The 57,671-nt window shown below is 50.1% G+C and carries 58 protein-coding genes and 1 tRNA gene (2 of these 59 running past the window's edge); 19 read left to right on the forward strand and 40 right to left on the reverse strand.

Going from position 1 to position 57,671, the window contains the following annotated elements:
- The 3 genes in view from GY634_RS11150 to GY634_RS11160 are tightly spaced (at most 57 nt apart) and all read right to left on the reverse strand, a layout consistent with a single transcriptional unit that may run on beyond the window.
- A protein-coding gene (locus tag GY634_RS11150) for a branched-chain amino acid ABC transporter ATP-binding protein/permease (protein WP_166408608.1) crosses the window boundary here: on the reverse strand, positions 1 to 384 show its 5' portion. The gene continues 1,398 nt to the left of window position 1, outside the view; the window shows 384 of its 1,782 coding nt (coding positions 1-384); the start codon lies at positions 382 to 384; its stop codon lies beyond the left edge, outside the window.
- A gap of 21 nt (positions 385 to 405) precedes the next feature.
- Positions 406 to 1,278 carry a branched-chain amino acid ABC transporter permease gene (locus tag GY634_RS11155; RefSeq protein WP_166408609.1) on the reverse strand — a complete coding sequence of 291 codons (873 nt, stop codon included), beginning with the start codon at positions 1,276 to 1,278 and terminating at the stop codon, positions 406 to 408.
- 57 nt (positions 1,279 to 1,335) lie between these two features.
- A complete protein-coding gene (locus GY634_RS11160; RefSeq protein WP_166408610.1) occupies positions 1,336 to 2,547 on the reverse strand; it encodes an ABC transporter substrate-binding protein in 1,212 nt (403 codons plus the stop codon).
- A 184-nt stretch (positions 2,548 to 2,731) separates the two neighbouring features.
- Between GY634_RS11160 and GY634_RS11165 the strand changes: the two genes are divergently transcribed.
- On the forward strand, positions 2,732 to 3,763 hold the full coding sequence (locus GY634_RS11165; RefSeq protein WP_166408611.1) for a LacI family DNA-binding transcriptional regulator: 1,032 nt from the start codon (positions 2,732 to 2,734) through the stop codon (positions 3,761 to 3,763).
- Here GY634_RS11165 and GY634_RS11170 read toward each other — a convergent pair.
- A complete protein-coding gene (locus GY634_RS11170; protein ID WP_166408612.1) occupies positions 3,760 to 4,815 on the reverse strand; it encodes an NAD(P)H-dependent flavin oxidoreductase in 1,056 nt (351 codons plus the stop codon). The two genes, GY634_RS11165 and GY634_RS11170, sit on opposite strands and share 4 nt — an antisense overlap.
- Positions 4,816 to 5,000: 185 nt before the next feature.
- Between GY634_RS11170 and GY634_RS11175 the strand changes: the two genes are divergently transcribed.
- From GY634_RS11175 to GY634_RS11185, 3 genes are read left to right on the forward strand one after another with little or no spacing between them, the layout of a single operon-like run.
- Entirely contained in the window at positions 5,001 to 5,549 is a 549-nt protein-coding gene (locus GY634_RS11175; protein WP_207625579.1) for an ATP-dependent zinc protease family protein, read from the forward strand.
- Between the two features lie 24 nt (positions 5,550 to 5,573).
- Entirely contained in the window at positions 5,574 to 7,106 is a 1,533-nt protein-coding gene (locus GY634_RS11180; RefSeq protein ID WP_166408613.1) for a UUP1 family membrane protein, read from the forward strand.
- A gap of 3 nt (positions 7,107 to 7,109) precedes the next feature.
- Positions 7,110 to 8,102: an alpha-L-glutamate ligase-like protein gene (locus tag GY634_RS11185; protein ID WP_166408614.1), complete on the forward strand. Its 993-nt coding sequence runs from the start codon at positions 7,110 to 7,112 to the stop codon at positions 8,100 to 8,102.
- A gap of 707 nt (positions 8,103 to 8,809) precedes the next feature.
- On the opposite strand, the gene leuA is transcribed toward GY634_RS11185, so the two are convergent.
- Positions 8,810 to 10,495: a 2-isopropylmalate synthase gene (leuA, locus tag GY634_RS11190; protein ID WP_166408615.1), complete on the reverse strand. Its 1,686-nt coding sequence runs from the start codon at positions 10,493 to 10,495 to the stop codon at positions 8,810 to 8,812.
- Between the two features lie 277 nt (positions 10,496 to 10,772).
- Between leuA and GY634_RS11195 the strand changes: the two genes are divergently transcribed.
- Positions 10,773 to 11,579, forward strand: coding sequence for an AraC family transcriptional regulator (locus tag GY634_RS11195; protein WP_166408616.1), 807 nt, complete (start codon positions 10,773 to 10,775; stop codon positions 11,577 to 11,579).
- A gap of 1 nt (position 11,580) precedes the next feature.
- Here the strand turns inward: GY634_RS11195 and GY634_RS11200 are convergent, their stop codons facing one another.
- The gene (locus GY634_RS11200) at positions 11,581 to 12,801 is read right to left on the reverse strand and encodes an MFS transporter (RefSeq protein WP_166408617.1); all 1,221 of its coding nucleotides are present in this window, start codon (positions 12,799 to 12,801) and stop codon (positions 11,581 to 11,583) included.
- Between the two features lie 100 nt (positions 12,802 to 12,901).
- Between GY634_RS11200 and GY634_RS11205 the strand changes: the two genes are divergently transcribed.
- The 9 genes from GY634_RS11205 (at position 12,902) to GY634_RS11245 (ending at position 21,878) form a co-directional block, all read left to right on the forward strand.
- The gene (locus GY634_RS11205; protein WP_242683688.1) at positions 12,902 to 13,693 is read left to right on the forward strand and encodes an AraC family transcriptional regulator; all 792 of its coding nucleotides are present in this window, start codon (positions 12,902 to 12,904) and stop codon (positions 13,691 to 13,693) included.
- A 90-nt stretch (positions 13,694 to 13,783) separates the two neighbouring features.
- Positions 13,784 to 14,431 carry a LysE family translocator gene (locus GY634_RS11210; RefSeq protein ID WP_166408618.1) on the forward strand — a complete coding sequence of 216 codons (648 nt, stop codon included), beginning with the start codon at positions 13,784 to 13,786 and terminating at the stop codon, positions 14,429 to 14,431.
- Between the two features lie 87 nt (positions 14,432 to 14,518).
- On the forward strand, positions 14,519 to 15,397 hold the full coding sequence (locus GY634_RS11215) for a LysR substrate-binding domain-containing protein (RefSeq protein WP_166408619.1): 879 nt from the start codon (positions 14,519 to 14,521) through the stop codon (positions 15,395 to 15,397).
- Positions 15,398 to 15,638: 241 nt separating this feature from the next.
- Positions 15,639 to 16,862: an aromatic ring-hydroxylating oxygenase subunit alpha gene (locus GY634_RS11220; protein WP_166408620.1), complete on the forward strand. Its 1,224-nt coding sequence runs from the start codon at positions 15,639 to 15,641 to the stop codon at positions 16,860 to 16,862.
- 18 nt (positions 16,863 to 16,880) lie between these two features.
- Entirely contained in the window at positions 16,881 to 17,846 is a 966-nt protein-coding gene (locus GY634_RS11225; protein ID WP_166408621.1) for a PDR/VanB family oxidoreductase, read from the forward strand.
- A 22-nt stretch (positions 17,847 to 17,868) separates the two neighbouring features.
- On the forward strand, positions 17,869 to 18,741 hold the full coding sequence (locus GY634_RS11230) for an NAD-dependent epimerase/dehydratase family protein (RefSeq protein WP_166408622.1): 873 nt from the start codon (positions 17,869 to 17,871) through the stop codon (positions 18,739 to 18,741).
- Positions 18,742 to 18,790: 49 nt separating this feature from the next.
- A complete protein-coding gene (locus GY634_RS11235) occupies positions 18,791 to 19,405 on the forward strand; it encodes an NAD-dependent dehydratase (RefSeq protein ID WP_166408623.1) in 615 nt (204 codons plus the stop codon).
- Positions 19,406 to 19,414: 9 nt separating this feature from the next.
- A complete protein-coding gene (locus GY634_RS11240; protein WP_166408624.1) occupies positions 19,415 to 20,587 on the forward strand; it encodes an oxamate carbamoyltransferase subunit AllG family protein in 1,173 nt (390 codons plus the stop codon).
- Positions 20,568 to 21,878 carry an amidase gene (locus GY634_RS11245; protein WP_166408625.1) on the forward strand — a complete coding sequence of 437 codons (1,311 nt, stop codon included), beginning with the start codon at positions 20,568 to 20,570 and terminating at the stop codon, positions 21,876 to 21,878. Before GY634_RS11240 ends, GY634_RS11245 begins: the two co-directional genes overlap by 20 nt.
- A 63-nt stretch (positions 21,879 to 21,941) precedes the next feature.
- On the opposite strand, the gene GY634_RS11250 is transcribed toward GY634_RS11245, so the two are convergent.
- Positions 21,942 to 22,376 carry a hypothetical protein gene (locus tag GY634_RS11250; RefSeq protein ID WP_166408626.1) on the reverse strand — a complete coding sequence of 145 codons (435 nt, stop codon included), beginning with the start codon at positions 22,374 to 22,376 and terminating at the stop codon, positions 21,942 to 21,944.
- 254 nt (positions 22,377 to 22,630) lie between these two features.
- The gene (locus tag GY634_RS11255; RefSeq protein ID WP_166408627.1) at positions 22,631 to 23,992 is read right to left on the reverse strand and encodes an MFS transporter; all 1,362 of its coding nucleotides are present in this window, start codon (positions 23,990 to 23,992) and stop codon (positions 22,631 to 22,633) included.
- 245 nt (positions 23,993 to 24,237) lie between these two features.
- Between GY634_RS11255 and GY634_RS11260 the strand changes: the two genes are divergently transcribed.
- The 3 genes from GY634_RS11260 (at position 24,238) to mutS (ending at position 28,504) form a co-directional block, all read left to right on the forward strand.
- Positions 24,238 to 25,158 (forward strand): LysR family transcriptional regulator, encoded by a 921-nt coding sequence (locus GY634_RS11260; RefSeq protein WP_166408628.1) that lies wholly within the window; start codon positions 24,238 to 24,240, stop codon positions 25,156 to 25,158.
- A 97-nt stretch (positions 25,159 to 25,255) separates the two neighbouring features.
- Positions 25,256 to 25,660: a lactoylglutathione lyase gene (gloA, locus tag GY634_RS11265; protein WP_166408629.1), complete on the forward strand. Its 405-nt coding sequence runs from the start codon at positions 25,256 to 25,258 to the stop codon at positions 25,658 to 25,660.
- Positions 25,661 to 25,930: 270 nt separating this feature from the next.
- The gene (gene mutS, locus GY634_RS11270) at positions 25,931 to 28,504 is read left to right on the forward strand and encodes a DNA mismatch repair protein MutS (protein WP_166408687.1); all 2,574 of its coding nucleotides are present in this window, start codon (positions 25,931 to 25,933) and stop codon (positions 28,502 to 28,504) included.
- 86 nt (positions 28,505 to 28,590) lie between these two features.
- Here mutS and GY634_RS11275 read toward each other — a convergent pair whose 3' ends face one another.
- The 5 genes from GY634_RS11275 to GY634_RS11295 form a co-directional block, all read right to left on the reverse strand.
- Positions 28,591 to 29,088, reverse strand: coding sequence for a hypothetical protein (locus GY634_RS11275; protein WP_166408630.1), 498 nt, complete (start codon positions 29,086 to 29,088; stop codon positions 28,591 to 28,593).
- Between the two features lie 129 nt (positions 29,089 to 29,217).
- Positions 29,218 to 30,342: an outer membrane protein assembly factor BamC gene (bamC, locus tag GY634_RS11280; RefSeq protein ID WP_242683694.1), complete on the reverse strand. Its 1,125-nt coding sequence runs from the start codon at positions 30,340 to 30,342 to the stop codon at positions 29,218 to 29,220.
- Between the two features lie 5 nt (positions 30,343 to 30,347).
- The gene (gene dapA, locus GY634_RS11285) at positions 30,348 to 31,253 is read right to left on the reverse strand and encodes a 4-hydroxy-tetrahydrodipicolinate synthase (protein ID WP_166408632.1); all 906 of its coding nucleotides are present in this window, start codon (positions 31,251 to 31,253) and stop codon (positions 30,348 to 30,350) included.
- A gap of 83 nt (positions 31,254 to 31,336) precedes the next feature.
- Positions 31,337 to 31,987, reverse strand: coding sequence for a site-2 protease family protein (locus GY634_RS11290; protein WP_166408633.1), 651 nt, complete (start codon positions 31,985 to 31,987; stop codon positions 31,337 to 31,339).
- Positions 31,988 to 32,063: 76 nt separating this feature from the next.
- Positions 32,064 to 32,690 (reverse strand): L-threonylcarbamoyladenylate synthase, encoded by a 627-nt coding sequence (locus tag GY634_RS11295; RefSeq protein ID WP_166408634.1) that lies wholly within the window; start codon positions 32,688 to 32,690, stop codon positions 32,064 to 32,066.
- Positions 32,691 to 32,833: 143 nt separating this feature from the next.
- Here GY634_RS11295 and GY634_RS11300 point away from each other — a divergent pair.
- Both GY634_RS11300 and GY634_RS11305 read left to right on the forward strand, forming a co-directional pair.
- Positions 32,834 to 32,909: transfer RNA gene (locus GY634_RS11300), tRNA-His, on the forward strand.
- Positions 32,910 to 33,150: 241 nt separating this feature from the next.
- The gene (locus GY634_RS11305) at positions 33,151 to 33,546 is read left to right on the forward strand and encodes a LexA family protein (protein WP_166408635.1); all 396 of its coding nucleotides are present in this window, start codon (positions 33,151 to 33,153) and stop codon (positions 33,544 to 33,546) included.
- A 2-nt stretch (positions 33,547 to 33,548) separates the two neighbouring features.
- Here GY634_RS11305 and GY634_RS11310 read toward each other — a convergent pair whose 3' ends face one another.
- From GY634_RS11310 to GY634_RS11435, 27 genes are all read right to left on the reverse strand, one after another.
- On the reverse strand, positions 33,549 to 34,064 hold the full coding sequence (locus GY634_RS11310; RefSeq protein ID WP_166408636.1) for a DUF2514 family protein: 516 nt from the start codon (positions 34,062 to 34,064) through the stop codon (positions 33,549 to 33,551).
- On the reverse strand, positions 34,061 to 34,555 hold the full coding sequence (locus GY634_RS11315) for a hypothetical protein (RefSeq protein WP_166408637.1): 495 nt from the start codon (positions 34,553 to 34,555) through the stop codon (positions 34,061 to 34,063). Before GY634_RS11315 ends, GY634_RS11310 begins: the two co-directional genes overlap by 4 nt.
- Before the next feature lie 282 nt (positions 34,556 to 34,837).
- Positions 34,838 to 35,173: a hypothetical protein gene (locus GY634_RS11320; RefSeq protein WP_207625581.1), complete on the reverse strand. Its 336-nt coding sequence runs from the start codon at positions 35,171 to 35,173 to the stop codon at positions 34,838 to 34,840.
- A gap of 100 nt (positions 35,174 to 35,273) precedes the next feature.
- Positions 35,274 to 35,720 (reverse strand): hypothetical protein, encoded by a 447-nt coding sequence (locus GY634_RS11325; RefSeq protein WP_166408638.1) that lies wholly within the window; start codon positions 35,718 to 35,720, stop codon positions 35,274 to 35,276.
- Positions 35,720 to 36,682, reverse strand: coding sequence for a hypothetical protein (locus GY634_RS11330; RefSeq protein ID WP_166408639.1), 963 nt, complete (start codon positions 36,680 to 36,682; stop codon positions 35,720 to 35,722). Before GY634_RS11330 ends, GY634_RS11325 begins: the two co-directional genes overlap by 1 nt.
- On the reverse strand, positions 36,683 to 41,206 hold the full coding sequence (locus GY634_RS11335) for a host specificity factor TipJ family phage tail protein (RefSeq protein WP_242683689.1): 4,524 nt from the start codon (positions 41,204 to 41,206) through the stop codon (positions 36,683 to 36,685).
- Entirely contained in the window at positions 41,197 to 41,580 is a 384-nt protein-coding gene (locus GY634_RS11340) for a hypothetical protein (protein ID WP_166408640.1), read from the reverse strand. The genes GY634_RS11335 and GY634_RS11340 overlap by 10 nt, the downstream gene beginning before the upstream one ends.
- On the reverse strand, positions 41,580 to 42,056 hold the full coding sequence (locus GY634_RS11345) for a DUF1833 family protein (RefSeq protein ID WP_166408641.1): 477 nt from the start codon (positions 42,054 to 42,056) through the stop codon (positions 41,580 to 41,582). The genes GY634_RS11340 and GY634_RS11345 overlap by 1 nt, the downstream gene beginning before the upstream one ends.
- Before the next feature lie 49 nt (positions 42,057 to 42,105).
- Positions 42,106 to 42,456, reverse strand: coding sequence for a hypothetical protein (locus tag GY634_RS11350; protein ID WP_242683690.1), 351 nt, complete (start codon positions 42,454 to 42,456; stop codon positions 42,106 to 42,108).
- Between the two features lie 2 nt (positions 42,457 to 42,458).
- Positions 42,459 to 45,413 (reverse strand): phage tail tape measure C-terminal domain-containing protein, encoded by a 2,955-nt coding sequence (locus GY634_RS11355; RefSeq protein ID WP_166408642.1) that lies wholly within the window; start codon positions 45,411 to 45,413, stop codon positions 42,459 to 42,461.
- Positions 45,410 to 45,724 (reverse strand): DUF1799 domain-containing protein, encoded by a 315-nt coding sequence (locus GY634_RS11360; RefSeq protein WP_166408643.1) that lies wholly within the window; start codon positions 45,722 to 45,724, stop codon positions 45,410 to 45,412. Before GY634_RS11360 ends, GY634_RS11355 begins: the two co-directional genes overlap by 4 nt.
- A 68-nt stretch (positions 45,725 to 45,792) precedes the next feature.
- Complete coding sequence (locus tag GY634_RS11365; protein WP_166408644.1) at positions 45,793 to 46,209, reverse strand: phage tail assembly chaperone; 417 nt, start codon at positions 46,207 to 46,209, stop codon at positions 45,793 to 45,795.
- 9 nt (positions 46,210 to 46,218) lie between these two features.
- Positions 46,219 to 47,154: a phage tail tube protein gene (locus GY634_RS11370; protein WP_166408645.1), complete on the reverse strand. Its 936-nt coding sequence runs from the start codon at positions 47,152 to 47,154 to the stop codon at positions 46,219 to 46,221.
- A gap of 2 nt (positions 47,155 to 47,156) precedes the next feature.
- A complete protein-coding gene (locus GY634_RS11375; protein ID WP_166408646.1) occupies positions 47,157 to 47,345 on the reverse strand; it encodes a hypothetical protein in 189 nt (62 codons plus the stop codon).
- A gap of 11 nt (positions 47,346 to 47,356) precedes the next feature.
- Positions 47,357 to 47,770: a hypothetical protein gene (locus tag GY634_RS11380; protein WP_166408647.1), complete on the reverse strand. Its 414-nt coding sequence runs from the start codon at positions 47,768 to 47,770 to the stop codon at positions 47,357 to 47,359.
- Positions 47,767 to 48,096 (reverse strand): head-tail joining protein, encoded by a 330-nt coding sequence (locus GY634_RS11385; RefSeq protein ID WP_166408648.1) that lies wholly within the window; start codon positions 48,094 to 48,096, stop codon positions 47,767 to 47,769. The genes GY634_RS11380 and GY634_RS11385 overlap by 4 nt, the downstream gene beginning before the upstream one ends.
- Entirely contained in the window at positions 48,096 to 49,100 is a 1,005-nt protein-coding gene (locus tag GY634_RS11390; RefSeq protein WP_166408649.1) for a major capsid protein, read from the reverse strand. The genes GY634_RS11385 and GY634_RS11390 overlap by 1 nt, the downstream gene beginning before the upstream one ends.
- An 84-nt stretch (positions 49,101 to 49,184) precedes the next feature.
- Complete coding sequence (locus GY634_RS11395) at positions 49,185 to 49,535, reverse strand: head decoration protein (RefSeq protein ID WP_166408650.1); 351 nt, start codon at positions 49,533 to 49,535, stop codon at positions 49,185 to 49,187.
- Between the two features lie 2 nt (positions 49,536 to 49,537).
- Positions 49,538 to 50,656 carry a head maturation protease, ClpP-related gene (locus GY634_RS17155; RefSeq protein WP_207625583.1) on the reverse strand — a complete coding sequence of 373 codons (1,119 nt, stop codon included), beginning with the start codon at positions 50,654 to 50,656 and terminating at the stop codon, positions 49,538 to 49,540.
- A 26-nt stretch (positions 50,657 to 50,682) separates the two neighbouring features.
- Positions 50,683 to 52,182: a phage portal protein gene (locus GY634_RS11405; RefSeq protein WP_166408651.1), complete on the reverse strand. Its 1,500-nt coding sequence runs from the start codon at positions 52,180 to 52,182 to the stop codon at positions 50,683 to 50,685.
- Entirely contained in the window at positions 52,182 to 52,391 is a 210-nt protein-coding gene (locus GY634_RS17445) for a phage head-tail joining protein (RefSeq protein ID WP_423227299.1), read from the reverse strand. The genes GY634_RS11405 and GY634_RS17445 overlap by 1 nt, the downstream gene beginning before the upstream one ends.
- A complete protein-coding gene (locus tag GY634_RS11410) occupies positions 52,391 to 54,457 on the reverse strand; it encodes a phage terminase large subunit family protein (RefSeq protein ID WP_166408652.1) in 2,067 nt (688 codons plus the stop codon). The genes GY634_RS17445 and GY634_RS11410 overlap by 1 nt, the downstream gene beginning before the upstream one ends.
- 3 nt (positions 54,458 to 54,460) lie before the next feature.
- Positions 54,461 to 54,946 (reverse strand): terminase small subunit, encoded by a 486-nt coding sequence (locus GY634_RS11415; protein ID WP_242683691.1) that lies wholly within the window; start codon positions 54,944 to 54,946, stop codon positions 54,461 to 54,463.
- Complete coding sequence (locus GY634_RS11420; protein WP_166408653.1) at positions 54,946 to 55,728, reverse strand: hypothetical protein; 783 nt, start codon at positions 55,726 to 55,728, stop codon at positions 54,946 to 54,948. Before GY634_RS11420 ends, GY634_RS11415 begins: the two co-directional genes overlap by 1 nt.
- Before the next feature lie 1,144 nt (positions 55,729 to 56,872).
- Positions 56,873 to 57,250, reverse strand: a complete 378-nt coding sequence (locus tag GY634_RS11425; protein WP_166408654.1) for a hypothetical protein — start codon at positions 57,248 to 57,250, stop codon at positions 56,873 to 56,875.
- Entirely contained in the window at positions 57,250 to 57,612 is a 363-nt protein-coding gene (locus GY634_RS11430; RefSeq protein ID WP_166408655.1) for a DUF1064 domain-containing protein, read from the reverse strand. Before GY634_RS11430 ends, GY634_RS11425 begins: the two co-directional genes overlap by 1 nt.
- Positions 57,612 to 57,671: the final stretch of a DUF1643 domain-containing protein gene (locus tag GY634_RS11435; protein ID WP_166408656.1), read on the reverse strand. It continues 387 nt past the right edge of the window; 60 of the gene's 447 nt are visible here — the last part of the coding sequence; its start codon lies beyond the right edge, outside the window; it ends in the stop codon at positions 57,612 to 57,614. Before GY634_RS11435 ends, GY634_RS11430 begins: the two co-directional genes overlap by 1 nt.

Here is a 57,671-nt window from a genome sequence, read left to right on the forward strand (position 1 = left end):
CAGCTTAAACACCTCTAACACGGCAATGGTGGCCAAGGCGAAAAACGGTCCGCGTAGTCTGAAGGTTGGGTACGCAATCATCACGGCTACCAGTGCCGAAATACCTGCCCCCACAAACATACCCAGCCACGGCGTGATGCCGAAGTTGATCACCAACAGCGTTGCCGTATAGCTACCTACGCCATAGAACACCGCATGGCCCAAAGACAATTGACCTGCATAGCCCCCAACAATGTTCCATGCTGTCGCCAATGCGCCGTAGACACAAATCAGCACAAACAAGTGGTACACAAAGGGGGACTGAATAATTAACGGTATAACGACCAGCAATGCCAGGCAGAGCAAGCCTACATAAACCCGTGGTTGTCGAATATCAGGAAACACGAAAAACCTCTCTTGCCCGGTTTACTCAGAACCTCGTCCCAGCCCAAACAGGCCAGTAGGACGGAAGACCAGAATCAGAATGAAGATGGCGAAATACACCACTTCTTTAAGGTCCGGCGCAACGTAGTAGCCAGCCAAGCTGTCTACCAAACCAATCAGTAACGAGCCAAATAGCGCCCCGGTCAAGCTACCCATACCACCCAGCACAACGATTACGAAAGCGGTCAGTACAAAGTAACTACCAATGGTGGGGAACACTGGGTATTGGGGAGTCAACAATGCGCCACCTACCCCAACAAACGCCGAGCCAATCGCAAAGGCCAAGATGTAAATCACTGGTACGTTTACGCCCATTAACGACGCGGCATACTGATGCTGTGCTACCGCTCTAAAGGCTCTACCCAAGTAAGTACGTGTCAAAAACACGTGCATACCCCATGCCAACAACAATGCCGCAATCAACGTGATTAACGGACCTTCGCCAATACTGAACCCACCCACAAAGAACGTGCCAGTACCCACATCGGTTTGAATAGCCAATACGTCAGCACCAAACACCAGCAACGCGAGGTTCATCAATGCGGTGGATACACCCACAGTCGCAAAAATTTGTATGTGCCCGTCTGCGCTAAGCAGAGGTTGAATAATGGCACGTTGCATTAACGCGCCCAGGCCAAACAATAAGATCGCAATGGGTACGATGGCGACGTAAGGGTGCCAGCCCAATTGCGTTGAAAACAAATAGGCAGCATACATAGCCACCATCAAGAACTCGCCGTGGGCAAAGTTCACTACCCGAATCACACCAAAGATCAGCGTTAAGCCGATACTGATAATTGCGTACGCACCGCCCAACAGCAGGCCGTTAATCACCAGTTGCAGAAAAATATCCATTGCAGCTTCCTTCTATCGTCATGCCCGGCTTTGTGAGCCGGGCAGACGTTTCATGCATTACTTATTAACAATGGGTTTTGCTACGGCAGCGGCTTCTGGCCACACGGTCAACAACTTGCCATCTTGCCATTGCATCAGCGTTGTAGTCGCTGCGGTGTTCTGGCCGTTTTCAGCAAAGTCAAAGCCCCAGCCTGTTGCGGTAGAACCTACTGGTTTTTTGTAGGCCAGTACGGCTTCACGGATTTTGTCTGCATCCATAGAACCGGCTTGCTCGATGATGTCAAAGAACGCTACGGCACCCACGTAGTTAGCCAAGCTGTGGCCGGAACGTGGTTCGCTGTTGTACTGCTGTTTGTAGGCTTCTACGAAAGCGCCCAAACCTGGAGCACCCGCTTCGTTGGTGTTGTACTGAGGGAAGTCCACATCAAACGCACCTTCAATGGTGTCGCCCAATGCTTTAGCTGTATCAGTCAGCGAGTAACCACCACCTGCACCCAATACGGCTTTAGGTTTGTAGCCAGCGGATTTTGCCTGACGGAAGAACAAGATAGTGTCGTTCTGGTAGGAGGTTTGCAGCACTACATCTGCCTGTGCACCACGCAAACGCAGAATCAACGCAGACAAGTCCACCGCTTTAGCCGAGTAAGGCAGCACTTCCACTACGTCCAAGCCCAACTCTTTAGCGCGTTCTTGCTGGAAAGCACCCAGTGTTTTACCGTACAGACCGTCTTCGTGAATAATCGCGACTTTCAGGCTTTTAGGATCCACACCCAGTTCAGGGGCAATTACGTCCTGTACAGCATCAACCATCGCATAAGCGAAGTCTCTAGCGGTGGAGTTACTACGGAAAATGTTTTGGTAGCCACGATCGGTCACGCTGTCAGACACCGCACCCAATTCAAAGTACGGCACACCTGCCAGTTCAGTTACCTGTGTTGCGGCGTAGGACAATGCGGACGAGAAACTACCGAACACGCCTTCTACGTTTTCAACGGAGGTCAAACGGCGCGCTTCACCCACAGCTTGGTTAGCGTCCACCGCATCGGCTTTCACCAATTTGATTTGTTTGCCCAGTACGCCGCCTTGTGCGTTGCGCTCGTTGACGGCCAGCTCTAGACCCCTATAGCTTTCATCACCCAGCTGAGCCAAGGCTCCGCTGAAGGGATACAAAGCCCCCATACGAATTTCTTCAGCAGCCATTGCCGCCGAGGACATGGCCAATACTGCGGCCGTTCCAGCCAGCAAAGAAGTTACTTTCTTGAAACGCATACTGTCTCCTTTATCAACACCAACTTGTGGCGTTACGCCAAACAAATCACTAGTTTCCTTATTTGAAGCGCTTCAAATGGTGTATATAAAAAAAGAGCAGTTAAGATGGATACAAGCTCATTTATAATTTGAAGCGTTTCAATTCATTTGCTGCTCATTATTACAACCACTAAAATCCTTGTCAATGAATAAGAACTACAGACTTTCCCGTACTAAAAAGCCTACCTTGGCTGACGTTGCTAAGCTAGCAGGCGTCTCGTTAGGCAGTGCTTCGCGTGCTCTTTCTGTACCTGAGCAAGTCAAACCCACCACCTTAGAAAAAGTAAATCAGGCTGTTGCACAGCTAGGTTATATACGCGACGGCTCGGCTCGCGCATTGGCGTCACGTCGTACCCACACCATTGCGGCGGTCTACCCTACGCTGAACAACCCTATTTTTGCGCAGTCTACGCATTCCATGCAGCAAGCTCTGTGGGACAGGGGTTACCAGCTGCTGATTGCGAGCCACGAATACCATACCCAAGACGAACTCCCCATCGTGCGCGCCACCCTAGAGCGTGGTGTGGACGGCATTATCATGGTGGGTACAGATCACAGCGAAGAAGTGTTTTCCATACTATCGCAGTTAAATATGCCCTATGTGCTGACGTGGTCGGTGGACGATAGCCACTACCCTTATTGCGTGGGCATTTCTAACTTTGATGCGTCCTATAAGCTTGCCCAGTATGTGATCAAACACGGCCATACACGTATTGCCATTTGTGGTGGCCCCATCGAAAACAACGAACGTTCGCGTGGCCGTCGCAATGGTATTTTGACGGCTGCCGCACACGCGGGTATAGAGGTTCCGGAAAAGTGGATGACCATACAACCCTTCTCGTATAAGGGTGGGCGTCAAGGTTTACGCGAGCTCTGGGCCTTAGAAGATAGGCCTAGTGTGCTATTTTGCGGTACCGACTTACAAGCCATTGGGGCACTGTACGAATGCCAAATGTTGGGCATTCGTGTGCCGGAAGACTTATCTATTGTGGGCTTTGACGGCATGGAAGAAGCCACCATGGTGCACCCAAAACTCACCACCATACGCATACCCGCGCATGATATTGGATCACGCGCGGCGCTGCTCATGCTTGAACTATTGGCCGGTAACACACCCCCTAAAGAACAGCCTATTCAAACCGAAATTATTCCGGGTGAAAGCTTAGGTAGGGTTTAAGCCATTTCCTTCACGATAGTGCGTAGTAATTGGGCGGCAGACATCTCTCGGGCGAGGGGTGCTCCCTGCCCTGCCCATTGTGCGGCGAACTCATGATTACCCTGCGCCACCGCAGCAGCATTTAACTGTTTAGCCAGATCGTAGGTCAGTGGATAAGACGGCACAGCAGGTGCATCTTTGGCATCCCCCCACTGAATCAGTTCATTCACCATGCCACGCGCTGGGCGACCTGACATCACTGGCGTTAAGCACGTAGTAGCAGCGCGTTCGCTGCGTAGGTTTTCGCGATAACTGGTGTTCGCAGCAGACTCAGGGCACAAAATAAATGCCGTACCCATTTGGGCTGCTACTGCCCCTAAATCCAGCATGGCGCGTACGCTTTGTCCATCCATAATGCCGCCGGCTGCCACAATTGGCCTATGGCATTTTTTGACCAACAAACGGGTTAACACCGCCGTACTCAAACGCTCGTCTGGGCCGTCTGGGTTAAAAACCCCCCTATGCCCACCCGCTTCAATGCCCTGCGCAATAATCACATCAATACCTGCTTGCTCCAATGCTTTGGCCTCGCGCAAACTGGTGGCCGATGCCATCGTCAAAATACCAGCCGCTTTTACGGCGGTTAAGTACGCATCGTCCGGAATACCAAAGTGAAAACTCAAGACAGCAGGTTGCTCGGCTAATAGCAAAAACTGCAACGCTGGATCGTGCAAAAATGAGGTGTAGACCTCTGCTAACCCCGTAGGTGGTGTGGCACCGAATCGAGCAAAATGTGGGGCAAAGTAGCGAATCCACGCCTCTTCACGTGCGGCGTCAAACTGCGCTGCTTTATGGCAAAAGACATTCACGTTAATAGGCTTATCGGTTAAGGCTCGCGTGGCTGCCATCATGGCACGCGCCTGATCTACCGTACTCGCCCCTAAGCCCAGCGACCCAAGCCCACCCGCATTACTAACTGCGGCGGCTAACTCGGGCGTTGCCACCCCTGCCATCGGTGCTTGAATAATAGGGGACTCCAACCCCAAGGTGGCTATTAGATCTAGCTGTGTCATGGTTGCGTTCCCCTTTACTCTACATGTGCCCTCAAGCCTTTTATCATACTACTGGGCGCTAGAAACCGCAGGAAGGCACCTTCGCAGAGAAACAAAACGTATCAATCTTTGACTATATACAGTCATTTTTTCCGTAGTTCCTCTGTTAAAATCAACCACTTGCTGAAAAAAATCAGGAGGTAGTGTTGACTCATACAACACGTACACACGCCACACCCCGTACGCTGAAACATCTATTCTCAGCATGCGCCTTGGTAACAGGTCTATTTTCCACCGCCAGTTCTGCCACTTCTATACAAGCGCTAGAAATTGCAGGCTACGTCGAAAAAGTACAAATTGCCGGTACAGACCTAGTTTTTGAAGCAAGACTAGACTCTGGCGCTACCACCTCGTCGCTGAACGCTTTAGATCTAGAAGCATTTGAACGTGACGGCAAAGACTGGGTACGCTTTGACGTCGTAGACCCTACGGATAAAAACAAACGCATTTCGCTGGAATATCCCGTCAAACGCAATGTACGTATCGTGCGGCACGACGGCAATCACCAAAACCGTCCTGTTATTCAATTGCCGCTGTGTATTGGCACTCACGAACGCCTAGAAGACGTGTCGTTAGTCGACAGATCAGAACTTACCTATCAACTGTTGGTAGGCCGCAATCACATGCGTGGTTCTATTCTTATAGATTCAGGCAAACGCTTTATGCACGAGCCCAGCTGCTCTAGTGCTTCTTAATTTGGTCTTTCGCTACTAGTTCTCATGAAACGATTACACCTACCATTACTGGTATTTGTGTTGCTGGCTGTTGCCTGCAGCCTTTTCTTTTATAAAGTCACCGTCCTGCAATTTCCCCTCATGCCTGTCAGTCAGGTTGAGGCGTGGACCGTAGAAGCGAATGTGGACTTTGTGCCCTCAGGCAGCTCGGTCAAAGCTGAACTGCAATTACCCGACTACACCCCCGGCTTCACCATTGTGGACGAAAGCTTTATTTCGCGTGGCTACGGGTTAAGTACCCAAACCACCAAGGATGGCCGTACCGCTACCTGGACACAGCGCCGCCCCGGTGGCCCACAAACCTTGTATTACCGTGTGCAGTTAGTACGCGATAATCAACCCATCGCCCAGCAAGGCTTTCCCGGTGTAGCCGCTAGACCCGAGCTACCTCCCGCCCTAGCAACTGCAGCCGATGCCTTATTAGACGACATTCGCAGCCGATCTGCGGACATTGATTCCTTCAGTACTCTGTTGGTACAAGAGGTAAACCGCAGTCAGCCTAGCGAAAACGTGGCGGCCTTTTTGGCGCGTACAGCAAGCTCATTAGAGCGTACCCAACTGATTGTTGATTTGCTGGCGGGTGCCCGCATTCCAGCACGGGTAGTGCATGGCTTTAGCCTAAGCGATCGCAGCCAACACCAAAACGCTATTCCTTGGCTGCAATTTCACAATACCCGTGAGTGGGTAGCGCTGAACCCCACTACGGGCGAACGTGGTTTCCCTGAAGACTTCCTCGTCTGGTGGGTAGGTGATAGCTCCAGCCCGCTCACGCTAGACCGTGCCCGTCAAGGTAAGGTCACATGGTCCACCAGCAGTAGCTACCTGGATGCTATGACCGCCGCGAGTCAAGCTGCGGCACAAAAACACGAAGACAGTTTCTTAAGCTTCTCGCTAGAAAAACTGCCTATTGATGTGCAAAACACTTACCGCATCTTGCTGCTGTTGCCACTGGGTACGCTGCTGATCGTGTTCTTACGTAACGTGATTGGCTTACGCACCTTTGGTACCTTTATGCCCGTGCTGATTGCCTTGTCCTTCCGAGAAACGCAGTTAGTACACGGTGTCATCATGTTCTGCACCATCGTAGCCTTAGGTTTAGTACTGCGCTTTTATCTGGAACACCTGAAGCTTTTACTGGTGCCCCGATTAGCGGCTGTTGTCACCATTGTGGTGGTGCTGATGACCTTGCTCGCCGTGTTCTCGCATCAGTTAGATATACAAGCCGGTTTGTCGCTAGGTTTGTTCCCTATTGTGGTGCTGGCCATGACCATCGAACGCATGTCCTTAGTCTGGGAAGAGCACGGCCCCGCCGACGCCATCCAACAAGGTGCAGGCAGTTTGGTCGTCGCCGCCGTGTGTTACCTGCTGCTGGTGAACCGCTATGTAGAGCACATATTCTTTGTGTTCCCAGAATTGGTTCTGGTGGTGTTGGCCTTGCTGTTAGCCTTAGGTAGATATACCGGCTACCGCTTGTCTGAGCTGTTCCGTTTTAGCTCACTGCCACGCCTGAAGGAGTAAGCCATGAAACGATGGATCAGTCCGCGAGAACTGCATCGTCTGGGCATTGCTGGCATGAACCAACGCAATGGCGAGTACATTGCCAAGCTGAATCCACGCAGCCGCTACCCTTTGGTGGATGACAAAATACTCACCAAGGAGCTCGCCATCAAAGCAGGCGTGGCGGTGCCCGAACTGTACGGTGTGATTCAAACGCACCGTGACATACGTTCGCTAGGCGCCATGTTGCAAGACAAGTCCAGCTTTGTGATCAAGCCGGTGCATGGTAGTGGTGGTAGTGGTATTTTGGTGTTCAATGGCAAAGACGACAAAGGCGCGTATCGTCGCGCTAACGGCCGCATGATGAGCGCCGAGGCCTTAGCGCACCACGTCAGCAACATCTTGGCAGGGGCGTACTCCCTAGGGGGCAGGCCCGATACTGCCATGATCGAGCAACGTGTAGAATTTAGCCAAGCCTTTGAGCACCTAAGCTACCAAGGCGTGCCAGACACTCGCATTATTGTGTACCGTGGCTGCCCAGCCATGGCCATGATACGCCTGCCCACCCGTCACTCTGACGGCAAAGCCAACCTGCACCAAGGCGCTATTGGTACGGGTATAGAGTTAGAAACCGGGTTGACGACTTCGGGGGTATGGCTGAATCAACACATCACCCATCACCCTGATACCGAAGTAGCGGTAGCGGGCCACGCTATCCCTGACTGGGACGTGCAACTGCGATTATCCTCACGCTGTTATGACCTGACTGAGCTGGGGTATTTAGGGGTAGATTTAGTACTGGACGCCAACCATGGGCCTATGCTGTTAGAGCTTAACGCACGCCCCGGTTTAGCGATTCAAATTGCCAACCAAGAAGGTTTGCATTGGCGCACCAGAGCCATTGACCACTGGCTAGAAGAACGTGCCGACAATCCGCCTACAGCGGATGAGCGTGCGCATTGGTTTGCAGAGAAAGGGCTACGACGCCTAGTTAAAGAGGCGTTGGAGCGCGGTTAATCTCTACCTGCAGACATTACAGCCCCTATTGTTTATGACGATAGGGGCTGTTTTTATGTATAACCCAGATTTAAAAGCCCGCTTACTCACGACTGGACTGCATTAGCCGACTGTAAAACCCGCATATCAACCACTGTCTGCCGTAGCCTAAGGCTGCGAAAGTATTTTTTTATTTGAGACACCAAATAAAAAAATACTTCCATCCGCCTTTCCTCCGTTGCATGCCACGGTTTTTACTTTGGTAGTTGCTGACGTACTTGATCCTTCTGGAGTCACCCAAAGGCGTGTTTGCTAAAACCTCAAATAATTAAACATACATACCACGCAGAAAGTGATGTGACGAACTCCTAATCACTGCACATCAGAAAGGGCTTTAAACCTATCAATAGCGAAACACTCAGGGGGGCGGAGAGAAAATTTTTTTGATTTGGTGTCTCAAATCACAAAAAATTCTTCTGCAGCTCCCCTGCGCGTGCGATGGATACAGCCGTTATCGTGAACCAGTATTACGAGTCAAAGCCCACTCATCGTTAACCCACATCACGAATAAAACCGTACCAGCACTTAAGAAAGGGCTGTAAACCCAACAATGGCAACACCTCAGGGGAGGCGGAGGAAAACTTTTTTGATTTGGTGTCTCAAATCATAAAAAGTTATTCCGCAGTCCCCCAGCGCGTGCAATGAATACAGCCTACAGCCCTCAACGCCTAGCGCAACAACACCCCAGACACCGTCGCCACAAACCGGTTCATGGCACTAATCACCGCCTGAATAGACGCCGTCACGATATTAGGATGCTGCCCCACCCCAAAACGAGACCCCGGCACACCTGGCCACACCACCTCTACGATGGCCATCGCCTGCGCATCGGCTCCCGCGCCCATGCTGCGCTCTTCATAACTATCTAAACGCACTGGTAACCCCAACGCCGCAACGGCCGCCGCGATAGGTCCATTGCCCTGACCTTCTATGCTGACACGCTGCCCATCAGGCCCCGTCACCTCCAAGACAATGGCTTGCAACCCAGCCTCGGTATCGTGCAAACGATGGCCGTGATACACATAGGCTGGCGAAGGCTGATGGCTACCTAAATAACAGCGCTCAAAGAGTGCCCACAACTGCGCACTGTGTAATTCGGTTTCGCTGCTATCGGCATGTTCTTGCACCACTGCACTGAATTCCACCTGCATACGACGTGGCATCACCACCCCATAATCACGCTGTAATAAGAAGGCAATACCGCCCTTACCCGACTGGCTGTTCACCCGCACAATACTGTCGTAGGTACGACCCACATCGTGGGGGTCTATAGGCAGATACGGCACACGCCACAACGCGTCGGGTTTCTGTGCAGCAAAACCCTTGGCGATCGCATCTTGGTGAGAACCCGAAAACGCCGTAAACACTAAATCGCCCACATAAGGATGACGAGGGTGGATGGGTAAGGCGGTGGTTTCTTCCACAATACGAGCCACGGCCGAAATATCGGAGAAATCCAGCTTTGGCGATATGCCTTGGGTGTACAGATTCAGCGCTAAGGTCACCACATCCAAATTACCGCTGCGCTCCCCATTACCAAACAAGCAGCCTTCTACACGATCGGCTCCTGCCAGCATGGCTTGTTCGGCGCAGGCTACACCTGTGCCCCGGTCGTTATGCGGGTGCACAGACAACACCAGATGTTCACGCCTAGATAAATGCCTATGCATCCACTCAATTTGGTCTGCAAACACATTGGGCGTAGAGACTTCTACCGTTGTCGGTAAGTTGATAATCATAGGGCGTGTGGGGCCCGCATCCCACGCTTCGATGGCGGTATTGCACATTAACAGTGACACTTCTAACTCGGCCATGCAGAAAGTTTCTGGCGAGTATTGCAGCACCCATTCCGTTTCAGGATGCGGGTCTGTAAGTTCACGCAATAACCGCACGCTTTCTTGCACCATGGCTTGAATCTGCGGCACCTCCATGTTGAACACGATTTCACGCCATGCCGGTGCAATAGCATTGTAGAAATGCACAATCACGCGGCGTGCTCCAAGCACGCTACGCACCGTTTCACGTATCAAATCAGGGCGTAATTGCGTGATGACCATGGGGGTCACATCATCAGGAATGCGCTTATCGTCGATCAGGTGACGAACAATGTCGAAATCCGTACGTGACGCCGACGGGAAGCCCACTTCTATTTCTTTAAAGCCTATGCGCACCAACTCATCAAACAAGCGCAATTTACGCTCGCGATTCATGGGTTCAAACAAGGCTTGGTTGCCATCACGCAAATCGGTAGATAACCACACCGGCGCTTTGGTCAGTGTGCGCGACGGCCACTGACGATCGGGCAAATGGATGGCAGGAAAAGACTGGTACTTTTGGGATGGATTACTCAGCATATACACCTCAGGAAATCGTAGAAAGATTTGCCTGACTCCCCTTGCTAGGGAAAAGCTGCGGTGGCTGGGGTCACGGGGAATCAGTACAAGTCATGGTGCGCACAGCGTCGCACTGACCCCAACCTAAAGTCAGGGCGCATAGTAGTCGTAGGCTGTGCTGTACGTGAGGCATGGCGTGAAACCCAAAATCCATACAAGGAATACACAGTGTAGACTTGACCTTCCTGTCTATCTACAGAAAAATAGACAAATTATTGTTCAAAATGGACAGTCTTTCATGATGACCATAGATGGCGGCGTCGCCACGTTTCTAGACTTAACGCAGCACGAAAAAAGTACACTGCTGGTCACAGGTGTGCACGGGCATTACCCCGCCCGCACGCACGTCCCTGCGCACCAGCACGATTGCTATCACTTACTGTATGCCGCTGAAGGGTTGATGCGCGTCGAAACTGATGGCGGCGAATGGCTGCTTCCCCCCACTACCGCCGTGTGGCTACGCCCGCAAACAGAGCATGCTTTTTTTACCTATAGCCAAGTTCGCGCACATGGGTTGTTTATCAAAGCAGAAATCACTAACCACTTAGCCGCTCAAGACGATGTACTGCACGTATCACCGTTGCTGCGTGAGCTGATTATCGCGTTGTCACTAGACAGCGTAACGCCTCCCTCTTTCTCACGGCGTCATCAGTTACTGTCAGAACTACTGCTGGAAGAATTACAGCAACAACAACCGCTGCCCTGCTATTTGCCATGGCCTTCAGACGCCACGATGGCTCAAGTATGTGAAACCTTGACGGCAAACTTAGCGCATCCCTTTACGGCTACCGAGTGGGCCAATCAATTGGCCATGAGCAGCAAAAGCTTTCATCGGCATTTTGAACGCAGTACGGGGATAACGTTTGGACGGTGGCGTCAACAGTGCCGATTACTGCATTCACTGCCTTTGCTGCTCAATAATGCGCCTATAGTCAGCGTTGCACTGACATGCGGTTATGACAGCCACAGCGCGTATACGGTGGCCTTCAAAAAACACTTTGGCGTGTCGCCTTCACACTTTGCAGCAGCAACACGCCATGCCTAAGTTATTCTGCGGCAGCCGTAACAGCAGCATCCGCAGCAGGAGTGTCTTGTGGCAAATGAATGGCTCTACCGGCTCCCATCCCCAAGATAGATTGCAATACGCACAACCCAGTACACACATATAACGGAACCTGCCAGTTACCTACCGAGTCATGCAACGCCCCCAAAACAATAGGGCCAGTTGCCGCCAGCAAATACCCTATGCACTGCGCCATCCCTGATAATGCCGCCGCTTGCGCCGTGGTAGCGGCTCGCATACCAATAAATGACAGCCCCAAAATAAAGGTGCCCGTCACCCCAAAACCAAACACCGTGACCCATACGGTGGCTGCGGCAGGGAACAATATCAAGCCCAACAAACTTACCAGCGAGAGGCTCGCCATCGATACCGCAATACCGCGCTGGTCTTTAGAGCGCTTCACTATAGGCACCAAAATCAGCCCAGGAAAAGCTGTTGCCAACTGCATCAACCCATGCAAAGAACCGGCTTGCGCTTGGCTATAGCCTAAGTCCACCAACATGGCGGGCAACCATGTAGCGACCGAATAATAGGTCAACGAGCTAGTACCAAAGAACAAACCAACCTGCCATGCCAAACCCATGGTCCACACACTGCGTGTCGTGGTTGTTTTGTTAGCCGCAGGAGCCGCCTGAGCACGTACTGCTTTTAGCTGCGGCAGCCATACCAGCGCACTTAACAAGGGCAGCACCAAAAACACACCCAGCGACCACTGCCAGTTCAAGCTTTGCGCCAGTGGCACAACTACGGCTGAGCCAGCCGCCGACGCCACACCCATGGTAATGGCATACACGGCAGTCAACGTGGTAATTTGCGATGGAAAATCACGCTTCAACAGACTAGGCAGCAAGGTATTACCAATCGCAATACCCGCACCCAAAATACTGGTACCCGCGTACAAGCTCCACAAAGCACCGGTAGAGCGCAGCACAATTGCTGCACACATAATCAGCAGCGCTACAAACAGCGCACGTTCCAAACCTATTTTTCGTGCCAATAATGGCGCAAAAGGCGACACCACAAAAAAGCTAAGCAGTGGCAAGGTAATCAATAACCCTGCTTCACTGGTGCTCAGCCCAAACACTGGTCGCAAGCTTTCCAGCAACGGACCAACCGCCGTAAAGGGGCCACGCAAGGTGGTCGCAAAAAGTAAAATCCCCAGCACCAGCCAAGCCGAGCGGGGAAGTTTAGAAAACACTGCCATACCGTCACTACATGTTGAATTAGCCAGCCTCTACCATACCCCACCCCCCTTTTCTGAATTTACTTATAATGACTATTTATTGCTAAAAACGGTCAACCTTATGCTAGACCCTCTGTATCACGCTATGCAGAGCTTTGACCCAGATGCTCTGCCCTACCCCGTCACGGCGCTACGTGTAGACAACGCACGCGAAGAATCCAGTGAATTGCCCTTTCATCGTCACGATAAAGCCCAATTGGTGGTGTCACTACAAGGCGGTGTCATGTGTCAGGCTGAAGGTGGAATGTGGATGGTGCCTCCGCGCTGCGGCGTATGGATTCCGGGTGATATGCTGCACAGCAACCACATCACCGCCAACGGCCAAGTGTGCCTACTGTTTGTAGACCCTACCATTACGGGACTGCCTGAACATTGCTGCACGCTGTCGCTCACCCCCTTAGTGGTAGAGCTGATTTTGCATGTGGCCCAAATTGCCAACCCTGCAAACCTCACCCTGCCACATGAAACCCAACTGATTACCGTACTACTGGAAGAGTTGCGCCGTATGCAGGTAGAGCAACTGCATCTACCTATTCCCGAACACCCGGTATTACAGCGTATTGCCCATGCGCTCATACGTCATCCAGACGACCGTAGCACCGTTGCCCAATGGGCCAGCAAAGTAGCCATGAGCGAACGTACCTTGGCTAGATTAGTACAACGCGAAACCCGCATGAGCTTTGGCCGTTGGCGGCAGCAATTGCACATATTGATCGCCCTACAACGCTTAGCGGCAGGCTTTAGTGTGCAACGCGTGTCGGATGCCTTGGGCTACGAATCGGTGAGTGCCTTTATTACTATGTTTCGCAAAGCATTAGGTAAACCACCGGGGCGCTATATTGCTGAGCAGTGAATATCTCGCTACATCGCTGCATCCTAGCTATCAGAATGCGTAGAATAAGAAACGTACTATTGCCTAACAACAAATCAATAAAGCCTAGTTATGTCTTTAGAATTATTACTGTTATTTATACCCGCCTGTTTTGCCTTAAACATGGCTCCCGGCCCCAACAACCTGCTTTCTGTGTCTGACGCCACCCGTTTTGGATTTGGCGTGTCGTGCTTAGCAGGCATAGGCCGCCTAATCGCGTTTATGGGCATGATCGCCATTGCGGCATCCGGTCTAGCCGTCGTACTGCAAACCTCGGCCATCGCGTTCACCGTCATTAAAGTAGTAGGTGCCCTGTACTTGTTCTATCTAGCATGGCAATTGTGGCGTGCGCCCGTGAGCCAAGCCCCCCAAGAAAGCAATGTTCGCCCCAACAAAAACTACAGCCTATGGAAGTTAATGCGACAAGAGTTCATGGTGGCTGCTGGTAACCCCAAAGCCATTTTGATCCTCACCGCATTCTTACCGCAATTTGTAAACCCTGCAGACGCCGCAGCCCCACAATTCATGGTACTAGGTAGTCTGTTCTTAGGCTTAGAGTGGATAGCCATCGCCGCCTATGCTTACATGGGTGCACACTTAGGGAAATGGTTTGCTGTGCCCGAGCGCCAACGCCGTTTTAATCGTGGTTGTGCGGCGTTGTTAGGGGCTGCTGGGTGCGGGCTATTGCTGTCTAAAAACTCTATGCATCAAGGCGCTTAAGCGCCTGTGCCAACCAGAGACTACTGCTCGGTATGTGGCTGGTGTTATATATTCTAATAAAAGCACAATTAGGAGATATTGCTTGCCATGCAAGTGCCATTACTGAACGCCTTACGAACCTTTACGGTGTCGGCACAACGGTTGAACTTCACCAAAGCGGCTGAAGACTTATTGGTCTCACCCTCCGCAGTTAGCCATCAGATCAAAATTCTGGAGGAGTATTTAGGGTGCAAACTGTTCTTGCGCAAGAACCGATCATTAGAGCTAACTGATCAAGGGCAGTTCTTATTCAGCAGGCTGCAACGCCCTTTTCACGAGATCAATCAGGCCCTGAGTGAACTGCGTATGCCCTATGGCAAAAGCCGCATCAATTTATCATTACGCCCCTTTGTTTCAAGCATGTGGTTTACCGGGCAATTACGCGACTTCTGGTCTAAACATCCAGATATTGAAATTAACCTGCTACATAATCTGCAGGCTCCTGATTTTTTCAGGGATAACATTAATTTCGCCATTGTTTGGGGAAAACAAGGCGATTGGCCGCATCTCAACACTGTGCGTATTATTCCCGGTAACCTGACCCCAGTCTGTTCTCCCTCGTATTTACACGCTCACGGTGCTATTACCTCGCCCAGCGATCTAAACCAACACATACTTATTCACGAAGAAAACCACCTGTGTTGGCAACAATGGCTACACAAGGCAACGGGTCAAGATATGACAGCCAAAAAGGGCTTCCATATTGATGACACCAATGTGCGCATGAATGCGGTGCTCAATGGGCAAGGTATCATGCTAGGTTGTCCTGCGTTACTACAGCCACTTATAGAAGAACAAGAAGTTGTTCAACTGTTTGATGTGTATTTAGATGAGTACGCCTATTTTCTAGCCTACCCCAAACAGGCAAATCTTAGCCTTCAAGAACAAGACTTTGTAGATTGGGTAAAGTCCATCGCCCTGCAGTAACCCCCTCTAAAACAGCCCTACTTAGCATCACTAATGCCTGCTCATTTGCAGGCATTATTTTTTGCTCTCTATTCACCATCGAGCCCCTCGCTACAACCGAATAAGTACTTGGCTTAAAAAAAACTCATCTATTCATCAAATTTGCTCAATTCTCAAGAATGGCTCTGTGTCGCATGATTGGCCTCACCCTAACAACAAACCAATAACTGGTGCGATAACCCCCCTCAAAGGAGACGCCGAGATGAATACAACCGTACGCTCACCCATTGATATTGAAGAGTTTGATAGCAGCTATTTTCAGCAGGAAACCGATGAGGTCTACGCCCTGCCCCCAGAGTGCTTCACGTCGGAAGAATTTTTTCAGTTTGAATTGAATGCCGTTTGGAAAACACAGTGGTTCTGTGTAGGCCGTGCAACTGATATTCCTAAAGCGGGTGATTTTTTCACCTTTGATGTAGGAAATGATGCCCTCTTCGCCGTACGCACTCGTGACGGTGACATTAATATACTGTCCAACGTCTGTCGTCACCGCAATATGCTGCTGTTGGAGGGTGCAGGTAATGTGCGCCGCATTAGCTGTCCTTTGCATGCTTGGGTTTATAACTTAGACGGTGAGTTAGTCTCTGCTCCTGGCCTGACAGACACCGGTGCAAGCTTCGACCCTAAGAGCGTATGTTTACCCAAAATTCGCTCCGAAGTATGGGAAGGATTCATCTTTATTAACTACGATGCATTGGCCCCTGCACTGCATACCCGACTGGGTAATTTAAGCACTCAGCTAGCGAACTACCGTATGTCAGAGCTGAAGTCTTCAGAACCGCTGAAGATGGAAAACTTTGACTGGAACTGGAAAATCTTCAACGACGAGTGCTACCACTGTAGTTTCCTGCATGCCTCTTCGTGGGGAGCCATGTACGAAACCAACCCAGAACGTGTAGATGAAAGCGCCGTTTTCAACGACGTTCCTAACGGCATTGTGTCGTACAACCTAATTTCCACCCACAAAGATGCTGCCCCTACCCATACCGGCTCTATTTTGCAGCCTCCTATGGATTCGCTTACCGATGTAGAGCGCACCCAATTATCGTATGTCACCGTGGCCCCTAATCTTTTGCTAGTCGCCATGCCAGACAAAGTGAAGTACTTCATGTGGCTACCTAAAAGTGCCAAGCAATCGACGTATGGTGTGTCGTGGATGTACCCCGAATCTACTCTGAAACGTGAAGATCACAGAGAGAAATTCGACCAAGAACACGATGACCTTTACCCCGTCATGATTGAGGACCTTTTTGCATGGCGCCGTTCACACATGGGCATGCAGTCCAACTTTGCATCACGTGGTCGGTTAACTAACGAAGAGCTGGTCATCAAACGTCTACAAAACTGGCTGATTGATCTCTACCGCGCGGAAGACCTCCGTGCTGACGAAAAAAGCCGAGTATTGCCTATCAGAGTGATTGCTTAAGGTTCCAGGAGCAGCATCATGCAGCAAACATTGCAAACACGCGTGCTAAAAAAAACCATGCTGTCAGATCGGGTAGTGGGGTTAACTCTGGCACTACAGGATGGGACTGAGTTTCCGCACTGGGAACCAGGAGCACATATTGAATTGGAACTGGCAGTGTCCAGAACTGAGCCTTTGTATCGTCAATACTCACTGTGCGGCCAACAAGCCAATACTCGTGAATGGCAAATAGCAGTTCTAAAAGACGACGCTAGTCGTGGTGGCTCCACCTACATTCATGAGGTGTTGCAAGAAGGTGATGCTCTACCTGTCAGCATCCCCAAAAATCACTTTCCGTTTGCTGCAAACAAGAAGTGCTTCTTCATTGCGGGCGGCATAGGCATTACGCCTATTGTTCCTATGATCCAAGCTGCTGCGGCGGCTGGTTTGGACTGGCGCTTGCTGTACCTAGCGAGGAATCAGTCTGACTTCATCTTCGTTGAGTCTCTACAGAAATTAGACGCCTCGCGCATTACTACCCATGCGTCCAATCAAGACGGCTTATTTGACTTAGCAGCAGCCCTGCAAGCATTGGATCAAGACACCACCGTGTACTCATGCGGTCCACAAGCTTTGTTAAATGCGCTGGAAACCTATCAACAGGAGCAGGCGCACATAGGTTGGCAATTAGTAGTAGAGCGGTTTTCTGTGGAAACCACAGCAGAGATGCTAACTGGCAGTAGCTTTACCGTGACGTTACAAAAGTCCGGAAAAAGCATTGCGGTGGCCAGTGACGAGACCATTTTGTCAGCCCTGAAACGCGAGGGCATACGCGTGAAATGTTCGTGCCAAAACGGTAGTTGTGGCACATGTGAAACCGTTGTCATTTCTGGCCTGCCAGAACACCGAGACTTCGTACTTTCTGAAGAAGAACGGCAATCAAATGAAACCATGATGATCTGCGTATCACGCGCGTTATCAAGCGAGTTGGTTTTGGATCTATAAAAATAAACAGGAAAAAAACATCATGAAAAAAGTGGTAGTAACTGGCGGCTCTGGTCGCGTTGGCTCCTACGTAGTTCAGCAGCTCATGCAAAGCATGGAGGTAGTCGTTGCTGACTTGAAACCTAGCCAGCATCAGGTGTCATTTATTGAAACTGATGTAATGGATCTAGATGCCGTACGCGCAGCCACCAAGGATGCTGATGCGGTTATTCATTTAGCCGCCATTGATTTCGACTGGAAAGCGCCGGAAGAACAATACATCAATGTCAACGTACGAGGCACATGGCATGTACTGCAAGCGTGTAGGGAAAATGGCGTTAAGAAAGTGGTGCTGTGTTCCAGTATCTCAGCCTGCGGCCTGTCAGAAATGCGCGCCGACTGGAAACCCCAAAGCCTGCCCGTTGACGAAACCCATGAGAACAAACCTTATCAGGCATACAGCGTCAGCAAAATCATGATGGAACAAATGGCAAAAAGCTTCAGTGATGCCACCGACATGGAAATCATCTGCTTACGCCCACTAGCGGTTGTCTTGCCTGAAACCATCGATGCTTACATACAGTTTGTGGACACCAAAGACCGTAACTGGCTGTTCTATTACATTTGGGCTGCCGATTTGGCACGTGCCTTCGAGGCAGCCGTCAACATAGAAGGGTTACGTTACGGCGTGTTTTTCATTAGCGCAGATGACACCTCGCACCCTCTTCCCACTACAGAGTGGTACCAAAGCATTATCGGCTCTGTTCCTGAAATTAAGAACCCACGGTGGTATCAAGAGAACCCACGAGCGTCTATTTTCAGCAGTCATGCTGCCAAAGAAATCCTAGGCTGGCACCCAAGTACAGACTTTAACCAATTGCGTGAAGAGTACGCCGTCGCCAACGATCCGGCGTAATCACAGACTCACTACCCTACTACTAAAAACTTAAAAACGGAGACGTATCATGACAGGAATAAAAACAGGCATATTGGACTGGACTGGTGATAACCCCTTTATTTACTTAAAAACCGATCCAGAACAGGACTGGTCTTCTCTTTCGTTGTATTTCCGTATTGCCAGCTCTGAGTACGGTAGTGGCCACGCCATATTGGTAGTCGATAATCCATACCAAGCAGGCAGTGACAACGATACCCGTTTGCTTATCACCGACAATCAGCCTTTGGCTGAATATTTAGTCCGTGACTTCGTACGTCACTTTGGCTTATTCCGTAAAGCAGTAGCCTTGGATTCATTAAAAATCATCAGTGATGGCGTATTCCACACGGTCAACCACTATCCCGAAGTAGTGACGGAAAGTGTGTCGTCCAGTAGCGCCAACCTCAAGGTAGAAATGCAGTGGCATAACATGTCACAACCGGCCATTTGCGTCGATCTGCCACAGGACCAAACACAAACTCAAAAACATGAAATGATGTGTGTGTTCCATCCGGCACAGCACGCCCGTGTTTTGGTAAATGATGTTGCTTTGCCTGGTAGCACCATTGAGCGTGACTTCAATGGCACTCGTGCACAATCAGCCAGCCTCGCTAACAGTGAAACGTGGGTACGTGTAGCGTAAGGAGGCATTATGGTTCAGCATGTAACTCACCACGCATCAGCCGTTATGCCTTTCTGGACAGGCGTAAAGCTACTGCAAGATATTCTGCCGTCACACTCTCGCCTGGTACTACATGCCGGGCCTCCTTTTCGTGACGCCAATGAGCTTCCCTCTGCCATACGCAACTCGGTGCTCATCGCTATTCAATATGAGGGCTGGGCAGCAAACAAAGAAACTGCACAAACACTGCTGGACACGGGAGGCGTTCAATTAGCTCCTGCTCAAGACTATGGTGTTGTAGTCCCACTCGCCGGTGTCGCCACCCCTTCTATGTATGCCATAGAGGTGAGCGATCACAATCAGCCTGACAACAAACGATACTCAGTGTTGAATGAAGGCATGCAATGGTGCACCCGACTTGGCATCTATGCCGATGATATGCTGCCCCATTTGCGCTGGTTACACCACGATTTAGGGGCTCGACTTGCGGCCAATTTTAATGGCCATATCAATTTAGCCCCAATCCTGCATACCTCTCTACTGAACGGTGACGATGGCCATGCTCGTACTATGCATGCTTCCCGTCTTTTGGCCGACATTATTGTCTCGTGGGGCATTAATGATGAACGCAGCACCAATTTCCTCTATGGTGCCATGGCGTGGGCTCTGAACTACTGGATGGCTGCTAGTGCACTCATTTTGGCTACCCAGTCACACTCTGATGATGGAGACGCCATTATCAAAGTAGGAGGTAACGGGCTGCGTTTTGGCTTACAACTCGCAAACAGCAACAACTGGTTGGTGGTTGATGCCCCCTCTATTGTGGGCAATAAAGAAGCCGGCAATGAGCACGCCACAGCTCTGGGTGCTCTGGGTGATAGTGCCGTGGTGGACTTTGTAGGGCTGGGCGGGCAGTGCTTAGATATTGCCAGCCTAAGCGCCCAGAACCTGCACGCTTTCTTACCCGTTGACTACCTTACTCGCCAAAACCGCTTCCTGACCACCTCACTGCCCTTTCTGGCTGGACGTAACGGCATTACCAACTTCACCAGTGTGATCTCACAAGATACCGGCCCCCTAGTACTGTTAGGCATGATTGATGGCGCGGGTGAACGCGGGCGCATAGGGGGCGGTGTAGCCACAGTAACTGCCCACTTATTTCAAACACTACAGGAGTGGCCCCATGAAACGACAGTGGTTTAAGCTGCCTTTGCATCAATTGCTGCATGTCCTCAATACCGGTGAAGCCTCTCTACCCGATATTGTGGCCTCTTTTTATGAGCGCATTGCCACACGTGATGGGCAAGTTGGTGCTTGGCAATACCTGATTGATCAAGAAGACTATCTGGCCGAATATGAAAGCCGCAGCGATTTCTACAATGCATCCCCTTTGCGGGGGCTGCCCTTTGCCGTAAAGGATGTGATTGATACTGCCGACATTCCCACTACGATGGGCTCTGTTATTCATCAAGACCGTATCCCTGACATGGATGCATCGTGTGTGACGGCGATGAAAGCAGCTGGTGGCATATTAATGGGCAAAACAGTTACTACCGAGTTTGCCTACTTCCAAGCTGGGAAAACCAATAACCCACACGACCCTGAGCGTACTCCAGGGGGGTCATCCAGTGGTTCCGCAGCAGCAGTTGCCGACTACATGGTACCTATTGCCTTTGGCACCCAAACCGCTGCCTCTGTCATCCGGCCGGCCTCTTATTGCGGTTGTGTAGGTTATGTGGGCAGTAAGAACGAGTTTTCACTGCGCAATATACAGCCCTTAGCACAATCGTTAGATTCACTAGGCATCATCAGTAATGACGTGCTGGACACACTCTTAGTACGAAATATTTTGCTGCATAAATCCTTAGAGCCCACCCCTCATACAAAGCGTACACCCTATCTTTTCGGGGTTTTCTCAGGTGAGTTGTTGGGTAGTATGCAAGAAAAAATGCTAGAAACACTGCAGGAGTGTCAGCAGGAACTTATTGAACAAGGACACCAGCACATAGAGTTTCCACTGCCTGATGCAATAGTTGAACTTACCACCTTACATAGCCAAATTATGGCCTATGAAGTTGCCCGTAATCTACTGTATGAGCAACAACAGCACGCCACACTAAGCAGTCATATGCAAGGATTAATCGCTACAGGTTTAGCCCTACCCTATACCGAGTATGTGGCTGCGTTGCAGAAAGCCGAGCTGCATAAACAAAGGTTATTACAGTGGTTCGAAAACACGGGAGCAGACTTTATTCTGGCCCCTGCTGCATCCGGTGTAGCACCTTACAAAACAGAAGGTACCGGCGCACCTTTCATGAGTAGAGCCTGGCAGCTTGTTGGCTTACCTGTAGTTTCTTTACCCTTAGGCTATTACCAAAAATTGCCTATGGGTTTGCAACTCATCGGCAAGCCGCATTGCGATGACAGTTTGCTATTACACGCCAAACACCTGCAACAGCATTTTGCCAATCACCATCCTGCGTTTGCACTGTAATTCATCGCTTATTTTATTCATACGTCCTGTACTCACAGGACGTTTTTTATTGGCTAAGCAACCTTAGATTTTAGGTAGCAGATATTTCTCCAACACCCATTTCAACCCATATAACGCAGCAAAAATCACAGCTGAAATTGCTAAAAAATCAGCACTAAAAACGCTTTGCTGTGCATGAGGCAACTCTAACAACACATGTTCATTTGCAGGCCTTGCGTAAGTCATCGTCATTGCAGGCCTGGAAAGCTTAGCTTGCAAAACAATATATTGCCCATCCTGCGTTTCCTGCAGAAGCAGTGTTTCTACGTTGATGGTTTGCTGATCTTGCTCTGAACTGCTGTGGCAGATACGTTTAGTACCCTGTGCCCAGTTGTCTGTACTTTCGGGACAATACGCGGTCAACACTTGCCCATCACCAAGATGAACAGTCATCCATCCTTCTGAACGTGAAGCGTAATCGCTGCTTACCGTTACGTCGGCCAGACTTATGGTGGTCATGATGTTGATCCCTTTGGCAGTTAAACCTCGTCCTTCAATCTGCAAGAAGCAGGGAGTGAGTCAATCTGTGGTGAGTGCTATAAAATTCTATTCTATAGAAAACCGGATGAGAAGACGGTTTTCCTATAAGCAGAACTGCGTTTATCTTTGTGACGTTTGCTATAAATCAACGTAATTTCTGCCTCAAAAACAAAAAAACAGCCCTGTAAAACAGGACTGTTTACTCATCAAAATCAAACTATATATTTAGCGTATCAACTAACACTAGCCTTACCCAAACTCACTACAGGTTTAGCATCATGGCCCGGCTCAGTATGATAACGGCGCAGTGGCTTATTCGCTGTCTCAGGCATCAGTATTGTTACCCAGAAGAAGCAGGCTACCGCTACAACTGTCACATAAAATGCGGGTGCCAAATAACTACCCGTTTGTGCTGTCAACCAAATCGCCAGATAAGGGGCTGTGCCACCAAAAATCGCGAACGTAATGTTGTAGCACATGCTGGACGCTGTATAACGCATATCTGTAGGGAACATTTCAGACAATAGCGTTACCGCCACCACACTTGCCGCAACCTGACCAATACCAATGATCAGCATACCGGCAATCGCTGCTTCCAAAGATGCCCCATTACTAACCACCATGTAAGCTGGAATAGTAAACAGAGCATGCCAAATAGCAGCAAATTGCATCATTCTACGACGGCCCACTCTATCGGAAATCACTCCAGCAATAGGTGTAAGCGCCGTCACAAACAGCAAAGCAACCATATTGGCCGTCAATGACTGTACGGAAGACAAACCAATCACTGTACGCAAGAAGGTATTCATGTAAGTTGAGAAAATGTAGAAAGACAGCGCATACAGCACTATGAATCCACCCAACTTCACAATATTGCGACCCTCGGCCTTAAACACCTGGGAAGCCGTATAGCTGACCTGCCCTTTTTTCTCGGCGCGCATTTGCTGAAACTCTGGCGACTCCGACAAATGATCACGAATGAAAAATGCGACTATCCCCATTGGCACGGCCAGTAGGAAAATAATACGCCATCCCCATGATCCCATTGCCTCAGCACCAACAATCGCCGCCAGACCTGCACTGATCCCTGCTGCTAATGCAAAAGCAAAGTACGTTGCACCTGACATTGCCCACGCATACGAGTTGCGTTTGTTCATGGGGCTGTGCTCGACGGTGTATATGGTTGCACCAGTATATTCACCGCCTGCTGACAGCCCCTGAATACAGCGGATAATAATCAGCAAAATAGGAGCCCAAATACCAATGCTCTCGTAAGTGGGTATCAAACCAATGGCAGCCGTAGAGCCCGACATCAGTAATACGGTTAAGGCCAAAATCTTTTTACGGCCTATTCTGTCTCCTAGCCTACCGAAGTAAATCCCCCCCAGTGGCCTAACAATAAATGACACCAAAAACACAGCAAACGTTGCTAGCAACCCTGCCATCTTGTCTTCTGACGGAAAGAAGTTCTGCGCGATATACACGGCCATGTAGCCAAATAACGCAAAATCAAACCATTCAACGATAGTACCGGCCGCTGAACCCGCCATCACCTTTTTAATATGGCTAGTATCAGTATGTTCCGATTGCGCCATAGTAGTTTCCCTTTGCATACTTCTGTCTCCTCAAGTATTGGGACTATCTCTTGTTTTCAAAATAACCCCCTTCGGGGTTACTGGTTTTTATTATTTATCCGGTTGCGAATAATGTTATTCCGATTGATTCAAATATCAACATATGAATCAACGTGAACAGGCTAATACGGTACAAAATGCTTGTCTATTCACTATTCACACACTATTATTGATCGAAATGTTATCAATAAAAAACGAGCCAAATCATGACTCCTAGTCGCCTTGATCTGCATCACTTACGTGCGTTCAAAACAGTGGCTGAGCAATTGCATTTTAAGAAGGCTGCCGAGCTACTTCACATCACACAGCCCGGCCTCACTCGTATCATCAAAAAACTCGAAGAGTCTCTGGAGGTAGAGCTGTTTGAGCGCAGTACACGTCAGGTCAAACTGACTGCTGCAGGCTTTCTACTTTTACAAGAAATAGAACAGGTTTTCATACATCTAGAACGAGGCATTGAGCTTGCACAAAAAGCTAAATTTGGGGATATAGGTCACTTAATCATTGCCTATAACGACTATGCCGTTCAGGATGTACTGCCCAAAACGCTGGAACACTTCAAACAGCAATACTCCAACATCACTACCGATCTGCTGTACATGCCTACTCAGCAACAAATTCAGGGCTTACAGCAAGGCAGTTTAGATTTGGGCTTTGGCTTTGCTTTTACCGATGACCCTGAAGACCTAGGCGTACAGTGGAAACCCATATGCCGCGATGACCCCATCGTACTGCTGCAGAATAATCATCCGTTTGCTGGACGCAAAAGCATTCCCCTGATTGAACTCGCCAATGAGCGCTTTGTAGTGGGTAGTAAAACCCACTGGCAGGTATGGCGCCGTTACTTTTACTCCCTGTGCCGACACGCTGGTTTTTCGCCCAACTCGATACAAGAAGCCAGCACCATTACGGGTATTATGAGCTTGGTAGCCGCCAACATTGGCATCGCCATCTTGTCGCAATCCTTGCGTAAATATGTACACAGAGACTTAGTAGCGATTGATCTGGAGCTGTCTGAACACTACCCACAGTCTTTCATCAACATCATGTGGCAAGAGTCCAATGCCAACCCCTGTGTGCCATTGTTCATTCAAAACATTAGTGCGGACCTGCTGCCCTCCGTCTGACCCGCTTTGAGTATTTCTCATCTATCGTTGATGAATGGTCATGATTGAAGATTGGTGATTTTGCTACATTGCAATTTTCAAATACATACCAGCGTCTATGAATACTTCTGAAATACACTTCCGTCTTGATCATGTCATGCTGCGGGTTTTGGACTTGGAGAAATCCTTGGCGTTTTACCGGGACACGCTGGGCATGAAGGTGCTGCGCCATACTAAATATGAGTCAGGCAGATTCACTAACGTGTTCCTAAGTTTTGATGAGGCCACTCAATCTAGCCTTGAGCTAACTTATAACTGGGATCAAAAAGAGCCTTACGAGAAGGGTCAAGCCTTTGGACACTTGGCCTGTATGGTGAACGACATTCATCTCGCCGTAAAAAATTTGGAACAACGCGGTGTCACCATCAAAACCCCACCCAAACAAATGAGCCATGGGAAACGCACTATTGCATTTATTTTGGACCCCGATGGCTATGCAATTGAACTGATAGAGCCGCTCTAGGCCAGCCTTTCTTCTACCCTTTAGTCTCCGTATCCGTACCACGTTGCGCTCTTAGCCCTTCCCACGCGACAATAGCAGTTGGGCTTTTGGGGATCATCCTTTTACCTTTACGGTAGTCGCATGATCCCTTGCATTCTCTACACCCGTTAGATAGGCGCAGATCGCAACACCATGACCGACCAGAAACGTACAAATTCTTCTACATCATCTACCTCTAGCGTTACCAAAAACATTGATGTGGAGGGCTTGGAATTCTCTAACCATACGCCAATGATGAAGCAATACTTGCGTCTCAAGGCCGAGGCCGGTTCGCATCTGCTGTTTTATAGGATGGGGGATTTCTACGAGCTGTTCTACGAAGACGCCGAGCGTGGTGCTCGACTACTGAATCTAACACTGGCGAAACGCGGTACCTCCAATGGTGAACCGGTACCCATGGCGGGTGTGCCTTTTCATTCTATGGAAGGCTACTTGGCACGTTTGGTCGCGCTGGGCGAATCCGTCGCTATTTGCGAGCAAGTAGGTGACCCTGCTACCAGCAAAGGGCCGGTAGAGCGCAAGATCATGCGCATTGTCACCCCCGGCACCTTAACCGATGATGCCCTACTGCCTAGCAAAGCCGACCGTATTATTGCAGCGCTGGTACCTGGTCGTAAAAATAGGCAAGATGTGATTGGCCTAGCTTGGATGAATTTGGCTAACGGCGACTTTACCGTGAGCGAGTGCCTGCCCGATATGTTGGATTCCGAGCTTAGTCGCCTGGAACCTGCAGAGTTAGTCATGGCCGATAGCTGCCAGCAAGAGCTGTCTAACCCATACCGTTTAAGCCGTGCGCCAGATTGGCATTTTGAAAGTACCAATGCAGAGCAAACGCTATGCACGCATTTTGCAGTAGATAGTTTGTCGGCCTTTGGCTTAGACGACTACCCTGTGGCGCTATGCGCTGCTGGAGCCTTACTGCGTTACGTTAGCAGTACTCAGTCGCAAAGCCTCAATCACATTCACAAACTCCGTGTTCACCACAGTGGCGAGTTTGTGGTGCTGGACAGCGTTACCCGAAAAAACCTAGAGCTAACCGAAACCATTAGTGGCGAAAGCTCCCCCACGCTATTTTCCACACTGGATCACTGCCAAACCCCCATGGGTGCGCGTTTGCTGCGCCGTTGGCTACACCACCCTCTGCGTAATAATGACGCGGTACTAGAGCGCCAGCAGATCGTATCGTCGCTGCTAACAGGCGTACCCACCCAGCACTTTCAAACCCTACACAAACTGCTGCGTAATTTTCCAGATTTAGAGCGTATTTCTACCCGCATCGCCTTAAACAGCGTGCGCCCACGCGAGCTTGCCAGCCTACGCGATGCCCTACAGGAACTACCCGCTTTTCATCAGCTACTTAGTCAGCACTTTCCTGCCACACCCGCGCTGGAACGCTTAACTAGTCATTTGCAACTAGACCCAGAACTAGCAAGTTTGCTGCATAAAGCCATTGCGACAGAACCTGCTTTGCTGGTACGCGATGGTGGTGTGATTGCTGATGGCTACGACAGCGAGCTAGATGAGTTGCGCTCGTTAGCCAGTGACAATGGCGAGTTTCTGCTAAAAATGGAACAACGCGAACGCGAACGCACTGGTATCACTACCTTGCGCGTAGAGTTCAACCGCGTGCACGGCTTCTTTATCGAGGTTAGCCGCGCCCAAGCTGAAAATGTGCCTGACGATTACCGTCGTCGTCAAACTCTGAAAAACGCCGAACGCTTTATTACCCCCGAACTTAAAGAGTGGGAAGACAAAGTGCTATCGGCCAAAGAGCGCAGTTTGGCTAAAGAGAAATACCTGTTTGAAAGCCTGCTGCAAACCCTCACTGACTTCACCGTGCCACTGTCCTTAGCGGCGGCCGCCTTAGCTGAAATTGACGCCTTAGCGTCATTTGCCCACCATGCACTAATGAATGATTGGGTAGCTCCCGAGCTTAGCGATCAAGCTGGCGTATGGATTCAATCCGGTAGACACCCTGTGGTGGAGCACAGCATTGAGCACTTCACACCCAACCACTGCGACTTACGCCACGACCGACGCTTGCTACTGATTACCGGCCCTAACATGGGTGGTAAGTCTACCTACATGCGCCAGAATGCGTTGATTGCACTGTTGGCACGTACCGGCAGTTATGTACCTGCTACTGCTGCCCGTATTGGGCCTGTAGACCGCATCTTTACACGTATTGGAGCTGCCGACGACTTGGCGGGTGGCCGCTCTACCTTCATGATGGAAATGACCGAAGCCGCCGCGATTTTGGCTGCTGCCACGTCACACAGTATTGTGTTGATGGATGAGATAGGTAGAGGGACCTCTACCTATGACGGCTTAGCGCTAGCATGGGCTATTGCACACCGCCTGCTCACCCACAACCAAGCACTCACCTTGTTTGCCACACACTACTTTGAGATCACCCGTCTGCCCGACAGCGAACCCGCATCGGTAAACGTACACTTGGCTGCAGCGGAATCGTCTCAAGGCATCGTGTTTTTGCATGAGGTGCAAGAAGGCCCTGCTAGCCGCAGTTACGGTATTCAGGTAGCACAACGCGCCGGTATTCCTATGGCTGTCATTAGACAAGCCATGCGCGAACTCACCCATTTAGAATCCCAGCACCCTAGCAATCAATTGGATTTATTCTCGGCCCCAGCCGCAGAGGACTCATTGCCAGCCATCCCTAGTGTGGAAGACGAACAAGCCTTGGAACTACATCGTCTCTTTAACGATCTGGATGTGGACAACTTAAGTGCACGCGACGCCTTGGATTTACTGTACGACTGGAAACAACAATTTCCGCGACACTAAGTTCATCTTCTCTGCAAAGCGCATCGCAACAAAAAAGCCCCATGTTTTGTACGTGGGGCTTTTTACTGGTGCTGCATGACAGTGACTTAGCCTAAGGGGTCGGGCACAGCGCTTTGCAGGACTACTAACTCGTGATTCGTAGACAACATGCCATTACGCTCTGCCGCAACAGAAACCTGCACTGTCGCATCGGCAACCGGGTACATCTTATTGCCTATATGCAATGACGTAGGCATACGTTGATCACCCGATACGTGCAGAACAGCAGAACCTGTCAGCATGTGCACTTCTCGCCTATTGCTGTATTGCACCACATTGGCTTTAGCACCGGGTGCCAGTTCCACATAGGCAGACCCTTCCCACGCGTGCGTCAATGTTTTGGTACCCGCATCCAATCTAGTCGTGGAAAAGCGTTCTTGCCACTGTAGACCTACATAGGCCACCAATACAGACGCCAAAATAAAACTCGCCACACATAACAGCATGCCCCAACCACCAGGCTTAAACACCTTACGTAAGATATGATCCACGCGTGATTGCTGCTGTTGATTCGTCATTACTGCCGAAAGATATGCGCTGGTCATGGCCTGCCTCATCACCAATATTAAATGATATTAATTCTCATTATCTATAAGTTGAGGGCTATTGTCCAGCCTTTGCACAATAAAAAAGCCCACCTGCACGCAGATGGGCTTTTCTGGAAAACAGAGAACTTATTTTCCGATATGGTTGGACAATACCGTAATGATACGTCTAGCGGTATCTGTTGATATGGTCTGACCATCTTTATCCAGCACAGTAACCATAGAACCGTTACCTTGGGCCACCACACGAATGCGGAATGCCTGTGCTTCAGCCGTGTTACGGCCACCGAACATACGTGTAAAGATGTTCGCTTGTTCGATTTTCTCGCCTGTGTCGGAATCCAAGTAGCGAATGAAGTACTCGCCACTAGAACGGTCACGATCTTCTAACGCAAAACCAGCGGAATCAATCGCCACACCCACACGACGCCATGCACGATCGAACGGTTCGTTCAAACGTAAGAAGGCTTCGCTAGAGGTAGTCACGGTTTCTACAGCCGTACCACGTTCGGTTTGTTCTGCCTGTGTCACTTTGGACTGTGCACGTTCTTGATCGGTACCTAAGTACACCATCAAGCGAGCCAGCATCGCCGCGTTCAGGTTAGGATCTTCTTTACCGTATACCCACTTAAACGTTGTACCGTCAGGTGTGGGGGTTTCTTCCATGTGCTGGTGACTGATGTAAATTTCAGTCTTGCCATCTACACGTTCCATACGGGTGGTAAAGCGCTCACGCTCACCACTGTCGAACACTTGGTCAACGATGGCGCCCAACGCGCTGCGAATCCAGCCTTCAGGAATCTTGGCACGGTTTTCAGCCCAGTCGGTTTGGATGACACCAGCACGAGGGTCTTGGCTACGAATAGTGAAACCCTGTGTTCCCCAGAACTCGATGACTTCTGGGAAGATCTTTTCAGCAGGCATATCCACAACCAGCCAGCGCAACTGACCATCGCGCTTAACCTCAATACCATCTGTTTGCGGCAGAATATTTGAGCCACTTGCCACAGCTTGTTGCTGGGCTTCGCGTGACTGCATGTAGCTGCTGAAGCTGGTGCCTTCCGGTGCTTTGTAGTGCGCATCGGCTTGGGCTTGTGTCAGATCGGGTGGAACGCTTAGAGGTTCGCCACGTACTGTACTTTTGTAATCTACGCTTTCGGCGCCACCTGTAATTTCTTCCAGAGTGGAACAACCACTTAGCGCTACAGCACCTAGGCCTACCGTCAAGGCGGCACAAATCTTGGTTAAACGCATTGTTCTCATGAAATCAGACCTGCATCCCTTAATGTTTGACGCAACATATCGTGAAACTTCTCGTTCAAGGGAGTCAAAGGCAGTCTATAACCTAGCTGCAGTCTCCCCATTTCAGCCAGCGCCCATTTTACAGGGATAGGGTTAGCTTCGATAAACAATTTGCTGTTTAGTTCCGCCAACGCCATGTTCAAACGACGAACTTCTGGCAAATTACCTGCTAAAGCGGCCATGCACAAGTCGTGCATCATGCGTGGTGCCACGTTAGCAGTCACCGAAATATTACCTTTACCGCCCAACAGTATCAGTGCAGCAGCGGTAGCATCGTCACCACTTAGCACAATGAATTCTTCCGGTTTGTCACGCATCAGCGCGCCCAAACGACCAATATTACCTGTTGCGTCTTTTACGCCAATAATATTAGGCACATGAGCCAAACGTACGATGGTGTCGTTGTCCATATCGGCAACTGTACGACCAGGCACGTTGTACAAGAAAGAAGGCAAATCTACAGTTTCCGCAATTTTACGGAAGTGCTGGTACATACCTTCTTGGGTAGGTCTATTGTAGTAAGGCACTACGGACAAACCTGCATCAGCACCTACGCTTTGCGCGTGGCGTGACAATTCGATGGCTTCTGCTGTGGAGTTACCACCCACACCAGCAATCACAGGAATACGGCCAGCAGCGTGTTTAACAGCGATACCAATCAATTCAGCATGTTCATCCATACTTACTGTTGGGGATTCGCCCGAGGTACCTACTACTACGATTGCATCTGTGCCTTCAGCCACATGCCAATCGATCAACTTTCGATACGCCTCGATATCCAGCTGCCCATCCGGGAACATAGGGGTAACAAGCGCAACCATACTGCCTTGAAATACAGGCGTTGCATTCTCCGAGTTTGCCATAATCGAGGTTTTCTCCAGAATCAAAAAGCGGCACACATCTTACAACATAAAGATCTTTGCAGTTTACAGGATTCACCGCAAAATCATAAGAACCAGCTCACCACATTCTGTCCAAATGACAAAAATGGTGCCAAAGCCAGCCCTAATACATTGGTAAGCATCAAAACAATTAGAATCAGCATGCCATAAGGCTCTATACGGCCATACTGATAGGCCCATTTATTGGGCAGCAAACTAAATACTATCCTACCGCCGTCCAAAGGTGGCAACGGAATCAGATTCAAAGCCATCAACACCAAGTTTACCCAGATACCGGCAATCGCCATACGTGGGAAAAAGTCAGTATGTGCCACACCACTATCTAACATCAGCCGTAAGGCAATTGCCCAGCCTATGGCCATCACTAAGTTAGAGGCTGGACCTGCTAACGCCACCCAAAGCATGTCGCGTTTGGGCTTACGCAAATGCGACCAATTAACGGGTACAGGTTTTGCCCAGCCGAACAATAACCCGGAACCACCCATCATGCTGGTAGTAAACAGCAAGAACAATGGCACTGCGATAGTGCCGATGGGATCTATATGAGGAATGGGGTTTAGGGTGATGCGCCCTGCCTGTGCTGCGGTGTTATCACCAAAGAGCCTAGCCACATAGCCGTGCGAGGCCTCATGCAACGTAATCGCAAACAAAACAGGCAGAGCATAGACCGTAATGGTCTGTATTAAATCATTCATGAAAAACCGTAGTTCAAAGCATTTTTGCCATTATTCACCAGAGTTGTGCACAAAAGCAAAAAAACTGCTTTGACGCTTAGGCCAAACCCAGCTTTGCAGGATCACCAGAACCCACTCGAACCACCTCTGGTGTTTCTTCGGTCAGGTCAATCACCGTGGTAGGCTGCATGGAGCACGCCCCGCCATCGACAATTGCTGCAATTTGCCCTTTGTAGCGCTTCTCGATCTCGGCCACGTCATTTAACGCTTCTACCTCACCTTCAGGAATCAAGGTAGTAGACAACAACGGCGAGCCCACTTGATCTATCAGTTCACTCACAATTTTATTGTCAGGAACACGAATCCCAATAGTTTTACGCGACGGGTGTGACACTCGTCGTGGTACTTCTTTGGTGGCTTCTAAAATAAAGGTCCATGGGCCAGGCGTAGCCATCTTTAGTAAACGGTATTGACTGTTCCCCACTTTGGCAAAGGTGCTGATCTCGGCCAAATCGCGGCACAATACCGTCAGGTTATGGCGTTCATCCAAACCTCGTACCCGTCGCAAATCTTCAGCTGCAGACTTATCATCCAGACGCGCAACCACGGCATAGCTAGAATCCGTTGGCACGGCTACTAACCCACCCTTAGCTAAGATCTGCGCTGCTTGAGCCAGAATGCGTCCTTGTGGATTTTCAGGATGAACAACAAATACCTGTGTCATAGTCAAACTCCTTTGTATAGGTCCGAACCACTATAGAGCAAAGCGCTGTTTCACGCCAAACTCGTTAAACTTTATTTATTTTGATGCAAACTTGTGCAAAAAATAAAAATCCTGCTATAATCATTTTTCTTTGCTACACAATGGTGGCCGTAGCTCAGTTGGTAGAGTCCCGGATTGTGATTCCGGTTGTCGTGGGTTCGAGCCCCATCGGTCACCCCAAATTCTTTCTAGTTTTCATTGGGTTATAAAAACATCAACTTCCCACAAGATGAAAATTAGAACAAAAAACCGAACTTTAGAACAAAGACCGCAACTAGCGGTCTTTTTTTTCGTCTATTACACCTGCTTTCTTTGTATAAAACAACAGGCCTTACAGAACGCATTAGGCGCGATACTCTCTGTAACCCGCCCTATCTTTTTATTGCTTAAAATACTGTTTTTATAATCAGTATCAAAAGCCATGCCAAACCATCCCACACTGATTACCGACGCTACCGTGCAATGCGGGTTCCCGCTGCCTGCACAGGCAACCATGCACAAGCGCCTCGATCTTAACGATCTGCTAGTCAAGCACCCCGGTACAACATACTGCGTGCCAGTCCGTGGCGAATCCATGCGTGATGCAGGTATTAACGATGGCGATACCGTTCTAGTAGATACCTCGCTCATAGCTAAGCATGGGTATATCGTGCTGGCCGTGGTTGATGGAGACTACACAGTGAAACGCCTGTACAACCAAAACGGCATCATCAAACTAGAAGCTGCAAACCCCGACTTCCCAGACATCGAATTTAAGGACGGTCAGGAATTAACCGTTTGGGGGGTGGTTACTTGGACACTCAAGCCTCTTTTATAGCCCTACCGCACCATACTGCGGCCTCTAGCAGCATCATACGCAGCCTCACAAGCTAACCCTGCTACTCTGCTTCTGTCAGCCTCTGCTGCATAGATGCCCGCCAAGCCATCAGATTGGCTAAGCAACTCGGCAAACATTCGGATTGCGGTGTCTGCTGCCTCGCGCTCTGCGGCAGCGGTGGCAAGCGCAACGCCTCGCCGGTAGCGGGTAGCATATTCTTTGGCTGCGTCCCGCACGCGCTGATCAGCAGCAAGCCGCTCAGTAATAGTAATTTGCTCAAGCTGCTCTTGTGTTTCACGATCCCTAACCTCCATTGCTTCTGTGAGCTCATGCTCAATCTGACGCGCTAATGCCTCCGCATGGGCAACATCCGTCATGCGCGCGGCTAGCTCTAACGAGTGCTGCGCCTTTAATTCGGCAAGCTGCGCCTCATAACGCCAGCCCTGTACATTCCATGCGAACAAAAAAACAGCCGCTGCAATAGCGGCCCATCCCAAATACGATTTGATTGCGGTCATTGCACGGCCCTTAACGCTCTAGCATAGAAAGCATCCCACGTATGACGATGCGGCTTACCGGGTCGCCAAGTGCGAATATACAAATCCCATGCGCCCTGCGCATCACCTAGAACTGGCAGCTTACGTGGATCCGTCCATAGCAGCAGCCGAGCAAACGCAGCCGCCAGCACAGGGTCATACTCCAATCTGTCCCATACAGTCCGTGCATCCGGCTCTACGCCACGTTCAGCACACACTAAAAGCGCATGCTGTTTACTGCTTGCATGGCTCAATACGCCACGCACACCTCCACCACGTTCAAACTGCCAATAGCCTCGCGCTGGTCCCTTAGCTTCTGGCCTTCCCTGCACGATTTGATATGTGTATTCAAAACGGCTTTCCTGTAAGCCCATGGCCAACATCTGTACACGCGCCTCTTTGCCATCCATGCGCTCAGGCAGCAAGCGCAACGCCGGATCGACGGCCCGCCTAATAACTTCACTTAGTTGCATTTCTGCGCCCTCCACCACTTTTTAAATCTGCACCAGGTCAAACGTTTTTTGAGCAACATGTGTCGCACGCACAGCATCGCCAAAGCCACGTTCAACGTTACCTCCGCTGTACGTCCTGCCGAATAGCTACCGTGTGGGCTTAATATCACGCCCATAGCTGCTAATGCAGCAACGCTGAATAACACACGGCATGTTGCTCCACACTGCACTCGCTTAGAAACTGCCCCCCACGCCGCCCACCCACAAATCAGCAGGCACGCAAAAATATTGAGATATGCCACCTTAGCCTCTCCCACCGCCGCCCCAGCGGCTCATGATGAACTGCCATAAATCAGCAGCGCGTATTGCCCTGATGACCGACTGCACCCCGGTACCACCGAATAACCCCAACAAAAAACCAATGCCACCAGCATCAGCAGGTGAAACATTTAGGTATCGTGAAATCATCCCAGTTAAAAAATGGGCAATTACCGCTCCGGTGCATGCAAACAAGACAAAATCACGTCTATTACGTAAATCGTCACGCCTAAACCAACTAGCTACCAATGCCCCAATAAAGCCGGTCACACCCCACTGAAACGCCTCAAACTGCTCTAACAACCAAGTCCAAGCATTCAAAACCGTCTCCCCATAAAAAACCCCACCGCTGCATAGTGGCCTCCAATAAAAAAGCCCCAGCCGAAGCCGGGGCAATAAAAAACCCCGATCACTGTCGGGGCTAGATTTCTTCTGATGCTAAGAGCTCTGCTTTTCTGTCAGGCTCTAAAAGTCCCTTGCTTATATATAGGTCAATGCCTGCTTCTACTCGTGCATCAGCTAGATCAACAAACTGTGCAGCCAAGAAGTCGTCATAGACAAGCCCGACAGCAGGGTCTGTGTACGTAGCAGTTTTAATGGCTAGCTGTTCGTTTTGAGTGAAACGCGCACGGAACTCCAAAACACTGAATACGGTTTTATATTGTAGCGGTGGAGGTGGTGGTGCGATGTAGGGCGCTATCTCGCCATACTCACCAGCTAGAGCAGCGGCATATATTGCTCGACCATGTTCTTCGGAATCATGCTTTGATGCGGTGAAGTCTATCCACCCATATTCAGGGTGGTTTAATTTCATATCAATGCTTTCGCCAGTTGAGTCGGCGTAAATAGGTTCTTTTGCTTCAATCATTATGAAATCCTTATAGCTAGGTATACGGCTAACACCGAATTTGTAGTAGGAGAAGCCTTACCAGCATTAAGTACCCTCCAAGTACCCGGTAGTGTGGTAAGTGGGGACTTAGCGGCCATAGTTACCGCACTACCCGAAGCATTAGCATCAACGAACAGCCTAACGTGCACCAAAGCACTGCCAGCCACTGTATCCCCACCATTACGAGCAGAGTCCGCAGTATCCCCATACCTACTCATTACGAGGGCTAATTGCCCGATGGCTGTATACCCCAAACTCTGTTGGGTTGGTGGGATAGCTGGCTTACTAGAAACCTCGTCCCATGTTGGCCAGCGAGTGGCTGTTGCTGGCGCGCCTGTGACTTGCGCCCAAGCGTGAGTGTGGGATGACGGAGCAAAGGCTGTGGGTTTATCAGACACCTCAGCCCATGTCGGCCAGCGTGTAGCCGTTGCCGGCGCTCCAGTTACTTGCGACCAAGAGTGAGTGTGACTCTTCGTCGCATAATCACTAGCACTAGTTATAGCCGCAGTTCCCAACCCCAGATTTGCACGCGCCTGCACCACATCAGAAGCACCTGTCCCGCCTTTATTGACCGGTACAGCGGCTGATAACTGCGCAGGATTTAACTCCGTCACATTTAGCGTGATGTTCGCTGAGCCATCAAAATTTACCGCCGCAGCCGTCGCCCCTCCTGTTAGCGCCATGCTACGGGCCGTCTTTAACTTAGCAGCCGACCCAGAAATACTAATGGCATATTCCGTTGCTAAGTTCCCCCATGAGGTCCCGCTCCATATCTCCCACTTTTTGGCTGCACTGCTCCAACGAATCGTACCCGTTGCAAGGTTAGAGGGTTCACTATTGGCAGGGTCAAACTGCCTAGATACATCCTCTAAACGACCTTTTACTTCTGCCACAAAATTAGGGTACGTGCTTGATAGCGTTGGCTTTGAATGATCTGCCATCTATCCATTTCCTTTGATTGCCCACGAGACTACGCCTGAAGCTCTAGCCCCCTGTTGATTAAAAAGATAAACCCGCATGCTTTGCGCGTAAATACTAGCCCGCCCATTAGCTGCACTGGATCGCGTTTGCACCGTAAAGGTATCTGCCGTTGCTGAGAGTACTTGCACGCGCTGTGACTTCGCTGCACCGCTAATGATGTTGATTTGGACATCCTGACCAACCTCAAAACCATGTGACGCTGCCGTCACAAGCATTATCCCTGCAGCATCAACCACATAAGTACCGCTCTGCACCACGTCCTTAAAGTCATATACGGCAGTCACGGGCGTAGTACCCGCTGGCGTTAACGTGATCGAACTCACATCCAAAAACGTCACATTGAAGTTAGCGACTGTGCCACGCACATCTGACGCTTTGCACTCAACCCGGCCGCCATCGTTTTTCAGCTTCGTGGAAAGCCTGCAACTCAATCCCGTTAGCTGATACAGACCATGGTCACCCACCTGCTCTACCGTAAGAGTGAAGCGTACATACTGGAAGTTCGTGCCAAACACATCACTCATTCCCTCGTAAGGCGTCCAACTCTCACCGTCTAATGACAGTTCCGTTCTGGGTAACAAAGACACTTCACCAGCAAGCGTTTTACCGGTGAAGGTAATCGTCGCTCGACTGGTGGCCACAACCGTACCAAAGTCAAAAACCTCACTGTACGAACCTTTAATCAGCGTGGGCTGGATGTAGATCGGGTACCCAGCATCCACTTGTGCCTGCGGTGTATCCCACGATCGCGTTGCAAAGTGCTGCTCCCATGTTTCCTCTGTGTTAACAGGTAGAAGAACACGAGCACCATCAAGCACAGCATGCACCAACTCCCCGTCTAATGCTGAGATTTGCTCCCCTCTAAACACGAAATCAGGCGGCTCACTGACTGATGCCACAATACTGACTGGCGTAGACTCATGACCATCGGTATCCACTGTCGCCAGCCAATACTGATAACGCCCCGCCTGCAGCTCTGACAAACTGGTAAACGACCCTGACTTCGTGCCAATCTCACGGCCAGTTTCCCAGTCACCCCCCTCCCGCACACGCACATGCGATACAGGCAACGTTGTCATTTCAGGAAGCTCCCAGTACAACAACACGTTGTTATCAATCACCTGTGCACGTACATTTAGCGGCGGTTTGGGTGCAAGTTTAGTGACGGTACGAGAGAACCCTAACGACGCATTCCCTAAGTCATCCACCACCTGCACTGTGAACGTCCGATCACCAATCCAGTCAGCTGGCAGCGTAATCGTTGTGGCTTTAGTTTGCTTTACTACGTCGCCATAGCTCACACGATAAAAGGCCAATCCAAACACGGGATCAATATCCTGCCAATCTAAGGTGACGGTGGCGTTTGTCAGGCTCGTATCAGCAAATTTAATAGCGATATCGTCAATATCCGCTGGGCGTTCAACTGTATAGCTCACGTTTGCTGACACCTCTGAATACAGGCCTGCTGCATTAAGCGTGCGTACATACCAGATAACAGGCACATCAACAGCCCCCGGATGCACTAAACAGCTCGTCGCACTGCCGCGAAACAGGTAATCAGAACCCCAACGCTCATCAGAAAGCGCTACTTCATAAGCCTCTACCCACGCACTGCCACTTTCCTTCCACGCTAAGCGCAGCATGTCGCCTTCCACAGAAACACTTAGCCCTGTTGGCGCTGTAGGTGGATCGACTTTTGCTACAACCACATGCGACGAACTAGCCTGCTTGCCAGCGCCTGCTAACGTGATGGGCGTAACGGTGGCCTGCACCACATCCCCTCGCACTGCCTGCACGACAACGTGACGGGATACCGTTTCCTCAGAGAGCACCTCGATGCCGTTAACCTTAACTACTACACGGCAGCGGACATCTGAAGAAGGTGACCAGTTAATGCGTACATCCACGACGCGCTTGGCTGCATCGGTCACCGTTTCAACAAAACCCAAACCGAATATCCACCCCGCCAGCAGTGAACCATCGCGCGGTGGCACGTGCACATAGGGATTAGATTCACTTGCGTAATAGCCGGCATCATCATCTATAGCCGAAAAACGCACACCGTCATCGCCAAGCGGCTGCACCTCTGTGATTTTGAAACGCCTACCCGGCGTTGCCTGAGGATCAAAAAAGTACGCCCAATCCATGGCTGGGACATCTTGAAAGCGACTATCGCCTGGCAGCGAAAACCCCTGCAAATCGCTGGTGATGGTGACAGTATCGGTTTCCCCTTCTACACCCTCCACATGCACGGTCTTCATATTGCCCTCTGGGTCACGAAGCATCAACACACCAGACCCTGTAGGAATATGCTGAGACAACAGCAACGTCCTGCCATCACAATCAAGCAATCGGCCTGAATAACCCCAAACTGTTAGGTCGTGGCTAATCTCTACGACATCACCACGCGACGCGATCCAGCCTTCAATATCGGTTTCCCAACTCACACGCCGACGGTGCCAGATTTGCGAAGCAGCAATAAGGTTCGCCTCACGCCCTGCCATGTCAGCGTTCGTGCAGCCCTCTAAATCCAACTGCAGCGGGTTCAACGTAGCGGAGGCACCAGGCACTTTGACCCGCACCTCATCCATCTTGTAATCACGCTCTTTGTTGGCAAAGTTCAGGATGATTTCATCAGGCGTATTGTCGTTGATGTAATCCACTTTGAATGAACCTGCTTTGATGTTGAATGGTCCAAACATCCCAACAGACGGCTGATTCTCAGTATCCCACACGACACCCAGCTTGCCACTCTGCCATGTTGGCGATGCACGGCCGCAGCGCGCAATAACCTGCAGCATTTCCGCGCCAGACACTTTTCTATCTAACACGTAGTTAAAACTTAGACGTTTACGGTCACACCATGCTGCCCATGCGCGAATAGCCTCGATATCAATCTGACTCAACGCAAGCCCTGCTCCGTAAAGACGGCCCTTGCCAATCCGCACTTTTCCGAGTGCGAAGAACAAAAACCACCATGCAGGATTACTCGTTACGGTTTGCGTAATAGCCTTGCCATCCCACACAGGCGCTTTCGCTTTTGCTAAGGCACTAAACTCATCTACAGCACCATTTAGCTGGCTCGTTGCCTTAATACGTAACGCCACACGCAACTGCCCTGTGTAGTCCGCATCATCAACCTGAAACGCTAAAATCTGATTGACCGCTACCTCGTTAGACTTACGGCCATTCCCGTCCTTGATATCAGCAGAGACCTTCCACACCCGAATCTCGTAGCGCCCACGCGGCACAGACCACGTAACGCTTTTATACGTTGGCGTTTGCTTAGCCCCTTTTATGCGCGTAATGGCCTGAAAGCCCGTACTTAGCAAAGGGTCTGGCGCAACACCTCTCCACGGCTTACTTTGTGCGTGCGGGTGCGGTACCCAGCGCCAGTAAAGCCATTGCCCATTTACAAGCTCTCGCTCACCATCGGTATGGTCTGCATAGTTCGTAGAGCCATAACCCATCTGATAACCATTGCTACGCTGATACGACCAATAATGCGTAGCATAGGATGACCCAACTTCGCCTGCATCTTGCCAAGAGGATGCACCGACCTTTCTGTACTGCACACGGACTTCAACAGAGACATCCGTATATTTCCCTGCGTCAGTAATATTGAATAGCTGGGCTGCTAAATCAACGCTGATTGAGGTCACATCCTCTTCAGTAGTACGGCTATTCACTACGCCTGATTCCAGCGTAAAGCCCTCAATGGTATCCACGTTGCCGGGAAATAGTGTGAGCTTGCCATTGGAGTCCGCAACTTGAATCTGTACGTCTTTGTAGTCGTTTAATGGTGTCATCCCAATCTTAAAATCAGAAAGCTCCACACTGTCAGCCTGCAAGCCGAAGTGGAATAACTGATTCAAATACTGATCGTCTCCCACCCGTTCTGTAAAAGGCTTGGCTCCCATGTCTGGTACAACCCTATGCTCACCAAAAATCAGCGTCATCGGCTCCCACAAACGCATACTGTTACGCCCACCCGAGAGTGAGTACGTAGGGCTCGTCTCGTACTTGCCACCACTGCCTAGATTTGTAGGCTTAGGTGGTGGCAACAAGGCATTAATCAAAATGGAGCCACCTATCATCACCCCTGCAGATACAAGAGAACCCGCCGTTGCACCCCATGCGCCCGCCGCTAACCCTCCAATCGAACCCGAGGCCACCACTAACGCAACCATGGCAACAGTACGCAAAATCTTGCTGCCCCCACCGCCACCTTGCCCAATGGCACGAATAATGATTTGATCTCCAGTACGCGGTATCAGCTTGTCCCACAGCGGCGCAGGCACAGGGCGTCCATTATGAAACACCTTTAGCTCACCTCTGGGTACCACGATACCGGTACGCTTACAGTACGATCCGAGTGTCTCTTTAGGCAGAAATGCGGCCATCACCACTTCACGACCACGGTCGCTCAGCGCATGTGGCAGCACCACCATTGGCGCTCGCTCAATGACACGCTCTACAGCCATTGGTAATACCCCTCAACTTTAAAATGCAGCCGGGTCACATCACGCAACCGTTGTCTCAACACAGAGCCTGCGCTCTGATCCGCATGCAGTACCCACCACTCATCGGCGATCCAGCACATCACCCCGATGTGGCATAAACGACCACGACCAATAAACAGCACTGGGCATCCATCTATAGGGCTTGGTATTTCTTTGGCATAAGACTCGCGCAAGTCCATGATTTGGGTAGCCTGCTCTCGGTACGTCAGCGCATGCGTAGTAGGCAAGCACACTGCTTTACCAAACACCTCAAACGCCACACGCTCTGCCAACGCCGCGCAGTCCCCTGTCTCAGGGATATATGGCAATCCCACATACACATCTGACCAATGCATCAGAAAGCCCCTGGTGTAGTAAACGGGTCGTAGCGCATCGTGACTGCAGGCAAGAGAAACGTGTTCTGAAACCCCAGCTCACTACTAACGGTTTGGTTGTTAATGGAAATGCCGGACATATCCAGCGTCATATCGAACTCAAGTACATCCGGGTACGAACGCAGCACCTGCATAATTCGGCACTTCGCATCCTTACCGCCTCGGCTGTACTCCAGCCACTGCGTAAGTTCGCGGCCAATGTTATCGACGGATAACTGCGCTTTAGGGACTTGCCCTTCCACGTCATCTGGCAAGGTGATATCAAATGGGCAGGCCACAAATTCATGCCCCTGAACCGTAATAGCGATGGAGTCATTTACCACGCGCACTGGTACATCCAATTCGTGATGCATGATTTCTAACAAAACTAGAAAAGGCTCATCCGCGCTCGTTGCAAGCATGTTTTTCTTGGCGCGGGCAGAATATTGACGACTCATAGGCGTAAAAAAACCCGCCTGAGCGGGTATTCCTTCCATAGTTTAGTAATTAGCCAATCATTTCCATTTGGCATTGGCCTTCCCATACAAAACCGGGTGAAGTCCATTTGACCTTGCCGCTAACAATGCGAGTTTTACGTGTAATTTTCGTCAGCGGGTCGTAGTACTCAAACCACCCCGCTCCACCACGCAGCTCATCACGCATCCATTCATCAAAACAGGCCTTTTCTGCCGCGCTTCTTACGAGCACTGTGGCATCCCGCGTAACGATAGCCTTAGTCCACCTAGCACGCTGCTTAGCAATCCCACCATCCATTTCGGTACGCAGTACACCGTAATCAGACTCATCAGAAAAACCATCCAGAAGGATATCGGCATAATCAGGAAATACAGGCAACATCGTTATCCTCCACGTAATTGCCGTTGTCTGGCATAGGGGCCATTTTTCCTATCATCCTCAAGCATGATTTCAATCACCATTCGACCTAACGCATCCTTAGTGATTGTGGGCTGTGATGAGGTAACCGGCTGGCTGGAATTGTTGATGATTTGTACTGATACAGATGGTTGCTGCATCAAGGGCGTTGCCACTGCTTTGCTGGCTTGCGCAACACCAGCATTTGCTGACAACGGCGTTACATATCCACTCTGCCCTGCCATCATCAGCATTTGCTTATTCCCGATAGTTAGCAGCTCAGGAATCCCTAGCTCGTTAACTTCGTACATTTTTCCTGCCGCGACTGGGCCGCCCATCGCTCGACCGCCCCCAAACCCATGAGCGGGCGCATAAGAAGTATCAGACACACCACCGAATAAGTTACCAACCAGTCCAGCCAACGGGCCTGTAATCGACTGCTGAACCGTAATACGAATCATGTCATTAATTATTGAGTCTGCCAGGCTCTTGAAGTCTAATTTCCCGTTGTTAACGAAATTACTCAAAGCATCTGCCATGCCAGAAAAAGCACTTCCTACAGAGCTAGCTACTGCTTGTGAAGATCTAGAAGCCGAGTCGGAGTAGTCCTGAAGCCCCTTAGAAAGCCCATTCACCCACTGACTTTCCACCTCAAACTTCTCAGCAGCTTTTAATTTGAGAATCTGAACCTTCTGGATCTCAGATGTCTCAAGCATACGTAGACGTTCCGCATATGACTTTTCATCGAGCTTTGTTAGCTCTGATTGCTGACCTTCTTCTAGCTTTGTCCTGCGTTCAGCAAAGTCACGACGTATCTCGTTTTCTTTCTCAAGCAGCTCGCGAGCGCGGTCACCAAGCCCAAGCCCTGCAATTTCTATATCAAAGGATTGGCTGAATAAATCCAACTCCCTCTGTGTAGCAGCAAAGATTTTTGACGATTCTTGAGCCTGCTTAATCGCCTTATCAGCCTCCTTCCATGCTTGCACTTGGTCAAACAAAGTCAAAGCACGCGCACGGTCAGCAGCCGACCCTGCCATCGTCGTAATTTTGTATCGCTCCGCCTCATCTGCCGTCATGCCCAGAACGGCATGCTGCTCAGATAGACGCTTAATCAGATTCTGAAGCTCAGAGGCTTGTGCTTTAGGCCCTTTTGTTTCAAAAGCCTTTCTGATACGCGCTTCAATATCTGGGGGGATCATTCCTCCAAATTCTTCTTTTGCTTTTGCTAACTCAGCAGCGAGCTTCTCGGCTTGTGTTGCGTACTTTCCTAACCATACACCTCGCGCTTTGTCTAGTTCTTCGCCCAGCAATCCCTGCGCTTCTGCAGCCTCCCTAGTTGCTGCAGTAAGTTGCAGCATGTGAGCCAAATGACCAGCGAGAGTCTTTTGAGCTGCAGCATGCGATCTTTCTGCGCCGTCTACCGCCCCCGCAAGATCAATCCACGACTGCACGGTTGATGGCGATATAAACCCCGCATTTTCTGCCTCTCTAAATATCCTAACTAGTTGAGACATATCACCCGCAGCTGAATCTACCTCTTCATAAAACTTTCGTAATTGCTCGCTCCTACCTACTCCTCCCTGACTCGCTTGGTACATAAACCCACTAAGCGCGGACTCAAGTTCCTCTTTGGCCTGCTCAAGCTTCGTCCTTTCTTCGCGTATGGCTTGTGTGTATTCCCCTCGCAGCGCCTCATTCTGCGCCACAGTTAAGCTACTCCACTTCCCTTTCAACTCATCTATGCTGCGCCCAAAATCACCAACCACAGATGAAGTATCCGAGAGACTATCCCGATAGTTATATACCGCTAACGCAGCGCTTCCCGCCAAGGCCGCTATGATTCCCACTGGTCCCATCATCAACGACATAGCAGCACCAGTTGCTCTAGCGGCCACACCAAGTGCAGTAACACCTACAGCCGCACCTCTGCTAACGCCCATCATTTCCATCAGGGCCACTTTATATCGTGCAGCAGTAATCGTTGATGAGATAAACGATGCGGACGTTGCCACAAGCGACATCACCAGACGTCCTGCCAACACTGTCGCCAGAAGCTGCACACCTACTGTTAGTCCATGAACCGCAGCCTGCGCCTCACCCGAACTAAGCACATCATTCAGCTCATTTAGTCCCGCTGTTATAGGAGCGAAGAAACCGTCCGATCCTGTTGCAAGGTCTCCTGCTGTGTTAAGCAGGGAGGCCCAAGCACCACCAAACGTATCTCGCGCTGCTTGTGCCGCCCCCTTATAGGACTCTTCCAGCGCATTGAGAATAATTGCCTGCGCTTCTGCTGTTCTACCTGTTGCTTCAAGGTGCTCTACAAGTTTTTTCTGTTCCTCATTAAACCTGAAGCCCTGCCTGGTCAGTGACGCTAAACCTTGGGAAGGAACATCAAGCGCTCGACCAATCGTCTCAGCAGCAGACTTGATTGTCATGCCAGTACGCGCGGCCATGTCAGCAGCTGATTGCATAGCTCTTGGAAACTCTGCCTTTGCTATACCTGTAAACGCAAGCAGCGTGTACTGAGCCTGCGTTATCTCACCACCAGAGAACGTACTCGCACGAGACATTGCTGCCGCCATCTCGTTTAGAGACTCTGTGGTCATAGTTGCCGACCGACCCGTCGACTCCAAAACAGCAGCAAGCTGCGCCTGCTCATTTTGCAGATTGATAGTGTTCTGGCCTATCGTTTTCAAAACAGAAAAAGCCGAATACCCAACAAACCCTGTCGTAAGCATTTTCTGAATGCTTGATACGGAAGTCATATCAAACTGCGAAAATGCGTCACTCAGTCCCTTTGTTGCCGCTGTGGCTCCCCACATTTGAGACTCAACAGTCTTCCCAAAAGACATGGTCGCCGCCTGCGCTACGGAGTACCCACGCGTAAGACTACCTGTATCGGCCGTAAAAACTACGCCGATAGTACGGTTTCTGTCGCTCACTTTGCCCACTCCTCAAGAACGGCAGACTCCATTAACCGCACTGCCTGAAATACTTCTTTGATTTTTTTCTTCCCACTAATCCCATTCATACGGATCGTGGATTCAATTTCCATGGAAGAAATACCAGTACGCACAGGACTACTCATCCCAACCGGTACCCATGTCCAAACCGTCGCTAAGTCAAGAAACACCCTTACGGCATTCTCGTTCTCCGGCCAGACCTCAAACGCCTCTACCTCTTGGCTGACAGACTGGGCTTTGATTGCGTCAATAACCTCTTGGGGCGCACCAAGATGCTCTAACGACTCCAATACCGACTCATCGGGGGAGAAGTCATTTGCCCTACTTCTCCCCCCAGTTGCCCAGAATCTGGCAGCCTCTAGGAGTTTTTTTCTTTCGCGCCTGAGTGAGCACTAAAGAAACCGTGGAACAGGGGCTTAACCAGTTCTGGGTATGTAGCAATAACCTTTTCAAGATTCGCTTTTGTAAGCTTCATCTCCTGCCCAGACTCTTCACTTACCCCGATCCAGCCAACAAGCCGTTCTTGAACAAGCTCCATATCCGTCTTGTATTTCCATACCTGCACTTTCCCTTTTTCGTCAGGGACTGGATCTAGGCCTTGAATACTACGAATAAAATTGTTGTAGCCGTTCTGCAGCGCCTGGAGCTCTGTCAGCGATGCATGCTTGTACTGGGCAACAAACTCGATTTCCTGAAGCTCGCCTTTTTCGTCATAGACCGAGATAGAAATTGGAAAAGCTACGATCGGGCGTTTTGTAACTACAAAAGAAGACATGCCTACTCCTTAGCGAACAACGATTTCAATTTCGTCGTTCCCATCTTTGGGGTTAACGTTTAGATCTAGGCCAAGCATTGCAGTACCGGAATCATCCGAGTAGCTTGGGTTGGTGATCTGCACCTGAGGAAGGTTGATTTCGATGATGTTCCCAGCAGTTACCCCATGAGTAATGCTTAAAGGCTGCTCTGTCGCCTCGATCACCATTTTCGGCCAGTTCAGCTCCGCAATTTTTGGAAGCCGCAGGGAGATATTGCCCTTGGGCTGACGGTCCGTAATTTCCGCACCTTCGCACCCGATCATGGACTTCCACTCCAACTGGTTGGCCACATCAAAACTCAACGACTGTAAGCAGCCGGTGTAAGCACCAAAAGACCATTCGGGCGTGTTCTTTTTGTTCACGCCCAATGGCTTCAAGAATGCTGAATAGTCCACCCCTGTCGGGTTAACTGCATCTTTAATGGGAACGTACTCACCTAAGAAGCGAAAACGCATGAACGGAATGCCTTTAGCAGAGACATCAAACGTCACTGTTCCACGAGCATTCTTGATCTCATGCAATAGCCCATCCAAGATGGTATGTAGGGCTATAGTTTCAAGCTCACCAGACACAGGCGTGTAGCGAACATCCACACCTTCTGTGATGGTTTCTGCAAATCCACACGCACGTAAAAGCGGCCCCCATGCAGGAGCTTTCCCCACCACACCAGCCCCTGCCAATTCAACCTCACCTTCAATTTGACCGTACTGCGTCGTCGCGATCTGCCCTGCGTTACCCATGAACGGACGCAGCAAAGCTCGCTCTACATACTCAGCACTTACGGGGGTGATCGTTGCATTGCGCAGCAAGATTGCGTTTGTGGCAGCATCCGGAACTGGATCAACCCCAGCCGTTACATGAAGCTTTGCTAATAGCAAAACCTTTTTCATAGACTTTGCAGCCATGATTACTCCTTTTTAAGGTTGCAGTCGCTGCACTCAGCTGTACGCTGAATAAGCGTTCTGGCACCTGTTTTAGGGTCGCGAATGTAGCTGCCCCCTAGCCCCTGATTTAAATCAGGCAGCGCCTCGGCACCGGTCACCGAAACACTAAGCAAAGCTTCGCCCTGCCCTTGTTCAGGCTCTTTGTTTTTCATGATGTGATTCCTTAATGACTCAGCGAGTCATCTTCTGTTTGGTAGGTGATCAGGTATATCTTTGCGACTACCTGACGTGTGAGGTCACCATCCGCATACTTCGGCTCTACAGTACGCAGCTCATCAACTTGAATAATGCTGTCTTCGGTATAGCCCATGATTACTGGATGTATAAGCTCGAACAAATACTCACAGGCCTCCAAGTGGTCTCTACCTGACGTGTGCACCATCACCTGAATCTCACGTTGGCGAGTAACACGATTAAAGGCCGCTTCTGGCACCACACGCTCAGCACCAGGCTGAATACTCACTAACGAAGTATCGCTGGCTGTATGCGCTCGTATAGGGGAGTCCTCTGTCTTGGCACCAGCACCCTTAACAGCTTCTCGAAGGCCGAGAATATACTGCCTAGCTAACGTACTCATCGCACTAGCTCCAACTCCACGCGAGTCCAGTGACCATCCCCCTGAACAAGCGGCACTTGATTTACACGGTAACGTTCAAACACCCCGCTCTTCACTTCCACATCAACCTCATCATCAAAGGCTAATGGTGTTGTTAGATCGCTGGTTGTGTACTCTAAAGAGTAGTTCGTGGTGTGAATATGGAAGCCCGCCTCGTCACGGATAACTTGAGGCCGGTCAAAGCGAGCCTTAAACTCGCCTGCCGGAGCACCATTAATCAAGCGAATGACCCGCTGACGCATGCCAGCCGAGTCAAACGCACGGTCAAAGACGCTGTTATCCCACATTACTTTGAGCCAGCCTGTAGGTGGATAATGCCTTGTGGAAGAGTTGGCATGTGCAAAGGATTGGACTGACTTTCAATTTCAATGCCTTTATTGAAGCGCATCGTCTCTAACTTAGAGTAGAACGGCACCCCCTCTGAATTCGCCACTTCCATGTAATCAGCCGGAGCAAACCGTGTAATGAAAAAATCAGGAATACCCACCGGGAAGGCACGCGCCTCTTCATCTGGGATGAAAGGCACTTTATTCAGGGACCCACGGTAACGCTCATAGATAACCCCGCCAAGCTCAAACTCATCCGCGGTGTGCCCACGCAACTCTGCTGCTTGCGTTGTATTTAGGTAGGTTTCACGCACCGATTTATGATTAATCAAATCCTCCCAATATTTCTTACCGCACAAGGCGCGCGCTTTTCTCACAGGCATACCATTTAATGCATCCGAGATTAAATCAAGCACATTTTCACTTTGCGTCCGAGCAAAAGTAGTTGCCTTATCCAACTGCATATGGAACTTTGTTTTTTCAATTCCAAACCGATCGTACACATCCTCCAAGACACTCGTACCGTCAGCATCAAGGATCAGACCGTTAATCGCACCTACTCTTTGCCACTCATGCGTTAAATCTAGGCTTTGCCTATGCGTGGTTAAGTATTGATTCAAACGTCTTTGCGCAACCTCCAACTCAGACATGCTTCCAAACGCTCGAATACCCTGAATTTCATCAGCCATCATCGTGGCAGTAAGTGGCAAATGCACTGTTTCGACAGTAATTGAACGACGCCCCTTCAATACAGTTGGTGTTCCAACACCTCCTCGCGGCTTCGCTGGCACCAGCATCAATCTTGTACCGTCATACTCAATTTTTGCAATTGTGCTGGTAATACCTTTCTCATCGAACAGGCCAAGCTCAGCTATGCGCCCTGGCACATGCTCTGTCTCCTGAATAGCAGCCGTCAGCGAGATTACGGAAAATGCTTCATCATCAAAAATTTCAATCTTTGCCATTACTGGCTCCTTTAAATCACCGCTTTCTGCGGCTTCAGAAATAAAAAAACCGCCGTTTGGCGGTCTCTTCGCTGGCGAATTTTTCTAACGTCCCACAATGCCTAGCGCTGCTAACTCGAATTGTGCAGGCTTATCCAGTCCGATAAGCAACTCTTTAGCCACCTCGGCATCACGCTTAATGCAAACCGCTTGACGCAGCTCCGTTGATGCCGGAAGACCTGCATAGAGCACCCCCGCCGCCTTTACCGGATTTTCTTCATCATCGCCCGGACCTTTGTATGGTTCATAATTACCATCTGCTCGTAAGGCTAGTAACTGACCAGCATACAGATCAGTTTCTACTCCGATCACCACAATGTTTTCGCGAGAACGCTGCCCATTTGCCTCCGACATCAGAAAGTCTGCTGCACGTGGCTTCTGCTCAGTAAATCCCATGATTACCCCTTTTTAATTAACGATTTTCGTGCAGCATAAATTTTGGAAGGGTCCAAGACTGGCTGCTGCGTAGCCTGCAATGAACCTGTATTTTCGCGTTGTAGGTTACTCACTTGAACCTGATCGGATGCTTGGACCACGTGATCAAGCAACCGCTCTCGGACTTGCTCTACACCCAAGCCAGCTTTAATAAACTCCGCAGCACGATCAGACAGTTTTGCTGAGGCACACAAACTCATAATTTGATCCGCCTCCTCCACCCTTGCTTCTGCTTGCTGAATACTTTCAAGCCCACCAGACAACAAAACCGCAGTTGATAGAGAGGGGATACCTTTTGTTTGGCACATAGAAACCACTTTTGCAGCCAACTCAGTTGCAGGTAGGCTGTTTACTGGCTCTGGTATAGGTTCAGGCGCCGGGGCTGGCTCAGGCTCAGGCTCAGGCTCAGGCTCAGGCTCTGGAACTGGTTCGGGCGTTGGTTCTGGATCATCGCTGTTACTCAACTCATCAATGAGGTTTTGTGGCACATCAGGTAAGCGTTCCAAAATCCCCATAGCCGCAGCCGATGCAACCATCTTGACCGGCTCTTCCATGACGGTACAAAAACCCATGGATTGCGCCTCTAAAGCATCCATCCATGTCGTGGCATCCATCATTTCAATGATTTTTTCTTCTTCCAAACCACTACGCGCATAAGCAGCCACAATGCCATTACGTGCCTTATCCATCATGTCAGCAGTAGTACGCAACTCATCTGCTGTACCGCCTGTGACGATCCATGCGTTATGGATCATCAGCATGGCGTTCTCTGGCATTACACGTTCGCCACCAGCCATGAAAATGAGTGATGCTGCCGACGCTGCCACTCCATCCACCCTAGTAATGACATGGAGTTTGCTGCGCATTAGGGCGTTGTAAATAGCAAAGGCGTCAAACACATTGCCGCCTGGACTATTCAAAGAAACCAGTATCTTGGTGGCGCCTGCTGACGCCTCATCCAACTGCTCAATAAACTGCTTGGCTGTAACTCCCCAGAAACCAATCTCGTCATAGATGCGTAGCTCTACGACTTTTTCACCCTCCACGTCCTTTGCTTGAAGGGTGTAAAAATGCTTAGGCATGTTGCCTCCGTAAATTAATTAATTCGCTACTGCACATAAGGTGGATCATCAAGGTCCGACTCCAATCCCTTATTACGCGCGTGACGTGAGTCGCTATCTAAGGACAGGCCCATTGAATCAGCCTGATCATTATCTGTGCGCATTTGCTCTGCAACTTCCTCTGGGTCTTCTCCCTGAGCAAGGATGATTGCCGAGCGGGACATAAAACCAGCCCTGACAGCATCAGTGTTGGCTTTTACGTCCTGAACAGGATTGAAATACGCCCAGCCCTGTGGAACCCACAGCACTCGCTTGAACAGTCTTCGATCCATGTATTTCACGGGGATAATCCCAGACAACGAAATGGCATCTATCCAAGCATTCCAAATTGGCCTACACCATTGATGGATAAACACAGACCACTGGTATTGCTCCACCTGACGATGAAACTCATTAACAATCACACGCAATGTGCGGTCGCTAATTCCTCGCAAATCACCTGATGTGGTTTCGTATGGCATACCTACCGAAGCGAAAGCCGCCATAAGTTGCTGGCGCATAAACTCTGAATAGTTATCAGGCGCCCCCGGTGGTGAAGCAAACTTAATGTCTGTGCCGTGCGGCAATGACGTCACTGACCCCGGCTCCATCCCGATAAGGTGCACCCCGTCATCATCAAGCTCAACTCCATCCCCCATACCCGCCGTAGGATCTGGGCCTTCGCTCTCATCGTCTCTAGTGACGACATAACCGGCAAACAGGTTGGATACCTCCTGACGAAAAGCCACGGCATCGTCGAAGTTATCTAGCGTCTTCAAGCGCAATAAGATGGTGGCCAGTTCTGAGACACCACGAACTTGCCCCGGCCTTAGCACTGGATAAGCATGCACCACCATATCTGCTGGAACCTGCCGCAACTCTCTGTAGCCCATCCCACCCTGCTCTGCTGGGTGTCTGTTCCACAAGTGATAGGACACACGACGACCAAGTTGGTCAAATTCAACGCCGTTTATGACTTCATGCCCATTAGGAAGGGTTTTGGTTTCCTCAACCGGTAGAAAATCACCCTCTAGCTGCTGCACCTGCATGGGGACCACCAAGTCATCCTCTGGACGGCGCAATCTAATACGCGCCAGAGTCTCCCCATCAGTAAATATTCCCCGTGCTGCCAGCGCCTGCTGCCCATAGAACCCAAGACGACCATCCGCATCAGACTCATTCACCCAATCTCGCCATAGCTCCTTGAGGTCTTTGCGAACCCCTGCGTCTGGATGTCTTGGGTAGGGCTGTATGCCAGTACCGATTACATTGGAAACCCACCGCGCAACAGCCGTTTTCGCCCATGGATCGTTACGTACTGCATCCCTTGCCCTACGGCGAATCGTCGTCAAATTTCCCGTTGCTGCGCTATTAGGGCCAGCGGCTGATGGGTTCCAGTTTTTTGACCTACTACCTGTCGCGCTACCTCCCTCATAAGCTGATGAGGATGCTGCATTTAGGCGTGTTGGCAGGACGAATCCAATCTGATTCAGTGCTTTGTACCGCATCACACCCCCTTGCCCTTATTCCGAATACGGAACACCCAAGGCTTGCGCCGTCCCTCACTAGCATTTATCTCAGCCACAATGTGCTGTTTTGCTTTAATAAGGTCAGCCATACTTGGGTACCGGACCGACTTATCCCCATACTTGACCTCTAGCAGCCCACTGGCAATTGCCTTGTTCACTGCATCTAAGTCTGAACGTGTGTACGCCATTAGCGTCTGCTCCGTAAGTAACTAGATGACCCCGTTCTCACCGCAGGCCGCCTGACACTAGAGGCCGGTTTTGTTCTGGGCTTAGAAACAGAAACGCCCGTCTTAGCGGGCGTCTTGTCATTTGTTTGTGAATCCTCATCCTCTTTAGGAATTGGCTCGTCGTCTTCTATGCCTAATTTGTCCATTAGGCGCTGCCACCATGCATCTGATTTTCTGGATAGCTCCAAGTGTTGCTCTAGCCATAGCGCGTAAACACTACAGTCTAGAACTTCGTTTCGGGTACGTATTGGCGTCCAAACTGAACGGCTGCCATAAGCTGTCTTACGTATAGCCCTTACCTCAGCGGAAAGCTGACGGAACCACTCATCTGACATATTTGCAGCAAGGTGAACGTAACCTGCACCAAGCTTCTCTACTTGCAATCTGCCATACAGCAAGTCCTTGGCCATATTGGTACCCACCCACCAAAGACGAACACCCTTCTTGCGCTTTTTCCCACGCCAGTCAATATCAACCTGCGTAACGCCATCTTTGATGTTTTTCTCACCAGTGGGTCTCCCTTTAATTGCATAAACACGTCTACGCACGTTTTTCCGCGCAAACTCATACACCGCATGTGTATGGTGACCACCCGTATCAATAGCAGTCGCATAGATTGGTATTTGCTCGCCGCACTCATGTAGGTATCTGCGCTCAAAAAGAAACTCCTCTAGCTCATCCCACACCTGATCCTCGGAGGGGTTACCAAATATTATGTGGTGATCAATCGACCACATTTGACCGCCTTTCCCAAAGCCCCAAACCCCAACCTCAAGGCGGTTGCCCTGAACGTCAGCACCAGCCAATAGCAGCATGCAATCTTTGGGTACCAGCTCATCGCTAATACCAGGTGCTTGGAAACCTTCGATTTCAGCGCGACGCTGCAAATCGTCAGTTTCAATCCTCTCAATCTCCCCTTCCCACGTGCGGCCTAAAGTTGTATTCCAAAAGGCCTGCATTTTCTCCATTTCACCGAATAGAGCTTCCTTGTGGGCTTTGAGAAAATCCTCCACTATTTCTGCCCAAGACTTTACCGGGCTATATGCAGTCCAAACATGAAAGGCAATTCTCAAGTGCGCATGCACCACTTCCCCTTCAGGACTCCTAAACACCCCATTTTGATCTATGGTTGTACCGTCATCGCCAACCCACACTCCCCTCTCAGCCACAGAAAGGTAATCCCCCTGAGTGCTAAATGCCCCGCAATGTGGGCATAAATGCTTGACTGTATCAGGGTCGCCCTCTACCCACTTGAATCCATGAGGCTCATCCTTGCCGCCCCATGTCAACGGGTGAAGCTCATCACAATGGATACATGGAATATGGTATTGATAACGCGCGTCCGCAGATTCGGCCTGCTTTTCCATTAAGCACACACCTTTCAACTTAGGTGTAGAGCCAATAATTAGCTTTGGAAAAGTTGCCCCTTCTAAACGTTTTTGCGCCAGTGTTGCTGGATCGCCCTCTCCATCAATATTGCTATCGAAAGAACTAAACTCGTCAATGAGAGCCACACTAACTGTCAGCCTACGGAAGTTATCAGCAGAAGTACCACCACGCAGATACAACATGCTGCCGATAAACTTCTTTAACTCTAGGGTATTGTCTTTATGCCTTGAATTTCTGTAAGGGAATATTGGATGCAACGCCGTAACGTCACGAATCATGGTGTCAATTTCAGACTTCACAAAGTCGTCTCGCGCACCATCCGTTGGCTGCCATAGCGCTTGGTTTCGTTTTCGATGCTCTGCGAAATAGCCAATCGCAGCAAGCAGCATCTTTGTATATCCAACCCTTGCCGATTTGATTACATTGACTTCATGGACATCATCACTACCAAAACAGGCCAATATCCCTCTCTGAAAAGGCCATGAACGCCAATTCTGTTCTTGCTGCGATGATTCTGCAGACAGATAAAAATTCTTCTCTGCCCACTGAAGAAGTGACATTGGCTCTGGTGCCGAAAACGCCGATAGCCCTCTACGCAGGGCACGGACAATAGCCGCGCGATTATCCGTGACCCGCATGTTTTACTCCTCGGTTTCTTCCCCTTCGATGTCCTCTAAGCTCAGGTTTGCCACCGCATTGCGGGCATGCGCTATTTCACGCCTAATAAAACCTATTTCTGCATCAGTTAAACTTGGTACCCGTCGCTTGATTGAACTAGGGATTGCGTCAAGCAAGGACGCGACTTTCACGCCGGAGCGCACCAGAACCTCTTCGATAACAGACACTGGTGCCAGTTCGGCGCGCCGCTCAAGGTTCGCCATTTCTACCTTGTCAGCTTGCGCAGCTCGCAACCTACCCAGTTCCTTGTCCGGGTCAAACCCCTCTGCATTACTACCTGTACGGCCTGATGCGATATCACGCAAATGCCCACAGTACGCAATCACCCAGTTTTCACCAGTGTCACGGACCTGCAAAATGCCACGTGAAATGAGCCCACTAACAGCAGGCTGCGTAATGCCGACCAATTGAGCAAACTTGGCCTGCGATATCCTTTTCGTTAGGTCCATTATTTCGCCGTCTTCATTGCCAAATCCAACGCGCTGTTGAACTCTCTATCAAACGCCCCGTCGTAGACTTCCTCTATCGACTCATAGAATGGTAGGCGTGGCGCATATACTGGCTCTTTATCGACAGCACGAAGCACCATTTTCAATGTCGATCCATGAATACCGGATTTCACATAAACGCCCGCGGGCAGATGCTGCTCACGGTTGCCAGACATAGAGCCCTTGCCGCGAGAAATGAAGTACACGACACCATTAATGCGTTTATAGCCATCCTTGCCACGAACATTGCGGGCAGTACGCTTCATGCTGTTTGGTGTTGCATTAGCTCTATAGCCCTGCTCACCAAATGCCTGCAGATAAGAAAGAACCTTTACTAGCTGCCCTCTAGACATATTGCCATAGGCGTCTTGTTCAGCGCCGCCAGCAGGCACGTAGTAAGTGCTAGGCCCCACTTGGGAAAGTGAATGCTCAAAACGTTTTTTCTTACGGCCACCACCATGCACTTGAGGCCAAAGGTAAGTGGATGCGGCTACACCCTTACCTGCAAAATCCTTAAACGATAGCTTAGCTTCTAACTTACGCTTATTTGCCCGCTCAAGTCTTAGCGACCGTAAAGTAAACGGAGTGGGTCGATCAAAGACATTAGGCATCAACCCCTTAACGTGAAGCTCAGCGGCTTTTGCTATGTTATTGAGGGCTATCGAAGTGGCATAAGGCACTTGCTTTTGAACGCGTGCTAAGTACGCAGCCTCACGTTTTGCATTGGTAGTGACGCGAGCCATACCCACCCCCTAAAAATATAACCCCCTATGGTCAGTAATTGACCAAAATATAACCCCCCCTGTCATTTCCGAAGGCGTTTTTTTGGGTATTTCCGCATAAACAAAGGGTTTCAGGGCAAATTATTATTACCCCCCTCCCCTTTCAAAAATTTCGTAAACAGAGACAGTCGGGGGTTAGAACTCCCCTTACCACATCCTTTTTTCTAGGGGCCCCCGGCTCTCTTCCAGATGAGAATCACTCTCATTTATAAAGATAAACCACCCATATCCATCCACACACACTAGACTTCGCTCCTCTATAAGCTCACGCGCCTCCTGCCAGCCAACAGCTTGAATCTCTTCCAAGCATATCCAACCAGGGGCATCAACTAATGCCACCCTATCCATCTTAGGCAAAGCTTCACGCTCAATGATGCATAGATAAAAACGCATGACGCACCTTTGGACTACTGTGATTTCAAATCGCACCTTGTCATGGCACACTATGCAAGGAGAACTTAGCTATAACCCCTGCCAAACCGAAGGAGTTTCCTTTAGATGCCTGACATACTGAACCAAACCGTTAACTTCCGGATAAATGACGACGTTATTGACATTCCATCAATGCGAAGCCTAAACCCAGACCAATATCTTGCGTATGTCGACCAGAGTCTGTTCTGGATGGATCATCATGAGGTGCTGAGAGCAACCATAGGCGATTACGCTATAGCAACAACCCAAGAGCAAATTGATCAGCTGATCATTTACCTAAACACAATCAAAGCTGATATGCCTAAGAAATAACAAAACCCGCCGATCTCACGATGGGCGGGTGTTTATGTAATTCTGCTTGCTAGTGTTCAAAACCTATAGACGCAACTTGGCTTGCTTGTATTGTCACACTTTGCGTCCCACTTTCCAACAACTCCATGTCCCACTTTCCACGAGTACATAAAGTGGCTTCCTCTTTCCACCTCATCGCTGCACTTAGCAACTACCCCCTGCTCCTCCAATGACTCAAGTACACGCCTTACTCCTTTACGCAACCTGTCCCTATCAGTTAACGACTTCGGCCTCCCTTTACCTACATGATTCACTATCTGAGTCATCCTAAAGCCACGCCCAGGATAAGCAGCCATTAAGTCCATCACCTCTTTTGCGTACTTCACCTGAACTCCCTCCAAACCTTTTTTCTAAAACTCAACAGCGCTAACTTGTAGTAATCCACTGTTATCCCTATTTTCCTACTGGCTGCTTCTGCTCTGATGTGGTCAGGCATGTTGCCGTACTCTTTGATGCGCGTGTACTCAGCATGCAGCACCCTGCGGTCCTCGTATGGCAGCAACAGGTATAGGCCCTCTACACGCTGCGCACGCTCATAGTTCACCGGCGGGTTGTCTTGCTCTTCCTCGTACACATCTTGTAGCGGGTACATGCACTGTCGAGGCTCCTGCACTACCCGACGCGGACCGGGCATGCTTCCTAACCAATGCATCCGCGCCCAGTTCTGTATCTCGTACTCGACCCATGAAGGTATTTGCATCACACCTCCTTGATTTCAATTCCGTGTACCTGCAGCATCAAAGCGCTTTTGAGTACAAACACATCAGTGCGCACCCCTTTCACATCCTCTACAACCTGAACACCGTCACGCATATAAACAAAGTCAGCGTAGTAGGTGACAACTCGAACCGCCGTACCATCTGACTTGCGCTGCGTAGGTATCAGCTCGTAGCGTTTCTGTAGCTCAAGATCAGTAATCTCCCCAGCCTGCAGTAATAGCTTTAGTGCTTGGTACCGCCGAGCCTCTTTCTTGCTATCGAACTTATGACCGTCTACAACCGTTTTAACGTTCTTGTACTTTGGAGTCTTCTTGCGCCCCCGCGCTGTTATGACTGCTGCCATCACAACCTCCAAGGAATCGGTTTAGTGCGAGCTATTGCATTGAAACGCTTTGGTCTGCC

Origin of the sequence: Paenalcaligenes suwonensis, from assembly GCF_011290505.1 — a bacterium.
Lineage (GTDB): Bacteria > Pseudomonadota > Gammaproteobacteria > Burkholderiales > Burkholderiaceae_B > Paenalcaligenes > Paenalcaligenes suwonensis.

Excerpts from the sequence above, each read along its gene's own strand:
- GY634_RS11155 (WP_166408609.1), bottom strand. The coding sequence starts at position 1,278 with ATGGATATTTTTCTGCAACTGGTGATTAACGGCCTGCTGTTGGGCGGT.
- GY634_RS11160 (WP_166408610.1), bottom strand. The coding sequence starts at position 2,547 with ATGCGTTTCAAGAAAGTAACTTCTTTGCTGGCTGGAACGGCCGCAGTA.
- GY634_RS11165 (WP_166408611.1), top strand. The coding sequence starts at position 2,732 with ATGAATAAGAACTACAGACTTTCCCGTACTAAAAAGCCTACCTTGGCT.
- GY634_RS11170 (WP_166408612.1), bottom strand. The coding sequence starts at position 4,815 with ATGACACAGCTAGATCTAATAGCCACCTTGGGGTTGGAGTCCCCTATT.
- GY634_RS11180 (WP_166408613.1), top strand. The coding sequence starts at position 5,574 with ATGAAACGATTACACCTACCATTACTGGTATTTGTGTTGCTGGCTGTT.
- GY634_RS11185 (WP_166408614.1), top strand. The coding sequence starts at position 7,110 with ATGAAACGATGGATCAGTCCGCGAGAACTGCATCGTCTGGGCATTGCT.
- leuA (WP_166408615.1), bottom strand. The coding sequence starts at position 10,495 with ATGCTGAGTAATCCATCCCAAAAGTACCAGTCTTTTCCTGCCATCCAT.
- GY634_RS11195 (WP_166408616.1), top strand. The coding sequence starts at position 10,773 with ATGATGACCATAGATGGCGGCGTCGCCACGTTTCTAGACTTAACGCAG.
- GY634_RS11200 (WP_166408617.1), bottom strand. The coding sequence starts at position 12,801 with ATGGCAGTGTTTTCTAAACTTCCCCGCTCGGCTTGGCTGGTGCTGGGG.
- GY634_RS11205 (WP_242683688.1), top strand. The coding sequence starts at position 12,902 with ATGCTAGACCCTCTGTATCACGCTATGCAGAGCTTTGACCCAGATGCT.
- GY634_RS11210 (WP_166408618.1), top strand. The coding sequence starts at position 13,784 with ATGTCTTTAGAATTATTACTGTTATTTATACCCGCCTGTTTTGCCTTA.
- GY634_RS11215 (WP_166408619.1), top strand. The coding sequence starts at position 14,519 with ATGCAAGTGCCATTACTGAACGCCTTACGAACCTTTACGGTGTCGGCA.
- GY634_RS11220 (WP_166408620.1), top strand. The coding sequence starts at position 15,639 with ATGAATACAACCGTACGCTCACCCATTGATATTGAAGAGTTTGATAGC.
- GY634_RS11225 (WP_166408621.1), top strand. The coding sequence starts at position 16,881 with ATGCAGCAAACATTGCAAACACGCGTGCTAAAAAAAACCATGCTGTCA.
- GY634_RS11230 (WP_166408622.1), top strand. The coding sequence starts at position 17,869 with ATGAAAAAAGTGGTAGTAACTGGCGGCTCTGGTCGCGTTGGCTCCTAC.
- GY634_RS11235 (WP_166408623.1), top strand. The coding sequence starts at position 18,791 with ATGACAGGAATAAAAACAGGCATATTGGACTGGACTGGTGATAACCCC.
- GY634_RS11240 (WP_166408624.1), top strand. The coding sequence starts at position 19,415 with ATGGTTCAGCATGTAACTCACCACGCATCAGCCGTTATGCCTTTCTGG.
- GY634_RS11245 (WP_166408625.1), top strand. The coding sequence starts at position 20,568 with ATGAAACGACAGTGGTTTAAGCTGCCTTTGCATCAATTGCTGCATGTC.
- GY634_RS11250 (WP_166408626.1), bottom strand. The coding sequence starts at position 22,376 with ATGACCACCATAAGTCTGGCCGACGTAACGGTAAGCAGCGATTACGCT.
- GY634_RS11255 (WP_166408627.1), bottom strand. The coding sequence starts at position 23,992 with ATGGCGCAATCGGAACATACTGATACTAGCCATATTAAAAAGGTGATG.
- GY634_RS11260 (WP_166408628.1), top strand. The coding sequence starts at position 24,238 with ATGACTCCTAGTCGCCTTGATCTGCATCACTTACGTGCGTTCAAAACA.
- gloA (WP_166408629.1), top strand. The coding sequence starts at position 25,256 with ATGAATACTTCTGAAATACACTTCCGTCTTGATCATGTCATGCTGCGG.
- mutS (WP_166408687.1), top strand. The coding sequence starts at position 25,931 with ATGATGAAGCAATACTTGCGTCTCAAGGCCGAGGCCGGTTCGCATCTG.
- GY634_RS11275 (WP_166408630.1), bottom strand. The coding sequence starts at position 29,088 with ATGACCAGCGCATATCTTTCGGCAGTAATGACGAATCAACAGCAGCAA.
- bamC (WP_242683694.1), bottom strand. The coding sequence starts at position 30,342 with ATGCGTTTAACCAAGATTTGTGCCGCCTTGACGGTAGGCCTAGGTGCT.
- dapA (WP_166408632.1), bottom strand. The coding sequence starts at position 31,253 with ATGGCAAACTCGGAGAATGCAACGCCTGTATTTCAAGGCAGTATGGTT.
- GY634_RS11290 (WP_166408633.1), bottom strand. The coding sequence starts at position 31,987 with ATGAATGATTTAATACAGACCATTACGGTCTATGCTCTGCCTGTTTTG.
- GY634_RS11295 (WP_166408634.1), bottom strand. The coding sequence starts at position 32,690 with ATGACACAGGTATTTGTTGTTCATCCTGAAAATCCACAAGGACGCATT.
- GY634_RS11305 (WP_166408635.1), top strand. The coding sequence starts at position 33,151 with ATGCCAAACCATCCCACACTGATTACCGACGCTACCGTGCAATGCGGG.
- GY634_RS11310 (WP_166408636.1), bottom strand. The coding sequence starts at position 34,064 with ATGACCGCAATCAAATCGTATTTGGGATGGGCCGCTATTGCAGCGGCT.
- GY634_RS11315 (WP_166408637.1), bottom strand. The coding sequence starts at position 34,555 with ATGCAACTAAGTGAAGTTATTAGGCGGGCCGTCGATCCGGCGTTGCGC.
- GY634_RS11325 (WP_166408638.1), bottom strand. The coding sequence starts at position 35,720 with ATGATTGAAGCAAAAGAACCTATTTACGCCGACTCAACTGGCGAAAGC.
- GY634_RS11330 (WP_166408639.1), bottom strand. The coding sequence starts at position 36,682 with ATGGCAGATCATTCAAAGCCAACGCTATCAAGCACGTACCCTAATTTT.
- GY634_RS11335 (WP_242683689.1), bottom strand. The coding sequence starts at position 41,206 with ATGGCTGTAGAGCGTGTCATTGAGCGAGCGCCAATGGTGGTGCTGCCA.
- GY634_RS11340 (WP_166408640.1), bottom strand. The coding sequence starts at position 41,580 with ATGCATTGGTCAGATGTGTATGTGGGATTGCCATATATCCCTGAGACA.
- GY634_RS11345 (WP_166408641.1), bottom strand. The coding sequence starts at position 42,056 with ATGAGTCGTCAATATTCTGCCCGCGCCAAGAAAAACATGCTTGCAACG.
- GY634_RS11350 (WP_242683690.1), bottom strand. The coding sequence starts at position 42,456 with ATGTTGCCTGTATTTCCTGATTATGCCGATATCCTTCTGGATGGTTTT.
- GY634_RS11365 (WP_166408644.1), bottom strand. The coding sequence starts at position 46,209 with ATGTCTTCTTTTGTAGTTACAAAACGCCCGATCGTAGCTTTTCCAATT.
- GY634_RS11370 (WP_166408645.1), bottom strand. The coding sequence starts at position 47,154 with ATGGCTGCAAAGTCTATGAAAAAGGTTTTGCTATTAGCAAAGCTTCAT.
- GY634_RS11375 (WP_166408646.1), bottom strand. The coding sequence starts at position 47,345 with ATGAAAAACAAAGAGCCTGAACAAGGGCAGGGCGAAGCTTTGCTTAGT.
- GY634_RS11380 (WP_166408647.1), bottom strand. The coding sequence starts at position 47,770 with ATGAGTACGTTAGCTAGGCAGTATATTCTCGGCCTTCGAGAAGCTGTT.
- GY634_RS11385 (WP_166408648.1), bottom strand. The coding sequence starts at position 48,096 with ATGTGGGATAACAGCGTCTTTGACCGTGCGTTTGACTCGGCTGGCATG.
- GY634_RS11390 (WP_166408649.1), bottom strand. The coding sequence starts at position 49,100 with ATGGCAAAGATTGAAATTTTTGATGATGAAGCATTTTCCGTAATCTCG.
- GY634_RS11395 (WP_166408650.1), bottom strand. The coding sequence starts at position 49,535 with ATGGGATTTACTGAGCAGAAGCCACGTGCAGCAGACTTTCTGATGTCG.
- GY634_RS17155 (WP_207625583.1), bottom strand. The coding sequence starts at position 50,656 with ATGCCTAAGCATTTTTACACCCTTCAAGCAAAGGACGTGGAGGGTGAA.
- GY634_RS11405 (WP_166408651.1), bottom strand. The coding sequence starts at position 52,182 with ATGCGGTACAAAGCACTGAATCAGATTGGATTCGTCCTGCCAACACGC.
- GY634_RS17445 (WP_423227299.1), bottom strand. The coding sequence starts at position 52,391 with ATGGCGTACACACGTTCAGACTTAGATGCAGTGAACAAGGCAATTGCC.
- GY634_RS11410 (WP_166408652.1), bottom strand. The coding sequence starts at position 54,457 with ATGCGGGTCACGGATAATCGCGCGGCTATTGTCCGTGCCCTGCGTAGA.
- GY634_RS11415 (WP_242683691.1), bottom strand. The coding sequence starts at position 54,946 with ATGGACCTAACGAAAAGGATATCGCAGGCCAAGTTTGCTCAATTGGTC.
- GY634_RS11420 (WP_166408653.1), bottom strand. The coding sequence starts at position 55,728 with ATGGCTCGCGTCACTACCAATGCAAAACGTGAGGCTGCGTACTTAGCA.
- GY634_RS11425 (WP_166408654.1), bottom strand. The coding sequence starts at position 57,250 with ATGCAAATACCTTCATGGGTCGAGTACGAGATACAGAACTGGGCGCGG.
- GY634_RS11430 (WP_166408655.1), bottom strand. The coding sequence starts at position 57,612 with ATGGCAGCAGTCATAACAGCGCGGGGGCGCAAGAAGACTCCAAAGTAC.